This is a genomic window from Bacillus sp. Marseille-Q3570, from assembly GCF_946151055.1.
GTDB lineage: Bacteria > Bacillota > Bacilli > Bacillales > Fictibacillaceae > Pseudalkalibacillus.
Genome location: NZ_CAMGYZ010000003.1, coordinates 288,357 through 344,979 on the forward strand (window position 1 = coordinate 288,357; position 56,623 = coordinate 344,979).

At 41.9% G+C, this 56,623-nt stretch carries 61 protein-coding genes and 1 riboswitch (2 of these 62 only partly in view); of the genes, 47 read left to right on the forward strand and 14 right to left on the reverse strand.

Annotated elements, in window-relative coordinates; translation table 11 throughout:
• Together N8M93_RS07240 and N8M93_RS07245 are read left to right on the forward strand one after the other, a co-directional pair.
• Positions 1 to 1,197 carry the 3' portion of a sodium:solute symporter gene (locus tag N8M93_RS07240; RefSeq protein ID WP_261130616.1) on the forward strand. The gene continues 270 nt to the left of window position 1, outside the view, so only the last 1,197 of its 1,467 coding nucleotides appear in the window; its start codon lies off the left edge, out of view; it ends in the stop codon at positions 1,195 to 1,197.
• A gap of 466 nt (positions 1,198 to 1,663) precedes the next feature.
• Positions 1,664 to 2,788: an FAD-binding oxidoreductase gene (locus N8M93_RS07245; RefSeq protein WP_261130617.1), complete on the forward strand. Its 1,125-nt coding sequence runs from the start codon at positions 1,664 to 1,666 to the stop codon at positions 2,786 to 2,788.
• A 422-nt stretch (positions 2,789 to 3,210) separates the two neighbouring features.
• Here the strand turns inward: N8M93_RS07245 and N8M93_RS07250 are convergent, their stop codons facing one another.
• On the reverse strand, positions 3,211 to 4,146 hold the full coding sequence (locus N8M93_RS07250) for a LarC family nickel insertion protein (RefSeq protein ID WP_261130618.1): 936 nt from the start codon (positions 4,144 to 4,146) through the stop codon (positions 3,211 to 3,213).
• Between the two features lie 188 nt (positions 4,147 to 4,334).
• On the opposite strand from N8M93_RS07250, the gene N8M93_RS07255 reads away from it, so the two are divergent.
• From N8M93_RS07255 to N8M93_RS07295, 10 genes are all read left to right on the forward strand, one after another.
• Positions 4,335 to 5,060, forward strand: a complete 726-nt coding sequence (locus N8M93_RS07255; protein ID WP_261130619.1) for an SDR family NAD(P)-dependent oxidoreductase — start codon at positions 4,335 to 4,337, stop codon at positions 5,058 to 5,060.
• A 5-nt stretch (positions 5,061 to 5,065) separates the two neighbouring features.
• Positions 5,066 to 6,130, forward strand: coding sequence for an S-adenosylmethionine:tRNA ribosyltransferase-isomerase (locus N8M93_RS07260; protein ID WP_261130620.1), 1,065 nt, complete (start codon positions 5,066 to 5,068; stop codon positions 6,128 to 6,130).
• On the forward strand, positions 6,127 to 6,471 hold the full coding sequence (locus N8M93_RS07265; protein ID WP_261130621.1) for a VOC family protein: 345 nt from the start codon (positions 6,127 to 6,129) through the stop codon (positions 6,469 to 6,471). Before N8M93_RS07260 ends, N8M93_RS07265 begins: the two co-directional genes overlap by 4 nt.
• Before the next feature lie 143 nt (positions 6,472 to 6,614).
• Positions 6,615 to 7,823: a Xaa-Pro peptidase family protein gene (locus tag N8M93_RS07270; protein ID WP_261130624.1), complete on the forward strand. Its 1,209-nt coding sequence runs from the start codon at positions 6,615 to 6,617 to the stop codon at positions 7,821 to 7,823.
• Complete coding sequence (locus tag N8M93_RS07275; RefSeq protein WP_261130625.1) at positions 7,824 to 8,294, forward strand: hypothetical protein; 471 nt, start codon at positions 7,824 to 7,826, stop codon at positions 8,292 to 8,294.
• Positions 8,295 to 8,425: 131 nt separating this feature from the next.
• Positions 8,426 to 8,710, forward strand: a complete 285-nt coding sequence (locus N8M93_RS22865) for a TIGR04104 family putative zinc finger protein (RefSeq protein ID WP_396125422.1) — start codon at positions 8,426 to 8,428, stop codon at positions 8,708 to 8,710.
• A 99-nt stretch (positions 8,711 to 8,809) separates the two neighbouring features.
• A complete protein-coding gene (locus tag N8M93_RS07280) occupies positions 8,810 to 9,340 on the forward strand; it encodes a sigma-70 family RNA polymerase sigma factor (protein WP_261130626.1) in 531 nt (176 codons plus the stop codon).
• Entirely contained in the window at positions 9,330 to 10,655 is a 1,326-nt protein-coding gene (locus N8M93_RS07285) for a DUF4179 domain-containing protein (protein ID WP_261130627.1), read from the forward strand. The genes N8M93_RS07280 and N8M93_RS07285 overlap by 11 nt, the downstream gene beginning before the upstream one ends.
• Before the next feature lie 246 nt (positions 10,656 to 10,901).
• Positions 10,902 to 11,264, forward strand: a complete 363-nt coding sequence (locus N8M93_RS07290) for an NUDIX hydrolase (RefSeq protein WP_261130628.1) — start codon at positions 10,902 to 10,904, stop codon at positions 11,262 to 11,264.
• A gap of 122 nt (positions 11,265 to 11,386) precedes the next feature.
• Positions 11,387 to 11,806 carry an organic hydroperoxide resistance protein gene (locus N8M93_RS07295; protein WP_261130629.1) on the forward strand — a complete coding sequence of 140 codons (420 nt, stop codon included), beginning with the start codon at positions 11,387 to 11,389 and terminating at the stop codon, positions 11,804 to 11,806.
• 245 nt (positions 11,807 to 12,051) lie between these two features.
• Here the strand turns inward: N8M93_RS07295 and moaA are convergent, their stop codons facing one another.
• Both moaA and fdhD read right to left on the reverse strand, forming a co-directional pair.
• Positions 12,052 to 13,059 (reverse strand): GTP 3',8-cyclase MoaA, encoded by a 1,008-nt coding sequence (moaA, locus tag N8M93_RS07300; RefSeq protein ID WP_261130630.1) that lies wholly within the window; start codon positions 13,057 to 13,059, stop codon positions 12,052 to 12,054.
• A gap of 32 nt (positions 13,060 to 13,091) precedes the next feature.
• Positions 13,092 to 13,883 (reverse strand): formate dehydrogenase accessory sulfurtransferase FdhD, encoded by a 792-nt coding sequence (fdhD, locus tag N8M93_RS07305; protein WP_261130777.1) that lies wholly within the window; start codon positions 13,881 to 13,883, stop codon positions 13,092 to 13,094.
• Between the two features lie 418 nt (positions 13,884 to 14,301).
• Between fdhD and N8M93_RS07310 the strand changes: the two genes are divergently transcribed.
• A complete protein-coding gene (locus N8M93_RS07310; protein ID WP_261130631.1) occupies positions 14,302 to 15,558 on the forward strand; it encodes an OFA family MFS transporter in 1,257 nt (418 codons plus the stop codon).
• Between the two features lie 745 nt (positions 15,559 to 16,303).
• On the forward strand, positions 16,304 to 17,104 hold the full coding sequence (locus N8M93_RS07315; protein WP_261130632.1) for an SDR family NAD(P)-dependent oxidoreductase: 801 nt from the start codon (positions 16,304 to 16,306) through the stop codon (positions 17,102 to 17,104).
• Between the two features lie 150 nt (positions 17,105 to 17,254).
• Here N8M93_RS07315 and N8M93_RS07320 read toward each other — a convergent pair whose 3' ends face one another.
• Positions 17,255 to 17,530 (reverse strand): HU family DNA-binding protein, encoded by a 276-nt coding sequence (locus N8M93_RS07320; protein ID WP_221566520.1) that lies wholly within the window; start codon positions 17,528 to 17,530, stop codon positions 17,255 to 17,257.
• A 225-nt stretch (positions 17,531 to 17,755) separates the two neighbouring features.
• Positions 17,756 to 17,941, reverse strand: coding sequence for a cold-shock protein (locus N8M93_RS07325; RefSeq protein ID WP_261130634.1), 186 nt, complete (start codon positions 17,939 to 17,941; stop codon positions 17,756 to 17,758).
• A gap of 141 nt (positions 17,942 to 18,082) precedes the next feature.
• On the opposite strand from N8M93_RS07325, the gene N8M93_RS07330 reads away from it, so the two are divergent.
• The 4 genes from N8M93_RS07330 (at position 18,083) to N8M93_RS07345 (ending at position 21,427) form a co-directional block, all read left to right on the forward strand.
• Positions 18,083 to 18,445 (forward strand): hypothetical protein, encoded by a 363-nt coding sequence (locus tag N8M93_RS07330; protein ID WP_261130636.1) that lies wholly within the window; start codon positions 18,083 to 18,085, stop codon positions 18,443 to 18,445.
• 545 nt (positions 18,446 to 18,990) lie between these two features.
• On the forward strand, positions 18,991 to 19,731 hold the full coding sequence (liaF, locus tag N8M93_RS07335; RefSeq protein ID WP_261130637.1) for a cell wall-active antibiotics response protein LiaF: 741 nt from the start codon (positions 18,991 to 18,993) through the stop codon (positions 19,729 to 19,731).
• Between the two features lie 12 nt (positions 19,732 to 19,743).
• Positions 19,744 to 20,823, forward strand: coding sequence for a sensor histidine kinase (locus N8M93_RS07340; RefSeq protein WP_261130638.1), 1,080 nt, complete (start codon positions 19,744 to 19,746; stop codon positions 20,821 to 20,823).
• A 7-nt stretch (positions 20,824 to 20,830) separates the two neighbouring features.
• On the forward strand, positions 20,831 to 21,427 hold the full coding sequence (locus tag N8M93_RS07345) for a response regulator transcription factor (RefSeq protein ID WP_261130779.1): 597 nt from the start codon (positions 20,831 to 20,833) through the stop codon (positions 21,425 to 21,427).
• Between the two features lie 136 nt (positions 21,428 to 21,563).
• Here N8M93_RS07345 and N8M93_RS07350 read toward each other — a convergent pair whose 3' ends face one another.
• A complete protein-coding gene (locus N8M93_RS07350; RefSeq protein WP_261130639.1) occupies positions 21,564 to 21,743 on the reverse strand; it encodes an H-type small acid-soluble spore protein in 180 nt (59 codons plus the stop codon).
• A 237-nt stretch (positions 21,744 to 21,980) separates the two neighbouring features.
• Between N8M93_RS07350 and N8M93_RS07355 the strand changes: the two genes are divergently transcribed.
• The 4 genes from N8M93_RS07355 (at position 21,981) to N8M93_RS07370 (ending at position 26,844) form a co-directional block, all read left to right on the forward strand.
• Positions 21,981 to 23,003 (forward strand): MoeB/ThiF family adenylyltransferase, encoded by a 1,023-nt coding sequence (locus tag N8M93_RS07355; RefSeq protein WP_261130640.1) that lies wholly within the window; start codon positions 21,981 to 21,983, stop codon positions 23,001 to 23,003.
• Between the two features lie 330 nt (positions 23,004 to 23,333).
• Positions 23,334 to 24,584 carry a S8 family serine peptidase gene (locus tag N8M93_RS07360; protein ID WP_261130641.1) on the forward strand — a complete coding sequence of 417 codons (1,251 nt, stop codon included), beginning with the start codon at positions 23,334 to 23,336 and terminating at the stop codon, positions 24,582 to 24,584.
• A 209-nt stretch (positions 24,585 to 24,793) separates the two neighbouring features.
• Entirely contained in the window at positions 24,794 to 25,486 is a 693-nt protein-coding gene (locus N8M93_RS07365; RefSeq protein WP_261130642.1) for an ABC transporter ATP-binding protein, read from the forward strand.
• The gene (locus N8M93_RS07370) at positions 25,483 to 26,844 is read left to right on the forward strand and encodes an ABC transporter permease (protein ID WP_261130643.1); all 1,362 of its coding nucleotides are present in this window, start codon (positions 25,483 to 25,485) and stop codon (positions 26,842 to 26,844) included. Before N8M93_RS07365 ends, N8M93_RS07370 begins: the two co-directional genes overlap by 4 nt.
• A gap of 299 nt (positions 26,845 to 27,143) precedes the next feature.
• On the opposite strand, the gene N8M93_RS07375 is transcribed toward N8M93_RS07370, so the two are convergent.
• Both N8M93_RS07375 and N8M93_RS07380 read right to left on the reverse strand, forming a co-directional pair.
• Positions 27,144 to 27,530, reverse strand: a complete 387-nt coding sequence (locus tag N8M93_RS07375; RefSeq protein ID WP_261130644.1) for a hotdog fold thioesterase — start codon at positions 27,528 to 27,530, stop codon at positions 27,144 to 27,146.
• Positions 27,531 to 27,672: 142 nt separating this feature from the next.
• Complete coding sequence (locus N8M93_RS07380; RefSeq protein WP_261130780.1) at positions 27,673 to 28,584, reverse strand: 1,4-dihydroxy-2-naphthoate polyprenyltransferase; 912 nt, start codon at positions 28,582 to 28,584, stop codon at positions 27,673 to 27,675.
• Between the two features lie 438 nt (positions 28,585 to 29,022).
• Between N8M93_RS07380 and N8M93_RS07385 the strand changes: the two genes are divergently transcribed.
• The 6 genes from N8M93_RS07385 to menC all read left to right on the forward strand — a co-directional run bounded on the left by N8M93_RS07385 (position 29,023) and on the right by menC (position 36,544).
• Positions 29,023 to 30,426 (forward strand): isochorismate synthase MenF, encoded by a 1,404-nt coding sequence (locus N8M93_RS07385; protein WP_261130645.1) that lies wholly within the window; start codon positions 29,023 to 29,025, stop codon positions 30,424 to 30,426.
• Positions 30,423 to 32,174, forward strand: coding sequence for a 2-succinyl-5-enolpyruvyl-6-hydroxy-3-cyclohexene-1-carboxylic-acid synthase (gene menD / locus N8M93_RS07390; RefSeq protein ID WP_261130646.1), 1,752 nt, complete (start codon positions 30,423 to 30,425; stop codon positions 32,172 to 32,174). The genes N8M93_RS07385 and menD overlap by 4 nt, the downstream gene beginning before the upstream one ends.
• Positions 32,164 to 32,985 (forward strand): 2-succinyl-6-hydroxy-2,4-cyclohexadiene-1-carboxylate synthase, encoded by an 822-nt coding sequence (gene menH / locus N8M93_RS07395; protein WP_261130647.1) that lies wholly within the window; start codon positions 32,164 to 32,166, stop codon positions 32,983 to 32,985. The genes menD and menH overlap by 11 nt, the downstream gene beginning before the upstream one ends.
• 1 nt (position 32,986) lies before the next feature.
• Positions 32,987 to 33,808 carry a 1,4-dihydroxy-2-naphthoyl-CoA synthase gene (menB, locus tag N8M93_RS07400; RefSeq protein WP_261130648.1) on the forward strand — a complete coding sequence of 274 codons (822 nt, stop codon included), beginning with the start codon at positions 32,987 to 32,989 and terminating at the stop codon, positions 33,806 to 33,808.
• A 155-nt stretch (positions 33,809 to 33,963) separates the two neighbouring features.
• Positions 33,964 to 35,448, forward strand: coding sequence for an o-succinylbenzoate--CoA ligase (locus N8M93_RS07405; RefSeq protein ID WP_261130649.1), 1,485 nt, complete (start codon positions 33,964 to 33,966; stop codon positions 35,446 to 35,448).
• Positions 35,438 to 36,544: an o-succinylbenzoate synthase gene (gene menC, locus N8M93_RS07410; RefSeq protein WP_261130650.1), complete on the forward strand. Its 1,107-nt coding sequence runs from the start codon at positions 35,438 to 35,440 to the stop codon at positions 36,542 to 36,544. The genes N8M93_RS07405 and menC overlap by 11 nt, the downstream gene beginning before the upstream one ends.
• A 451-nt stretch (positions 36,545 to 36,995) precedes the next feature.
• On the opposite strand, the gene N8M93_RS07415 is transcribed toward menC, so the two are convergent.
• The gene (locus N8M93_RS07415; RefSeq protein WP_261130651.1) at positions 36,996 to 37,583 is read right to left on the reverse strand and encodes a superoxide dismutase family protein; all 588 of its coding nucleotides are present in this window, start codon (positions 37,581 to 37,583) and stop codon (positions 36,996 to 36,998) included.
• Between the two features lie 192 nt (positions 37,584 to 37,775).
• Between N8M93_RS07415 and N8M93_RS07420 the strand changes: the two genes are divergently transcribed.
• The 3 genes from N8M93_RS07420 (at position 37,776) to N8M93_RS07430 (ending at position 41,921) form a co-directional block, all read left to right on the forward strand.
• Positions 37,776 to 40,724: an EAL domain-containing protein gene (locus N8M93_RS07420; RefSeq protein ID WP_261130652.1), complete on the forward strand. Its 2,949-nt coding sequence runs from the start codon at positions 37,776 to 37,778 to the stop codon at positions 40,722 to 40,724.
• A gap of 189 nt (positions 40,725 to 40,913) precedes the next feature.
• Positions 40,914 to 41,072: a hypothetical protein gene (locus N8M93_RS07425; RefSeq protein WP_261130653.1), complete on the forward strand. Its 159-nt coding sequence runs from the start codon at positions 40,914 to 40,916 to the stop codon at positions 41,070 to 41,072.
• A 99-nt stretch (positions 41,073 to 41,171) separates the two neighbouring features.
• The gene (locus N8M93_RS07430) at positions 41,172 to 41,921 is read left to right on the forward strand and encodes a GDSL-type esterase/lipase family protein (protein WP_261130654.1); all 750 of its coding nucleotides are present in this window, start codon (positions 41,172 to 41,174) and stop codon (positions 41,919 to 41,921) included.
• Positions 41,922 to 42,573: 652 nt separating this feature from the next.
• Here N8M93_RS07430 and N8M93_RS07435 read toward each other — a convergent pair.
• Entirely contained in the window at positions 42,574 to 42,771 is a 198-nt protein-coding gene (locus N8M93_RS07435; protein WP_221566499.1) for a hypothetical protein, read from the reverse strand.
• Between the two features lie 181 nt (positions 42,772 to 42,952).
• On the opposite strand from N8M93_RS07435, the gene N8M93_RS07440 reads away from it, so the two are divergent.
• From N8M93_RS07440 to N8M93_RS07450, 3 genes are all read left to right on the forward strand, one after another.
• A complete protein-coding gene (locus N8M93_RS07440) occupies positions 42,953 to 43,627 on the forward strand; it encodes a hypothetical protein (protein WP_261130655.1) in 675 nt (224 codons plus the stop codon).
• Between the two features lie 184 nt (positions 43,628 to 43,811).
• Positions 43,812 to 44,321: an RNA polymerase sigma factor gene (locus N8M93_RS07445; protein WP_261130657.1), complete on the forward strand. Its 510-nt coding sequence runs from the start codon at positions 43,812 to 43,814 to the stop codon at positions 44,319 to 44,321.
• A 10-nt stretch (positions 44,322 to 44,331) separates the two neighbouring features.
• On the forward strand, positions 44,332 to 45,468 hold the full coding sequence (locus N8M93_RS07450; protein WP_261130659.1) for a DUF4179 domain-containing protein: 1,137 nt from the start codon (positions 44,332 to 44,334) through the stop codon (positions 45,466 to 45,468).
• Between the two features lie 51 nt (positions 45,469 to 45,519).
• Here the strand turns inward: N8M93_RS07450 and N8M93_RS07455 are convergent, their stop codons facing one another.
• Positions 45,520 to 46,125 (reverse strand): DNA-3-methyladenine glycosylase, encoded by a 606-nt coding sequence (locus tag N8M93_RS07455; RefSeq protein ID WP_261130660.1) that lies wholly within the window; start codon positions 46,123 to 46,125, stop codon positions 45,520 to 45,522.
• A gap of 115 nt (positions 46,126 to 46,240) precedes the next feature.
• Here N8M93_RS07455 and N8M93_RS07460 point away from each other — a divergent pair, with 115 nt between their 5' ends.
• From N8M93_RS07460 to abbA, 8 genes are all read left to right on the forward strand, one after another.
• Positions 46,241 to 46,807 carry a biotin transporter BioY gene (locus N8M93_RS07460; RefSeq protein WP_261130662.1) on the forward strand — a complete coding sequence of 189 codons (567 nt, stop codon included), beginning with the start codon at positions 46,241 to 46,243 and terminating at the stop codon, positions 46,805 to 46,807.
• 184 nt (positions 46,808 to 46,991) lie between these two features.
• Positions 46,992 to 48,458: an AMP-binding protein gene (locus N8M93_RS07465; protein WP_261130663.1), complete on the forward strand. Its 1,467-nt coding sequence runs from the start codon at positions 46,992 to 46,994 to the stop codon at positions 48,456 to 48,458.
• A complete protein-coding gene (locus N8M93_RS07470; protein WP_261130664.1) occupies positions 48,451 to 49,620 on the forward strand; it encodes a thiolase family protein in 1,170 nt (389 codons plus the stop codon). The genes N8M93_RS07465 and N8M93_RS07470 overlap by 8 nt, the downstream gene beginning before the upstream one ends.
• Positions 49,608 to 50,030 carry a MaoC family dehydratase N-terminal domain-containing protein gene (locus N8M93_RS07475; RefSeq protein ID WP_261130665.1) on the forward strand — a complete coding sequence of 141 codons (423 nt, stop codon included), beginning with the start codon at positions 49,608 to 49,610 and terminating at the stop codon, positions 50,028 to 50,030. Before N8M93_RS07470 ends, N8M93_RS07475 begins: the two co-directional genes overlap by 13 nt.
• A complete protein-coding gene (locus N8M93_RS07480; protein WP_261130666.1) occupies positions 50,027 to 50,389 on the forward strand; it encodes a MaoC/PaaZ C-terminal domain-containing protein in 363 nt (120 codons plus the stop codon). Before N8M93_RS07475 ends, N8M93_RS07480 begins: the two co-directional genes overlap by 4 nt.
• A 10-nt stretch (positions 50,390 to 50,399) precedes the next feature.
• The gene (locus N8M93_RS07485) at positions 50,400 to 51,248 is read left to right on the forward strand and encodes an SDR family NAD(P)-dependent oxidoreductase (RefSeq protein ID WP_261130667.1); all 849 of its coding nucleotides are present in this window, start codon (positions 50,400 to 50,402) and stop codon (positions 51,246 to 51,248) included.
• A gap of 68 nt (positions 51,249 to 51,316) precedes the next feature.
• Positions 51,317 to 51,403: riboswitch (cyclic di-GMP riboswitch) on the forward strand.
• 57 nt (positions 51,404 to 51,460) lie between these two features.
• Positions 51,461 to 51,646, forward strand: a complete 186-nt coding sequence (locus tag N8M93_RS07490; protein WP_261130668.1) for a hypothetical protein — start codon at positions 51,461 to 51,463, stop codon at positions 51,644 to 51,646.
• Between the two features lie 266 nt (positions 51,647 to 51,912).
• A complete protein-coding gene (gene abbA, locus N8M93_RS07495) occupies positions 51,913 to 52,110 on the forward strand; it encodes an antirepressor AbbA (protein WP_261130669.1) in 198 nt (65 codons plus the stop codon).
• 61 nt (positions 52,111 to 52,171) lie between these two features.
• Here abbA and N8M93_RS07500 read toward each other — a convergent pair whose 3' ends face one another.
• Positions 52,172 to 52,384, reverse strand: coding sequence for a hypothetical protein (locus N8M93_RS07500; RefSeq protein ID WP_225064320.1), 213 nt, complete (start codon positions 52,382 to 52,384; stop codon positions 52,172 to 52,174).
• A 261-nt stretch (positions 52,385 to 52,645) separates the two neighbouring features.
• Between N8M93_RS07500 and N8M93_RS07505 the strand changes: the two genes are divergently transcribed.
• The 5 genes from N8M93_RS07505 (at position 52,646) to ytkD (ending at position 55,689) form a co-directional block, all read left to right on the forward strand.
• Positions 52,646 to 52,906, forward strand: coding sequence for a holin (locus N8M93_RS07505; protein ID WP_221566489.1), 261 nt, complete (start codon positions 52,646 to 52,648; stop codon positions 52,904 to 52,906).
• A gap of 97 nt (positions 52,907 to 53,003) precedes the next feature.
• Positions 53,004 to 53,489 (forward strand): hypothetical protein, encoded by a 486-nt coding sequence (locus tag N8M93_RS07510; protein ID WP_261130670.1) that lies wholly within the window; start codon positions 53,004 to 53,006, stop codon positions 53,487 to 53,489.
• Positions 53,490 to 53,981: 492 nt separating this feature from the next.
• Entirely contained in the window at positions 53,982 to 54,611 is a 630-nt protein-coding gene (locus N8M93_RS07515; protein ID WP_261130671.1) for a hypothetical protein, read from the forward strand.
• A gap of 411 nt (positions 54,612 to 55,022) precedes the next feature.
• Positions 55,023 to 55,166, forward strand: coding sequence for a hypothetical protein (locus N8M93_RS07520; protein WP_261130672.1), 144 nt, complete (start codon positions 55,023 to 55,025; stop codon positions 55,164 to 55,166).
• A gap of 37 nt (positions 55,167 to 55,203) precedes the next feature.
• Positions 55,204 to 55,689, forward strand: coding sequence for an RNA deprotection pyrophosphohydrolase (gene ytkD, locus N8M93_RS07525; RefSeq protein WP_261130673.1), 486 nt, complete (start codon positions 55,204 to 55,206; stop codon positions 55,687 to 55,689).
• Here ytkD and N8M93_RS07530 read toward each other — a convergent pair.
• A complete protein-coding gene (locus tag N8M93_RS07530) occupies positions 55,680 to 56,489 on the reverse strand; it encodes an ABC transporter permease (RefSeq protein ID WP_261130674.1) in 810 nt (269 codons plus the stop codon). The two genes, ytkD and N8M93_RS07530, sit on opposite strands and share 10 nt — an antisense overlap.
• Positions 56,467 to 56,623, reverse strand: the 3' end of a protein-coding gene (locus tag N8M93_RS07535) for an ABC transporter ATP-binding protein (protein ID WP_261130675.1). The gene runs 617 nt beyond the window's last position; the window shows 157 of its 774 coding nt (coding positions 618-774); its start codon lies off the right edge, out of view — the gene reads right to left on this strand; it ends in the stop codon at positions 56,467 to 56,469. Before N8M93_RS07535 ends, N8M93_RS07530 begins: the two co-directional genes overlap by 23 nt.

The following is a 56,623-nucleotide window of genomic DNA, read 5'->3' on the forward strand; positions in this document are numbered from 1 at the left end:
TGGTATATCATCGGCCCGAAAATCGGGAAGATCGGAAGGAAATATAGTATTTATACCGTTTCTGGTTTTTTGAAAAAAAGGTACGGGGGCAGAGTGCTTCCGGTTTTGATCGGATTGATTGCGCTTCTAGCTTCAATCCAGTATCTAGCCACCCAGATGAAAGGGATGGCTTATATTTTCAACATCATGACGGAAGGCCGGATCCCGTTTTGGCTTGGATCCTTATTGTCATATGGAATTGTGGTAGTCTATGTGGCAACCGGTGGGTTAAGGGCTGCCGCCTGGTCAGATGTTTTCCAGGGATTGTTGATGATCATCATTTCATGGGTGGTTGGACTTGCTATCGTCAGACAACTGCACAGCAGTGTTTCAGGAATGTTTTCGAATATCAATGAATCGAATCCTGGTTTTCTTGAAATCGGAAATGCGGGTTCCACTATGTCACCTATGGCTTATACGACGACAATCCTCGTCTCTTTGCTCGGCTTTTTGATGTGGCCCCATCTTTTTTCGAAATCCTATGCTTCAAACGCGCGTACAATCAAGAAAACGGTTTTGATCTATCCGATATTTGCATTGTTTCTGATTCCGCTTCTGTTGGTTGGCTTCGCTGCTGTCAATATGGTCAATCCATCAGAATTGGGTTCACCTGATGAAATCCTCCCTTATTTAATTACGACAGTACTTAGTCTACCGGGATGGGTTTATGGGCTTGTCGGTGCCGGTGCTTTGGCTGCTGCCATGTCAACTGCTGATGCGATCACGCATAGTGCTTCGCTTGAGTTTACAGACGGCGTCATCAAGAATGTGAAAAAGGATATATCTGATAAAAGTACATTGCTGATCATGCGAACCGGAGTATTCGTCATCGGTGCACTTGCATACTTCATCACCGTATTCGGCGGACAAGGCCTGATCGCATTGCTTCTGGGAGCTTATGGCTCTATCGTACAGTTTGCTCCAGGTGTATACGGGGCGTTGTATTCGAAACGTGCTACAGCACCAGCCATCATTACTGGTTTGATCGTAGGTACCGTCGTCAACTATTATTATCAGCTTGTAGCGCCAACAACTCCATTGGATATCCATGCTGGAATACTAGGGTTGATTTGTAACGTCATCATCGTCATCACCGTCAGTGCACTGACACAGGTGAAAGACGTCAAGATTGCTGAAGACTATCGGAGAATTGGATAAGTTATTCAAAACCATTTTTGATGTTTTAGAGATAATCCTGGAGTTGTAGAAATAATTAACAGTGAAAACGCAATAAATCTTAAAAATAAACAAAATTGAAGAGGCTGGGACAAAACTATAACTGCCAACAGAAAAGACGAACAATAAAATAGAATGATAGACGAAAAGCGTAGGCAACATCCGTAGACTCCTGCGGGAACAGCACGAGTCGAAGACCCCGCAAGAAAGCGATTTGTGCTTTCTGAGAAGGCTGAGGCCGTGCCCGTGGAAAGCGAAGGATGTTGACGAAGCGGAACCTTCATTTATTACCACTGAAGAAAACCCGGACAAATTGTTCGGGTTTTCTATTGAACAAAGTTCATTTGTCCCAGCCTCTTTGTCCTTTTTTTTGCCCAGAATGAATTCCTCGTTCGAAAATGCTAAAATACATCGTAGAAAGCAGTTTTCCATAGAAAAGGTGTTCTATATGAAAAAATATGTTGTAGTGGGGGCAGGGATCTTAGGTGCTTCGACGGCTTACCATCTGGCGAAGGCTGGAGCAGAAGTGATTGTGGTTGATCGCAAAGATCAAGGACAAGCGACGGAAGCGGCCGCAGGGATCGTCTGTCCATGGCTTTCACAGCGTCGGAATAAAGCGTGGTACCGTCTGGTCAAAGGAGGTGCAAGGTATTACCCTGCACTGATCAAGGACCTTGAAGCTGAGGGTGAGACCGATACGGGATATAGCCGTGTTGGGGCAATCAGTCTACATACGGATGAGAAAAAATTAGATAAGATGGTCGAACGGGCATTGAAACGCAAGGAGGATGCTCCTGAAATCGGGGAAGTCACCCGGTTGACTCCTTCTCATACGAAGGGACTTTTTCCACTGTTATCTGAGGAATATGCATCGGTCCATGTCAGTGGTGCAGCACGTGTAAATGGAGGCGCCTTAAGGAAGGCACTGATCCAGGCGGCTGAAAAAAACGGGGCGACCACATTAGACGGAGATGCGGAACTTATTCATGAAGGGAACAGGGTAACTGGCGTAAAAGTGATTAGCGGAATGATTGATGCTGATCAAGTGATCCTCACGACTGGTGCATGGTCGAAGGAACTTCTACAACCATTGGGGTGGGAATTCGAACTCTACTCGCAAAGAGCTCAGATCATGCATCTTGAAATCCCGGATACCCATACGAGTGGATGGCCCGTTGTTATGCCTCCCAATAACCAATACCTTCTCAGTTTTGACGATGGAAGAATCGTGGTAGGAGCAACACATGAAGATGAGGTCGGCTTTGATCATCGTGTAACCGCTGGGGGAATCCGAGAGATCTTGGATAAAGCGCTCGATGTAGCACCGGGGTTGAACGATAGTACTATCCTTGAAATGAGAGTCGGCTTCCGTCCGTTCACCCCAGGATTTCTGCCAATCATCGGTCCAGTGCCAAAAGTAGAAGGCTTGTTGCTTGCCAATGGCCTCGGCGCATCTGGTCTTACAAGCGGTCCTTATTTAGGTTCGGAACTTGCTAAACTGGCTCTTGGAGAAAAGCTTGAGCTTAATCTTGATGACTACGATGTAGCTGGTGCTTTGTCCGAGCTGCAATAAGTGATAATAAGAAAGGCTGGTTTCGCAAACTTTGTTGCTCTTGCACTTAAAGAAAGTATAAAATACTTTCTTCAGTATAAGGGCAACTAAGGTTCACCTACAAAAGGCTTGGTCTCGCCAAGTTTTCTTTAAAAGTCGTTGATTTCCGCTCCAGGATGCTCGCTTTCCGCGGGGCGTGCGGTGAGCCTACTCGTCGCTTTGCGACCTTTTTCAAGGAGCATTTGTGCTCCTGCGTCTACAAGAAAGTCCTGTCGAAGCGAGCTTCCTCGTCGCATGCCTTGCGAGGAGATTATTCAGGTAGTAGGCACGCTGATCCCGCTGGAGTCTCGCACCTTGCTCTCCAAACAACTTGAACAAGGTGAGTTTTTATAAATGACTCAAAAGCAACAATCTTTCAGAATACAGCATAAGAAAAGATGGCCCTAGATCATATCTAAAGCCATCTTTTTTGCTTGTTCATACACTCTTTTGAATGGGATTCCATTTTTATCAGCCAGAAGTCTGCAGTCCTCAAATTCCGGTGAAACCTGGATGACTTTGTTCTTATGAATCCCTAGTTTTATAGAGACAGCACCCCACTCAGTTTCCACATTAATGACCTTTCTTCCTAATCGGTGACATGAGACAGGATAAGAACGGACACCCAGGCTTGATGTTTCCTCAAATAGCAATGATTCTAGTTTTTCTGTTTGATCAGAAGAAGCAAGGACAGACAGTTTGTAGGAAGGTCGATTCTTTTTCATTATGATCGGTGTGAAGTAAACATCACTAGCCCCATTATTTAGAAGGACTTCTAACGTATAGCCCATCATTTCCCCGGTACAATCATCGATATTGGTTTCCAACATGATCATCTGCTCATCAACATGTTCTTTACGATGTGCAGGGTCCTTTTCACTGACTACAAAAAGTGTGGTCAATTGATTACCGCAACTTCCTTGATAACTCTTTTCAAATAACATTGGCTCCTGTGAAACTGTGACATAGTCAGCGAGAAAGAAAGAGGCAGGATTGGATAAGGACGCCTCTTTTACAAGGGTACAGGGAAGGGATATTAATCGATGTGTATGCTCAGGATTTTGTAGATCCCTTTTGGTTATATCGAGCGTTTCGACCAATTCAATCGTTATATTACAGGTTTCCATCAACGATGTTACACACCGATAAGCGTGCAATTCTTTTTGGTCGATGTCAGGGTTATCGGTAAGTCCAGGAACCTGATCTTTCTCCTCTGGATTTCCGTTTTCCATCCATCCACCACACGCTTTTGAATACTCCTGTACATATGGAATCATCAATAATGCTTCATAAACGCTTTGCATCATCAAACCATTGCTGACAAGCATTTTTAATCTCATCTTAAACCACCTGAAGTTAGTTGTTAGTTATAGTTTAACACTTTTCTACATCTTTGGGTGTAGAGCGGTCTTAGACTTTCCATCGGTCCATTTAGGTAGGAAAAGTTCAATCTCGGTTCTGACGAAAAGAAACGATTTCTTCAATAAACTAAAACTAAGAAATCAAACACTTAAGGAGTTGCTTATAAATGAAGGAAAAACAGGTCGTCATGATTACCGGGGCATCTAAAGGGCTAGGAAGAGCAGTCGCGAGAGCATTTGCGAAAAATGGAGCGAATCTTGCAATTTGTGCTCGTGGTGAAGTGAAACTGGATGAAGCGGCAAGAGAACTCGAGGCATTAGGGGCTGAGGTCCTTGCAGTAACTGCTGACTCATCCGATCCAAGAGATATCGAGCGTTTCGTTTCGCTGACAGAATCGAATTTCGGAAAAATTGATGTGCTCATCAACAACGCGTCCAGACTTGGACCAAGTCCGATGCCGTATTTAGCAGATTATCCTGGGGACGATTTTCTGGATGTCTTGCGTGTCAATGCAGAAGGTCCTTTCAGACTTACGAAACGCGTTTTGCCAGGTATGCTGCAACGAGATTCTGGTTCGATCATCAACGTTACCTCTGAAGCGGGGAATGTTGGTTATGCAGGCTGGGGAGCGTATGGAGTTTCCAAGTTTGCATTGGAAGGATTGACCGAAATTTGGGCGGATGAATTGGAAGAGACCGGTGTCCGAATCAATATGGTCGACCCGGGTGAGATGAATACGGAAATGCACGACCTTGCTGTTCCGGATTGTGATTATGAGCTTGCAGAACCAGAAGATTTGACAGATGTCTTTCTTTATCTCGCATCTGATGCATCACAGCACGAAAATGGAAAACGGCTAGAAGCGCAAAGCTTTGTGGTAGGGAAGAGGTGAATGGTATGGTGTTAGCTGCAAAGAAACCGTTGAAATTCCATCTCCCTGGTGAATTGAATGCCTCGATGCCTCCAGAAGTAAGAGGGTTGAGACGGGATCATGTCAAAATGATGGTTCTCGATCAAGTCAATGGAGAAACAAGGTATGATCATTTTCATCATTTAGAAAACTATCTGGATAAAGGTGATTTACTTGTATTAAATATAAGCCGTACGCTTCCAGCTTCTTTCAAGGTGAAAATAAGAAGAGACTGCAGGATTGTCCAAGAAAATGTTGAAATCCGGCTTGCGCAAAGGAAGAGCAACTCGGTTTGGAAGGTTCTGATTGTGGATGCAAAGGTTCAAAAAAACGATGTCCTTGTTTTTTCCCCGAACCTGACTGCTTTCGTGCGATCGATCAATCGTAAAGAGCCGCTTGTGACGGTCTGTTTTTCATCAAGGGGAAATGAGCTCTACAATCAGTTGTATACGTTAGGAGAGCCGATTCGTTATGAATATATCCATCACGATTGGAGTCTCGAACATTATCAAACGGTTTACGGGACTGTTCCAGGGTCTGTTGAAATGGTTTCGGCAGGAAGGGCGTTCAGCTGGGAAATGCTGCTTCGTCTAAAGAAAAAAGGTGTAAAGGTGTCGACCGTTACCCTTCATACCGGGTTAAGCTATTTTACAAACGATCAGTGGCAAGTAGCTCCAGCTGATAGTCTTGAAGAATATGAGGTTCCAGGTGAAACTGTCCATGAAATCAATGAGACTAAACAATCAGGAGGAAAGGTGATTGCAGTGGGGACTACGGTCGTCCGTGCCCTTGAATCTGCTGTCGATCAGCAAGGTAACCCAGTTTCGAAAAAAGGATGGACGAACCTGCACATCCACGAAGACTATTCCTTGAACGTCGTGGACGGCCTCATCACCGGATTCCATGAACCAGAAGCAAGTCATCTTGATATGTTGTCAGCGTTCATCTCACCTCGTCTTTTGAAAAAGGCCTATCAGGAAGCGATTAGAGAAAAATACCTATGGCATGAATTCGGGGACATGAACTTTATCAGTGGGGGAGTTGCACAATGACATTCCACCATGTCGCGATTGAAACGAATCGCATGGAGCGAGCTGTCCGATTTTACGAAAAACTCGGGTTCAAGTATGAATCTGAAATCGAGCTGTTAGGTGAAAAAATCATCTTCTTGCAATTGAATGGATTTCGTCTGGAGCTGGTATTGGTCGATGAAAGCTTGAAGTTGACGTCGAACAAACACATTGCATTTGAAGTAGAAAATCTTGATGCTATGCTTGAGAAAAATCCGGAATTCACGTTGTACGAAGGACCATATTCATTTGAAAATGGGTGGAAATCGGCTTTCATATTGGGACCGAGCGGAGAAATCATCGAATTGCTTCAAACGAACTGAGATGGATGTGAAATTGCATCCATCTTTTGTTGATTTTATAAAATTAGTGAGCGGATTTGGAAGTATATTATCCAGAAGAATTTACCTGTAAGCAGGATATCATCATCTTTTCTCTAATTAACCAAATAGAGAGGGGGAGGGTTATGACAGTTGCGCGTGCACAGATCGTCCATGAAAAGTTGGAAGCTGCAGTCAACTTACTTGATTTACATAATGTAGACACATGGCTCATTTTAACGAGGGAAGGCTATGATCCAAGCCTGCCATTTGTGACGGATATACTACCGAAGGATAAAACTGCAATCTTCATCAATAAAAATGGATCACACCAGGCTATCGTTTCTAACGAAGATTATCAGGTTTTCCAACAGACGGAAGTCTTTTCAGACGTCATTACATATGACGGGCATATGGATGAGGTGTTCCTGAAAGTGTTCCATACACTTGATCCTCAAAAATTGGCGTTGAACATTTCGCTTTTTGATCATTTGTATGATGGACTCTCATTAGGCCTTTATCATTGGCTGGAGCAGTTGATCGGACCGGTGAAAATGCAGCAGATTGAAGTGTCGAGTGAACCACTCCTGCAACAATTGCGATGTGTCAAATCGGAAGCGGAAATTGAAGCAGTGAAAAAAGCGGTCGACCACACTACGGATATTTTTCAGGAAGCCTTCATGATAATGCGAGTGGGGATGACGGAAAAAGAAATAGGACAGCTGTTTGTTGATGGAATGAAATCAAGAGGTGTCACAAACGGGTTAGGGAAGCCTTATGATTTGCCGCTTGTGTGCATTGTACGGTGTGGACTTGCACATCGGAAACCAGGTGATCATACGGTCAAACCGGGGGACATTGTGATCGTCGATTTCAGTTTACGGTGTGAAGGCTATGTATCAGATATTGCGAGAACGTGCTATTTCTTGAAAGAAGGCGAAATTGAACCGCCGGAAGATGTGCAGAAAGCTTTTGCAGCTGCCCTTGAGGCGATTTCCAGATCAATCGATGCATTAAGACCAGGTACGAAAGGTTATGAGGTCGATGCAGTCGGCCGGGCGTGTATTGAGGAACATGGGTACCCGACCATCCGTCACTCAGTAGGACATCAGGTCGGTCGTGCGACACATGATGGGGGGACCATCCTTGGACCAAGAAGGACACCACCTCGTCCCCAGGTAGAAGGCGAGATCCAACTAGGGGAGATATATGCCATTGAACCGACCGTCATCCAGGATCATGGACTTCCCTGCATGCTGGTCGAAGAGAATGTCCTGGTAACTGATCATGGACCAGAAGTTTTGAGCAAGCGTCAGCTTCAAATCATCACGATCCCATATGAAGGGGTGAATTGAATGAGTCTTCAAAAAGAGAACTTGCAGAAATCAGTAGAGGTGTTAAATGAACAACAAATCGCTCTATGGCTCATTTTTACAAGTGAGGGGAGTGACCAATGTCTTCCGTTCGTAACAGGTGTTGAAACCGTGGGACCTGGAGCTTTTCTCATAACAAGGGATGATCGGAAGCTTGCAGTCTGCAGTACGATCGATGCCCAGGACATCGAAGAATGCGGTTTATTTGATGAGGTCAGGACGTACCAACAGGGTGATCTTGACGAAACTTTGAAAACAGTGGTCGAAGAAATTGCTCCTTCTAAAATAGCAATCAATTATTCTGAAAAATTTCCATTAGCCGATGGGCTTACAACTGGAAGGTTCAGATGGTTGAAGGAAATGCTTGAAGATGTCTATATCGGAGAGTACGTTTCTTCAGAAGTGATCTTAAGAAGAATATCAATTGAAAAACCTCCTGCTTTTAATGTGTGAATCATGTACGTTCTTGGAATGGAGAGAAAAGCTGAGGATTCAATTAGAGTCTTCAGCTTTTTTCAATGGACAGAACTCTCAATAGCATAAAAGTTTGTATGCTGAACTTGTAGTAGGGGAGGTGTTGTATTTTGCCAAAATGTGAGAACTGTAACACTACATTTAAGTGGAGTAAAATCTTGAGAGCAAATTTGTTTTATAGCCCTATTCCATGTAGCGAGTGTAATTCAGAACATAAGATTGCATTCCTTTCAAGGTTTATGATGACATCTTTGACTGTTTTACCAATTTTGATTTTTGGTTATTATTTGTCCCCTATTAACGGTTTACTCACTATGATAATAGGTTTATGCATCGCTATTCTTGGCTTTTTGATTGCACCCTATTTAGTAGAGTATAAGCAAATCAGGAATTAGGTTTTTTCATAAGAAATAATATTCTTTTATATCACTTAAAACTTTTTTGATATCTGATGTGTCTTATATTTAGAAGAAGAAAGAAGTAGGGGGGAAATCATGGGGGAGGAGCTTGTAAAAAGAGCGAAGCGCGGCGACGAAGACGCTTTTACAGAAATCATACATACTCATAAAAAACTGCTCTATCATGTCGCTTATAGATATTTCCATAATGAACATGATGCGCTTGAAGCCATTCAGGAAACGACCTTCAAAGCATACCGTTCCATAGGGAAACTTAAAGATCCTTCCTCAGCAAAAGCGTGGTTGCTGAGGATTCTGACAAACTATTGCCTGAATGAGGTCCGGAAAAAGAAGCGGCTGATCCATGACGAGTGGTTGATAGAATACGAAGAAGCACTTTCTGACGAATTTGATCTCAATGATCGCATTGTCTTAAAAGAAAAGATCATGAGTTTGAAGAAAAATCTTCAGAAGGTGATTTTTCTAAAATATTATCAAGGATTCACCACAAAAGAGATTGCACAAATTTTAGATCGACCAGAAAGTACGATAAAGACGTGGGTCTATAAAGCACTAAAACAATTACGAGTACAGTTGGAGAGAGAAGGTGCTGCTGATGGACGATAAACAAATACGTACACCTGAGTCGATTGACCATTACATTCACAAGGGAATCCAGAAAGGCAAACGGTTTAAACGGATCCAGAGAAGGTCGATTGTCAGCCTCGCAACTTCAATGGCACTGATTTTGTTGTTAATTACCAGCGTACGCATCTCACCAGCGTTTGCCGATACAATCAAGACATTACCCGGAATGCAAGTGATTGTCGAAATGATCCAGGGAGACAAAGGCTTGGAAGATGCAATTTCAAATGATTTCATTCATGAGGTGAATGAAAAAGAAACACATGAAGGAATTACTTTATCTGTGGATCGAATCATCGTTGATCAGGCAAGGATGATTCTTTTCTATTCTGTTGAAACCACTAGGGATCATGAATATTTGCGCTTGCACCGCATCAATATGCTGGACGGGAATGGAGAAGAAATACAAGCAGGCATAGAATACGGAGACCCGCATGAAAGCGAAAATCTACAGGAAAATAAGAAAATGAATGGTAAAATTGTTGCGACATATGCAGAAGATGTACAAGTTCCAGAAGTAGTCCAGTTGAAGTTAACATTACAAGATGCAGATTCTCCTTCCGCTATCCATACTGAAGCCAGGACTCTGGATTCGGAGTGGGATATCGAGATTCCAATCAAAAAAGAGTGGTATGCGGATACACGAGAAACCATTCAGATTATGGAAACAGTTGAGATGGAAAAACAGAAAATCCACTTCGAAAAAGCTGTAATCGATCCTACGCTGATTGCACTTCACATTAAATATGATGAAACGAATGAGATGCAGCTCTTCAGGTTTGATGATTTGAAGCTGATGGATGATACGGGCCAAGTGTGGGAGCCGATTCAGAACGGCATAATCAGTTCGGGTCAAGATGGCGACTTTACGCTGTACTTTCAGAGCAACTATTTCCGGAAGCCTGAGGAGCTTTATTTGTCCGGTAGTTCAATCAGGGCAATTGATAAGGATGAACAAGAGGTTGTTGTCGATCTTCAGGACGAAAAGTTGACCCAAGCGCCAAGCGACGGGAGGATCCAATTGGATCAAATCAATCGTGAAGGTATGGATGTTGAATTTGAGTTTTTGATTAGAATGTCTGAGGTAGATAAAGAAAACCATTTTTATGATATTCTTGAATATAAAACTCAAAATCAAAATAGAGGGGCATCAGGATTTTCTAACTCCCCTGAAGATCCAAAACTCCTAAGGTATTTTTTAAGCGTAAATAATTTAACGGATTCAAATAAAGTGGTTTTTAAAATCATTGATTATCCGTACCGTATCCAGGATCCGTTCAAAATAAAGATCAAATAGCAGCAGTATTTCTTATGGGGCGGTTCGGTTCCATCCGAGCAGTCCCATATTGCACTAAAAGAAAGTATAAAGATATTTTCTTCAACAAAGTACAACTAATGCTCAGCCATCACCAAAGGCTTGGCTGAGCCAAAGTTTACTTTAATACTATGTTGGCGAGATTATCAAAACAGGAAGGGACAAGGTAAAGTGGAACGAGTAGATGTAGCTTATTCACTCATATTTGATGAATAGAAGAAAAAAGTATTGATTGTACATAACACGAAGTATGACAATTGGACGTTGCCTGATGGTGCAGTAGAAGTTGGTGAAACATTGGAAGAGGCTGCAGTTCGGGAAGCAAGGGAAGAGACAGGATTGAAAATCGAAGTGGAGAATCTTGTGGCTGTTAATGAAGCTTTCATGACAAAGAATGGGCATCACGCTGTATTCTTCACATTTAACGCAAGAATCATCGAGGGTGAGATTTCAATTCAAGATACAGAGACCATTTCCGATGTAGAATGGATGGATATCCGCACAGCTAATGAATGGATGTCCTATCCTCCAAATGGGATTGAGCGTTTCCTGGAAAATTCCATCCCTTATGTATACCAAGGTAAAGTTTGATGGCACAGTGGACACCTCAAAGAAAAGTGTTTTAAAAAGTAGAATTACAGGAACAGATAATTGTAAAAGTATTATTAGTTTCTGAGAAAGCCACTGTAGAAATAATAAAGGAGGAGATCAGGATGAGTGACGTATTGTTTACATCACATGCGACAGCAAAAGGTGGAAGAAAAGGACATGTCAAATCAGATACAGGGCAAATCGACCATGACCTTGTAATGCCCACAGATGATACGGATAAGGAAGGGACAAACCCTGAAGAGTTATTCGCAGCCGGGTATTCAGCGTGTTTTGATGGCGCTCTGAATTTGATGGCTTCTAGAGAGAAAAAAGAAATCGACTCCACTGTGACAGCCGATGTCAGTTTTATGAAGGATTCTAGTGACAACGGTTTTAAGATTGGTGTTACCCTGAATGTTGAAGTGAATGGCGTCAGTCAAGAAGATGCCGAAGATCTAGTGAAGAAAGCACACGATTTTTGTCCATATTCAAAAGCGACCCGAGGTAATATTGACGTAAAACTCAATACGAAAGCTGTTTAGAAACTGAAAAATATACACTTCGTGAAACTGGCCTTTATGGCCAGTTTTTTTATTTCAATTAAAGGAAGTATAATAATACTTTCTTCAGTATCAGCGCAACTAGGGCTCAGCCTGCACCAAAGGTTTGACTTTGCCGTTTTCTTTAGTGGAGTCCTGTCATTCAATTTGGGAGAATTCTACAGTATTCGTTTTCATTCATCGGGCGAACACTTAAAAGAGCCAAAAAAGATGACTGCTTGATGCAGTCATCCTCCTATATGGGACATTTCCACTTTGGATTTTCTTTTCGTGTGTGCCGTTCTCTCCTCGGAATAGCGGTCTTTCCGATTTGTCCATATCCCTTTGATGATTTCCTTCATTTCTTCATTCGTAGCACCATTCCGCAAAGGACCGCGCAAGTCATGTCCTTTCGATGAGAAAAGGCAGGTGAAGAGCTTTCCTTCTGCAGAAAGTCTGGCTCGGTTGCAGGATGAACAGAAAGCATCTGTGACTGAGGAGATGATACCGATTTCGTCATCGGATCCTTGGTATCGGTACCTCGTCGCTACCTCACCTTGATAATTTGGTTCGATTGGTTCAAGCGGCATTTCTTCGTTGATTCGTTCTATGATCGCTTTTTTTGAGAAGACATCATCCATTTTCCAGCCATTCGAATTCCCGACATCCATATACTCGATAAACCGTATGATGATGCCTTGTTCACGGAAATACTTGGCCATCGGTACTATATCCTGGTCATTGACTCCTTTTTGGACGACCATATTCATCTTGATGCCTAGGCCTGCCTCTTTGGCAGCATCAATACCTTTTAAAACCGTATCCACTGAAACATCGCGTCCATTGATTTTCTTGAAACGTTCGTCATCCAGTGTGTCCAAGCTAATCGTTACACGATGCAGACCTGCAGCTTTCAATTGCTTCGCATACTTCGGCAAAAGAGAACCATTGGTCGTCATCGCGATGTCTTCAATATGATCAATGGAAGAAAGCATCTCGATCAAACCTGGCAAATCTTTCCTCATTAAGGGTTCGCCGCCTGTAATACGGATCTTTTTGATTCCCGAAGTGTCTTGGAACAATTGAGCTAGTCTTGTTATTTCTTCAAAGCTCAACAGCATATTCTTTTTTAAAAATTCGTAATCAGGACCGAATATGTCAGCAGGCATACAGTAATGACACCTGAAGTTGCAACGGTCAGTAACAGAAATCCGTATATCACGGAGTGGACGTTGTAGTTGGTCCAAAACGTTCATAGCGGGCTGTCACCTCCTAATGGATTGGTAATTCAAATAATCCGTTCTGGGTGTGTATAAACATTCATCTTATTTCCTCTTATGAAACCAGCCGTTGTTATATTCAAGTCTTCAGCAGCTTGGAGGGCAAGTTCAGTTGGTGCGGATTTTGAGAGTAGGATGCCAACTCCGATTTTTGCAGCCTTCATAAGAATTTCAGAAGAAATCCGTCCACTGAAAACAAGGATTTTATCTTGTACTTTGATCTTATTCATTAAGCAATGTCCGTAAAGTTTATCAAGGGCATTGTGTCTGCCGATATCTGTACGTGAAACGATGATTCCCTCTTGTGTACATATGGCAGCATTGTGGACGCCACCTGTTTCGTGAAACGTACCGCTTGATAATTGAAGCTCATTCATCAGGTTGATACCTTGCTTAAATGTTATCTTTTCTTTTGACATTGATGACTTTGCGGTTCTCACATCATTTTGGAAGTAAAAGGATTGTCTACTTTTACCGCAACAGGATCCGATGAAACGTTTCGTATGATCGTGAATCGAAGGAGTGATTTCTGAAGTGGTTTCAATATAGGCAAATCCTTTATCTTCATCCAAAGAGATGGAAGTGACATCACGTTCAAAAATACGGATGATTCCTTCTGATGCAAGAAAACCGATCACCATTTCTTCAAGATGAGTTGGTGTACATACCATTGTAGCAAATTCATTGCCATTCACCCTAATGGTAAGCGGATATTCTGTAGCAACGATATCTTCTTTTTCTGTCACTTTACCATCCTGGTAGGCTTTGATTTTGCGCCTTGTTTTCATGATCTCCTCCATCGTATCCCTCGCTCCATAGTTCAATGGTTTCTTCCATCATTATATCTCATTTCCATGTTTTATGTGGTTGAGGTGTTTGAAAAAGGAGCTGGAAATGACTATATTGGGAAAACTCTTCTCAAATTCAATCGATTTTTGAAGTTAAAAAAGCGGAATTTTCCCAATAACGGAAAAGAGAATCCCATGTTATACTGAAGTAGACAATCCCCTTAATACTCTGACACCGCCCATACCTTTTTTGGTGCAAGCACTCGTTGCTTGCACTCTTTTTTTGGTGCGTTTTCCTTTCGAAAATCAAAATATTTGTTATGAATGCGCTTACATGATACTATTTTACAAAATCATCACAGAAATTTTTACCAACAAGAAAGGTCATCAAGAGTTGCTTCACAAATTTTAGAATGTGAGGGGAGATAATGTGTCAGATAAGGTGAAAAATCGTTGGTTAATTGCTTTATGTGGTGTAGGTATCCATTTATCGATCGGTTCGGTTTACTCCTGGAGTGTGTTTACGAAACCTTTGATGAATCAATTCGACTGGAGTTTGAGCATGGTTTCCTGGACGTTCAGTATTGCGATTCTGTTTCTAGGCCTTGCAGCGGCGTTCATGGGTCATTTTGTAGAAAAGCATGGCCCCAGGAAATCAGGTATCATCTCAGCGCTTTTTTTTGGACTTGGACTTTTGGGATCAGGACTCGCGATCAACTTTGAATCTCTTATTCTCCTTTATATTAGCTACGGCGTATTTGGTGGAATCGGACTAGGGATTGGGTATATCGCGCCTGTCTCTACATTGGTGAAATGGTTTCCAGATAGGAGAGGTCTTGCAACAGGACTTGCGATCATGGGCTTTGGTTTTGCTTCACTGATTGCCAGTCCAGTGATCAATTCATTAATCCACCTCGTAGGAATAGCAGGAACCTTTTATACACTAGGTATCGTGTATTTGGCAATCATGCTTTTATCCTCCTCGTATCTTTCGCCACCTCCTGAAGGATGGAAGCCTGAAGGTTTTGAGGAAACGATGGACAAGCGGAAAAATAAAACACAGGACCTTTCACAGCTTACTGCGAATGAATCTCTTAAAACAAGACGGTTTTGGTTCTTATGGCTAATGTTATTCATCAATGTTACTTGCGGGATTGCAATAATATCTGTTGCATCTCCAATGGCTCAGGAGATTGCTGGTTTAAGTGCGGCAGCTGCAGCTACGATGGTCGGAATCATGGGTCTTTTCAACGGTTTGGGTAGGATTGGCTGGGCTTCTTTATCAGATTACATCGGCCGGCCGAATGTGTATACAACATTCTTCCTGATCCAGATTGTTCTATTTCTCCTATTACCAGTGACAACAGCAGCTTTATTATTCCAGGTTTCAATATTTGTGATATTGACGTGTTATGGCGGAGGCTTCGCTTCAATCCCAGCTTATATAGGGGATTTGTTTGGCACGAAACAGCTAGGAGCGATCCATGGATATATTCTAACTGCCTGGGCTGCAGCTGGACTAGCAGGACCGGTTATTGTTTCTTGGCTGCGTGAAGTTACAAAAAGTTATACACTGACCCTTTATATTTTTGCTGGAGCATTTATAGTAGCACTTCTCGTGTCGATCCTTATACGTTCTGATATCAAGAAACTGAAAAAAGAAAATAAAGATAGATTAGCGAGTTAGCAGTCAAGTTTCATGTCCCTAATACAAAATGACTATAAACCCGAATATTCTGACGTTGTTTTTTGTGGGTAGGAAAGTTGGGAAAATTTTTGTTGTCAGCCATCGATTTTTCTGGTGTAAATCCAATTGTTTTCCCAATAACAAACGCTTTAGTACCGTGTTATACTAAAGTAGACAATCCCCTTAAAACTCTGACACCGCCCATACCTTTTTGGTGCAAGCTCTCGTAGCTTGCACTCTTTTTTTGCCTTCTCATGAGTTCTTCGCTGCGGGGTCTCGCCTGGCTCGCTGGTCCGCAAGAGTGTCGGGAACTTCACTTGAAACCAACAAATTCGTTAGAACATAAAAGATAAATTGAACATTCCACTGCCATAAGCTTTCAGCACCCTTTTTTACACCATTCCATTAACAACAAACACCTTTCAAAAAAAGATTGTTGAAAAAATCTTAAAATAGTACTGACAGTCGAAAACTATAATAGAAATGTCAACGCGGATTGAATACATATGAACATTTTTTCGGTAAATGAATCATCATATAGTTTATATCCATCAATCTGGGGGTAAATTGTTATTGTTTATAGATACCAGCAGATTATGGATTCAACGAGGATCGGCTCATCTCATAAAAGAGCGGCTCTAAAATTTTCACACCACCTGAGCTGTGTCTTTTGAATGTGTCGATCCAATCCATGATTAAAACTTTGAGTTTTTAAGTTTCTTAAAAATGTAAAGGAGCGGCGGCGATGAATGTTTTTTCAATTGATGCACTAGAAAATCGACATGTTATTGTGACTGGTGCAAGTGGAGGGATTGGGAGCGAAACAGCCAAAGCTGTGGTGAAGATGGGTGGAAAAGTAACAATCACCGCAAGAGATGCAAAGAAGTTGGACCTGTTGAAACAAGAGCTTACAGAATATACACCACAGGACAATATCAATTTACATATAGCCGACTTGACGAGTGAAAATGAACAAACTCATCTTGTAGATAAGGCGGTTGAAAAGCTAGGTCCAGTGTATGCATTGGTGAATTGTGCAGGAATAACTGGTGGCGGAATTGTTGATGATACGTCAAAGGAAGAGTTGGAATTCATCATGGATCTGAATTATACATCAGCAGTCATGTTGACCAAACTCGTCTATCAAAGTATGAAACAGCAGAAACGTGGGGCCATCATCAATGTTTCGTCTTTATCAGGTTTAAGAGGAACCTATGGGAATACGGCCTATGCTGGGTCAAAATTCGCGCTGATCGGATTCACGCATTCTTTCGCGTTTGAAGCGATCGAATACGGAGTAAGAGTCAATGCTGTCTGTCCAGGTTATGTGAACACGCCTATGGGCATAAAAGCAATTGAAAAGAGGGCAGTGCGTAACGGAATCACTTTTGAGGAACAATTGAAAAGTATCGAAAATGAATATCCGTCAGGAAAATTGACCCAACCTGAGGAAGTTGCCAATACGATTGCATACTTGCTTACCGATGCAGCACCTAACATTATCGGGGAATCGGTTAAAATTTCTGGTGGAAGTGTCATGCGTTAGAAAAAGCAAAAGGGACTAACCTGGTCGGATAGTCCCTTATTTGTTCCACTTGAAGAAAGTATAAAAATACTTTGTTCAGTATAAGCGCAACTAAAGATCAGCCTGCGCTAACGGCCTGGCAAAGCCCGAGTTTTTCTTTATCCTGACAAGCTATGCTCTTACAGCTTCTTTCAACTGTTTACCAGGCTTGAATGCTGGAGTACGTGTTGCAGGAATTTGAATGACTTGACCTGTCTGTGGGTTACGTCCTTTTCTTGCTTGGCGTTCACGGACTTCAAAACTACCAAACCCGATCAGCTGGACGTTTTCTCCGTTTGTAAGTCTTTGAGTAATCGCATCAATAACTGCATTGACAGCTGTAGTAGAATGTTTTTTGGATAATCCTGTTTGTTCAGCAACCTGTTGAATCAAATCACGTTTGTTCATTTTTTATTCCTCCTTGGATATTGTTCAGTAGAACATTATGTATCTACCATTCTTACCGGTTTTGATTTTTATATACATCCATACTCTAAAAAATCAAAAAATATCCAGGACGGTAAAAATGCGGGTTGTTTGTGGTAATTGAATGGCTGTCGTGAAAATCAATATTAGATACAAAAAATAAAGGAAGGCTGACCCGCTAAAAGGCCTTCCTTCCTGTAAATGAGTTTATGATAGTTCCGGTAATATTCGCACTTCCGGTTTCATTGGTGAACTACAGAGTGGACAAGCTGGTTCAGAATCAAACGTCAACCCATCTCTCATCCATCCAGAACAATTATCGTTTGTACAGCTCCAAACTTTCGTTTCCACTTCAGGGATTGGTTCTTGTTGATTCTTTGAGAAAAATGCCATTGCTTCCACCCTCTTTATCTTAGTATCTCTATTATAACCAATTTTACAAAATAATATAGTTCAGAAGTTCAAGGTTAGGGTGAAAAAGGTAATGAAATGTGTAAGAACATACATATTAATTAACATCAGGGGGCGAAAATAATGGAATTATCGAATAAAGTTACAGTGTCGTTCACTCAGCTCATGAGTGATATCCAACAGTTTCTTGAACACAACCGGAAGTACTTTGAATTTTATCGTGTCAGGGCTTGGATTTGGAGTGCTTTTGTTCCATTCATTCTTTTTGTTCCGACTTACTTATTGCTTGCAGCATTTGATCAGTTCAATTTCTCCTCCATCGTACAGTTTTTCTTAAGTCTTTTTCTATTCATCACCTGGATTGTGACGCCAGGAATGTTTTTATATATCAATAAAGACCGTCATATCATCTCAAAAATATGGTTATGGACATGGCTTGGTTTGAATCTAGCTTTCATCATTATTTGGATCATTGTTTTCACATGATTGATTGGAATATCAGAAGGGTGGCGCTTTTACAGGCCATCCTTTTTTGTATTTAAAGAAAGTATAAATACTTTCTTCAATATAAGGGCAACTAAGGCTCAACCTGCGACTAAGCTTAGCTTTGCCTGGTTTTCTTTATTTTGTAAAAGAGTTTGCTCCAGACAGATCGATTGCCTGTCTCAAAAATGCGCTGATTGGGGCAGGAGGAGACGCCAGAAACGAGAAGCTGTCCCGAAAAGGCGCTAATTCGGACAGGAAAATGAAACCCTGTCCGAAACGGGGTCAACTTCAGACAGGAGAAGAGGAAAAAGCAAAACCCTGTCTGAACCTGGACCATCTCCGAACAGGAGCAGACTCCGACTGCAGGAAAGACTCCATTTTTCTGAAATCTCAGTCTTGAGACGGAGACGAATACGTTCCCTGGATTGTTCTAGCTTTCTTGCAATCGAGGTATTCTTATATTAACAGTAAAAAAGAAGGGGAATGGCAACATTTGTCTAACTTTAAAAGATGACCCTTCATAAAAGATAAAGGTGTGTGGTCAGATGAAATTGAGGTCTGGAGGACAATTTGTAGTAGCTGTAATTTTTGTGCTTATCGGATCCATGTTGCTTCTTGTCAACCTGGGTATGATTTCCATGGAAATAGATGAAGCGTTTGTTTTCTTGTATCCTTTTGTAATATTGTTGCTTGGTTTGAAGTGGTTATTGGAGGCGATGTTTACAAAAGGACGTCGGGGAAGTTGGTTCATGGGCTTGTTTTTGTCGGTCATTGGTGGTTTGTTGGTCGGTGATCGTTTAGGAGTCATGGAGTTCCGGTTTGAACAAATCCTTAACTTATGGCCGTTATTATTGGTGTACATCGGAATCCGGATGCTTTGGGGAAGAGGGCCGAAAATAACAATTGATCGTAAAAAGAAACATTCGAAAAGTAACTTTGTCACAGATGTTTCGATGAAGGATGATAATTGGCATGTAGAAGATATGGATGAATGGAACGGTGTGGCTGACTTTGATTTCGATTACACACGGGCATTCATTCCAGATAAAGAAACGACTATCCAATTAGGAGGATGGGTAGGAGATATTAAAATCCTGATTCCAGAGGATGTCGAGTTTTGTGTTACATCCAACACTAAGGTCGGAGATATCAAAATCGGCAATTATAAAAAGGACGGTCTGTTGAAAGAGGCGAAGTATAAAACTGAAGGTTATGATGAAGCAACTAGGAAACTGACATTTGATTTCAAGTTTCAAGTTTTGGATTTGAAAATAAACCGGGTCTAGGGAGAGGATGTAATGAGTGAGAATCATAATGGAGTCAGAAGACTCTTTTACAGAACACATTTATTGAATGCAGTTTACACGACTGTGCTGATCTTCTTCCTATTTCAGATCCTCTACTATTTGAACCCCGCGGCTGATCGAATTGTGATCAGTCTCGTGGTTTCTATTGCTGTTTTTGTCGTATCATTCATCTTAGGGATCTACTTCAGCATTCGGAAAGGGCAAAGTTTGATCAATCGACTGAATGAAATTTCAGTAGGAATCACCAAATTATCACGCGGAAATTATGACTATCGAATCAGTGATGGTGAAGAAGATGAAGTCGGTGTCATCTCTGCAGAAATAAACCAGCTATCTGAAAAGATCCAAAAGCAAGTCCAATCTTTACAAAAACTTGCGAATGAAAAAGCTGAATACGCTGAAAAAGTACATACGGCAGCAACCATCGAGGAAAGGCAACGGTTGGCTAGGGATCTGCATGATGCCGTCAGTCAACAGTTATTTGCTCTGAATATGATGTCATCAGCTGCATTGAAGTTGTTTGAAACCCATCCTGAACGAGCTAAATCTCAGATCGAACAAGTGGTAGTGATGGCGAACAAAGCACAGGGTGAGATGAGAGCGTTGCTTTTACATTTACGGCCAATTGATCTCTCAGGTGAGAAATTGCATAGCGGTATCCGGGATCTGCTAAAGGAGCTTCAACAAAAATCCGGGATTGAAATCCAGTCGGAAATAAATGAAATCCCTGAATTGTCGCGTGGAATTGAAGACCATTTGTTCAGATTGATGCAAGAAGGACTTGCGAATGCCTTGAGACACTCTCAGGCAACAAAAATCACCATCAAACTTGATAGCAACCAGAAACATATCCGTATACATCTAAGGGATAACGGGGTCGGCTTCGACTTGAAGCAAAAGAAAAAGACATCTTATGGTTTGAAAACGATGCAAGAACGTTGTGATGAGATTGGCGGAATCTTTTCCATCACATCTGCGAAAGGTCAAGGAACTGCAATCGATGTTAAAGTTCCAATTGAAAAAGGGGATGAGAGCGTTGGAAAATCAGATCAAGCTTTTTCTGGTAGATGATCACGAAATGGTAAGAAGGGGATTAAGCTCGTATTTGATGACTGATCCATCCTTTGAAATCATTGGTGAAGCATCAAGTGGTAGTGAAGCCGTACAAAAACTGAAAGGACTGGACCCGGATGTCGTGCTGATGGACTTGATCATGGAAAATGGAAATGGAATCGAGGCAACGAAAGAAGTAGTCAAGATCCTTCCAGATTGTAAAATCATCATTCTCACAAGCTTTTATGATGATGAGCAAGTATTTCCAGCTATAGAAGCAGGGGCGTTCAGTTATGTACTTAAAACAGCTTCCGCTGATGAAATATCAGATACGATCAAAAAAGCCTATGCAGGTGAATCCGTGATCGAGTCCAAAGTGGCGCAAAAAATGATGAACAGGTTCAGGGCGAAAAAAGCATTGCCACATCACGAACTGACGAAGAGAGAACTTGAAGTGCTGGCTTTGATCGGTGAAGGGAAAACAAATCAAGAAATCGGCGATGTATTATTCATCGGAATCAAAACTGTCAAGACTCATGTGAGTAACATTTTAAGTAAATTGGACGTCTCAGATCGTACACAAGCGGCAATTTATGCAAATCGAAATAATCTCTCCAGTTAAATGGGGGAAACCGATCCTTAACTTGGATCGGTTATTTGTACTTGAAGAAAGTATAAAGTACTTTCTTCAGTATAAGACCAACTAAGGCTCAGCCTACGCTAAAGGCTTGGCTTTGCCAAGTTTTCTTCAAATTCTCTTATAATTCCTCTAAGTTAGCTACGTTCACTGTCATTTCGTTGTCCGGATTCTCTCGAGTGTAGACGCGGGCTGTATTGCCAGTTTCATCGACTTGTTGGATCCACACCGGGTTTCCGCGATAATGTACTGTGATTTCATTTGGTGATTCTAATATTTGTTTTGCTCTTCCTGCGTTCATAGTCTTTTCATCTCCTTTTACATTTAAAGAAAGTATAAATACTTTCTTCAATATAAGTACAACTAAGACTCAGCCTGCGGTATGGCTTGGCTTAGCCAAGTTTTCTTAATGTAACTTTTCCTAGTTTTGATCAATTGTATTGTTTTATTCATATTTATAAGCCGCAACCTCGTTCTAGCATTTATTTAGTATGATAAGATGAAAAAAAATAGATCAGGTAAAAGGTAGATGAATAGGATGGATGATCGTTACTCAAGACATACCCGGTTTTCGAAAATCGGCCGATCGGGACAAGAAAAAATTAGAAAGAAACATGTTCTCTTGATCGGTGCTGGAGCACTTGGAGCTAGCTGTGCCGAAATGCTGGTCCGGGCTGGCATAGGAACACTGACGATTGTAGATCGGGATTATGTTGAATGGAGCAATCTTCAAAGGCAACAGTTATATACAGAAGCTGATGCTGAAAATCAATTGCCGAAAGCTGTGGCTGCGAAAAAACGCCTCTCTGAAATGAATCGGGATGTTGTAATCCATGAACGGATAGAAGAGACGAACACTGCGACAATAGAAGAACAAATAGAGGATGCAGATTTGATCATCGATGCCACCGATAATTTCGAAACACGGATGCTTATCAATGATGCGGCTCAAAAGTGGCGGATTCCATGGATTTATGGAGCGTGTACAGGAAGCTATGGGTTGACGTATACGATTGTTCCGGGTGAAACACCATGCTTGGCTTGCCTTTTAGGTAAAATTCCATCAGGTGGTGATACGTGTGATACGGCTGGTATCATATCACCTGCTGTACAAATGGTGACAGCCCATCAGGTCGCAGAAGCCTTCAAAATAGTTGTCGAGGATTTTGGAGCACTTCGAAAAAACGTTGTCTATTTTGATTTATGGCATAACCAGCATACATCGTTAAAGGTCGAGCGTCTGAAAAACCCCCATTGCTTGAGCTGTGGTCCAGAAGCTGACTACCCCTATCTCGATGAGCGATTGAGTTCGAAAACAGCGGTTTTATGTGGAAGGGACACCGTGCAAATCCGACCGTTACCTGGAGTTTCGATTGATCGCAATAGGCTGGAAAGCAAATTGTCTCAACTGACGTCAAAAATCAGAAGCAATCAGTACTTATTACAAGTAGAAATCGAAGACACCAGGCTGGTCATTTTCAAAGATAGCCGGGTCTTGATTCATGGAACAAAAGATATTAACAAAGCAAAAGCGTTATACAATCGATATATAACTGGATAGGTCACCATGAAAAACGTCTTAACAAGGCGTTTTTTTAATGGAAAAGTATACTACCAAAGTATTACAGGTTGGGAAAATTGCGCGAGGATCTATTGGAATTTGTCACACTTATATCTGTTGTTTTCCCAATACAACAACCCCCGTAATTATGATAATCTTAATTTATTGATTGAAAATTCAAAAAACGACAGGAGGTGTCATTTTTGGTAATAGTTGTTGCTAATAATTTTAATTTAAAGTTTTTACAACAACTATAGTTTTTGCAATCAATACATACATCCAGAGGTTCCACAGAGAAGTTTTCATTAGAAATTAAGGGAGAGATGGATAATGAAACGTATATTGTCAATTATGGCGACGGCTGTTTTGATGGTATCGATCTTTACGTCAGGGGTATTTGCAGCCGGACAAGAAGAAAACCAATCAAATGAAAAGTTGAGAGTTTTGATTTCATCCACAAATGAGAACGCCTTGAGATCTGCTGGAGAAAACTACGGTAAACGATGGGATTTCGCTGAAAAAGGTTTCACGACGAATGTGACTGAAAAACAATACGAGGCTTTGAAAAAGAACAAGAACCTTGAGGTCTCACTTGTCAACAAAGTCTATTTAGATAAAGTAAGCCAAAGTGCAACCCGGACTGCTACACCTTCCGATCAGACGCCATGGGGAATGGAAGCGATGTATAATGACTCCAACCTAACTGCGACAAGTGGCGGAAGTGGTGTCCGTGTAGCCGTATTGGATACAGGTACTTATACTGATCACGTCGATCTGGTTGAAAACGTAGAACAGTGTAAAGACTTCAGTTCTAATCGTTCTCCGATTTTAGATGGACAATGTGATGATAAAAACGGTCATGGTACGCATGTTGCCGGAACCGTATTAGCAAATGGAGGGGCTGATGGCCAAGGTGTTTACGGTGTGGCTCCAGAATCCAAGCTTTGGGCATATAAAGTGTTAGGAAATAGCGGATTCGGTTATTCAGATGACATTGCAAATGCAATCAAGCATGCTGCTGACCAAGGAAATAGTCTTGGTGTGAATGTCGTCATTTCCATGTCACTAGGATCCAGCTCAAAGGATGCTCTTATATCGGATGCGGTAACTTATGCGATGAATAATGGCGCATTGGTTATTGCTGCTGCAGGAAATGATGGGCCGAATCCTGATACGATCGGTTACCCTGGTGGGCTTGCTGACGCTGTTGCAGTTGCGGCTCTTGAAGATGTACAAGAAAATGGGACGTACCGTGTAGCTGATTTTTCATCTCGTGGAAATCTTGATACAGATGGAGATTATGTCATCCAAGAAAGAGATGTAGAAGTTTCTGCCCCAGGTAGAGCAATCGAATCAACATGGAAGGATGGCGCTTATAATACGATCAGCGGAACTTCCATGGCAACACCTCACGTTTCTGGTTTAGCGGCGAAAATCTGGGCAGAGAACCCATCATTATCGAATTCAGATCTTAGAACTGAACTTCAAAACCGGGCAAAAGCAAATGACATCCTTGGTGGACAATATGCTGGCAGCGGTGATGACATCGCTTCTGGATTCGGTTTCCCGACAGTTCAATAACTGACTGCATTCACAAGGAACTGGCCTTTAAAAGGTCAGTTTCTTTTTTGGGCTCTTTTATAAAAGATTGTTCAGTATAAGCGCACTAAGGCTACCTTACGCTAAAGGTTGGGTTTGCCCAAGTTTTCTTTCAAGTTTTCTTTATTGAACTATTTTACATAAATTACGTCTTTATCTATGAAGTGTTATAGAAAATTGGGGGGAAATGAATGATTGAAGTCAAGGGACTCAGCCATCAGTTCAAGATTGGAAAGAAAGGCAAAGAAACGGTGATCCCTGTACTGGAAGGTATCAATCTGAAAGTTAACGCCGGTGAGATCGTGACCATTGTCGGTCGAAGCGGTTCAGGTAAATCGACTTTGCTTAATTTAATAAGTGGCTATATTCAACCAACTGAAGGTGAAATTTTTATCGATAATCAAAAGGTCACTGATTTTAACGAAAGTAAATGGGCAGATTTCCGTTTGAATAATCTTGGTTTCATTTTTCAGAGCTATCAATTGATTCCAAGCATGACAGCTTTCGAAAATGTGGAGTTGGCACTAACATTAAAAGGAATCAAGGAGAAAGAACGAAAAGCACAAACCGAAAAGATGTTCAAAAAGGTAGGATTGGAAAAGTTCATGGACCATTATCCAAGTGAACTTTCCGGTGGTCAGCAGCAACGGGTAAGTATCGCGAGAGCACTGATTTTAAATCCGCCGATCATTCTCGCTGATGAGCCGACAGGAAGCTTGGACAGCGAAACTGAAGACGATCTGTTGGATTTTATCAAGAGGCTTAACCATGAATTGGGCATCACTTTCTTAATCATCACTCATGATGATAAGGTCGCTCAAATTGGGGATCGCGTCATAGAAATCGTCGATGGCGCTCTAGATGAGGAGGCTTATGCATCATGAGGTTCAAAGATCAATTTCAATTCGTACGTAAAAATATGAAGAAGAACAAAACACGTATATTCATGACAGTTCTTGCTACTGCCATGGGTTGTGCGTTCTTGATCGTCCTGGCCTCAGTCGGTTTTGGTCTGCAAAAATCAATTGTTGAGGAAATTACACAAGATCGGTTGATGACTGAAATCCAGGTCCATGGAAAAGAAACGAATGGAGAAGAAGGAATTAATGGAATTACGATGGAGGACATCAACTATTTCGAATCCGTGGATCATGTAAAAACAGTAACAAGAAGACAGCAGGTTGAACAACAAGGTGATTTCCGACTAGGAGAATATCGTACAGATGGTACACCTGTTGTAGTGGATTATCCATCAGAAACAAAGGCGGGATTTGAACTTTCAGAGGGTAGATTGCCTGAATCAGACGAGGAAGTGGTGATTGGATATGATTTTGCGAACAGTTTAGCAAAGTGGAATGGGGAAGAGCCTCCTCCGCTTAATGAAGATGGAACCGTAAAAGAAGGCAGCGCATATGATGGTGAACTTATAGGTGAAACTTTGGACATGAAGGTCATGAAATATGAAGATGGAGAAGAAAAAAGCAAAATCATCCAACTTAAGGTCGTTGGCGTAGGAAAAAAGCCGACAAGAGAATGGATGCGGGATCAGAACGTGTTCATATCGGAAAAAGTTTTAGCAGATATCGAAGCGTTCACAGGTACGCCAAATGGAATGCTTGTTACTCCTGACATACCTGAAGAACATAGACCTTCATTAGAAAACAGGGAAGAAAGAGTCTATAACCAGGTGGCTATCTTTGCTGACGATACTGAAAATGTCAAAGCGATTTCAGAAGAACTGAAAAAGAAGAACTATTTCACTTATTCAGTGGTCAATGAAATGGAACAAATCAATTTGGTCTTCTTGATTGTAAAGAGCGGATTGATATTCATCGGAACAATTGCGATACTCATTGCCTCGATCGGTATTTACAATACGATGACGATGGCTGTCACAGAAAGGGCGCCTGATATTGGCATCATGAAGGCGATTGGTGCTAATCCTTCGACGATCAAGCGGATCTTTTTGATTGAAAGCAGTTATATCGGACTTCTTGGAGCCTTTTTCGGAACGATTGTCGCCTATATGATCACATTTGCGGTCAATTGGGCATTGCCGATAATATTGAGTAATGCGTTTGGTGAACCGATTCCAGGTGATTTCAAATTTTCATATATCCCATGGACGCTTCCATTGATCTGTGTGTGCATCTGTCTGATCGTGACGATTATCTCTGGACACAGACCAGCTAAACGTGCAACAAAAGTCGACGTGTTGAAAGCGATGAGGAGAGAAGTGTGAGTGAAGAAGTTATTTAGAGGGAATTCTTATTAAAAAGAACTAAAAGTCTGGATTCAGTCATTTAGAGGACACCAGAGCCCTTATCTACACGAACTCGTCATGGTTAACAAAAATAGAGGACACCAGAGCTCTTATCTGCATAAAAACAGTTGAATCGAATGGCTTTTTGATGAATTAGCGGAACAGATGTCCTCTAATTTTCAAAAACCACCATTTTCAGCGCAAATAGCGGAACAGCTGTCCTCTAAATTTGGTTTGTTGATAAAAGGGGCAGTCCAATGGACAAGCCCCTTTCTTCGCTATTTCCTTTTCTCTACTACTCCGATAGTACACCGGGATATGCAGATCAATTCTTCATTTTCATCTGTCACTTTGATTTCCCAGACCATCGTGGTTCTGCCTTTATGGACGGGGAGCGCTGTACCGGTGACAACACCATCCTGCTTGCTTTTGATAGGATTGGCATTAATTTCAATGCCGAAAACATGATGCGTTTCCAGATCGACATTCAGTGCTCCACCGATGCTGGCGGCGGTTTCTGCAAGCGCAACAGATGCACCGCCATGTAAAAATCCCATTGGTTGCTTCGTCCGTTCATCGACGGGCATCGTAATTTTCACACAATCCTTCGTTGCCTCGATTACTTCCATTCCTAATGCCTTTACAAGTGTTTTAGATAAGTCCATACAGCACCCCTTTAAGGACGGCTACCAATAAGAAAAGTGTCAGACACCTCTAACATTACATTTTGCGTCATCATTACGATTTTTCCAAAAATGTCGTTATATGCGGAGGTGATCAGACACTTATAGGTCAGCCAGGTTGAATTTAAAATTGGAGGAGATAGCTCACGATCAGACCGACAGTCAATGCAAAGCCGAAAACTGTGTTCGTTTGTGCTGTTGCAATCATTCCGGGCATCATTTTTGATGGTTCGCGATGCCCATGGAACAGCTTGACGGCATTGATTGCCTTCGGAATACTGACAAGGACGATCAACAGCCAGAAAGAAGCTTGTCCGATAAAAATCATCGTCAGGATCCAGGCGAATGAAAAAGCGAACATCCCACCAAGGAATTGGACTGCTCTTTTATGCCCAAGTAAAATTGCCAATGTCTTTCTTCCTTTTTCCTTATCTCCTTCTAAATCACGGATATTATTCGCCATCAGGATTGCACCAATCAAAATGGAGATAGGGACGGAAATCAGCATGCTATTCGTAGTGATAAATCCAGTCTGAATATAAAATGAGATCAGGATGATGACAAATCCCATGAAAAACCCTGCAACCACTTCACCAAGCGGTGTATAAGCGATCGGGTATGGACCTCCTGTATAGAAATAACCTGCAGCCATTGATACCGATCCGATGACGGCGATCCACCACGAGGTTGTTGCACTGATATAAACTCCAAGCAAAATGGCAAGAAGGAAGAATGCAAGTCCAACATTCAGGACTGTCTTTGGTGAAATGCCATCACGGACGATACCACCACCGATTCCCACAGACTCTGATGTATCGAGACCACGTTTAAAATCATAAAATTCGTTGAATAGATTAGTAGCGGCCTGAATCAACATCGATGCAACAAGCATTGCAATTAGCAGCAACCAGTTTAATGTTGTGTAGAAATTAGCAAGAGCCGCCCCGATAAATACAGGAATGAATGACGCAGTCAGTGTATGTGGCCGGAGCTGTCGATACCAGATCTTCCACTTGGATTCGATGATTTCAGGCATTTCTTTTTGGTTGGATGGGTCTGTAAAGTATTGTTCCATAATGATCGTTCACCTTTATCTTTAAGAACGCTGAATAGCGGTTCTAACCGTATTTTTAATCATTTTAAGTGTATGCAATGACAGTATGGGTGTCAACAACAATAGCTGGAAACAGTTGTGAATTGCGTACAATGGAAAAACAAGCCTTTTTCCTATATAATAGTATCGGAATGTCAACAGGCTAAATAAAATCATTTTTTATAAGACGTTATTCTGAATAAGTTGTCTTTGGCGAAGTTCACTCCTTCACACGGATGATCTGCAAGCTTATTTTACTGTAGGAGCTTGCCAGGCTTAACTTTCCGGGGAAGTGTCGTGAATTCGCTTTAACAATTTTTCTTATCAACATTAAGCCTTTTAGATAGATATAGACGTCGGAGGATGTTGGAGGGGAATGTCATGGCAGTTGTTAAACAACATGAATTGCTCGAGAGGTTGGAGCGTGCTAAACAAAAAGCACAAATGACTCGAGATAAAATTTTAGTCAGTCATAGAATTCAGGTTGATACGATTGACCCGCTCGTCGTTTTTAAAAATGGCAGTTCATTATATAGAGGTGAACGATCCTTCTGGTCCGATTCATTTGGTAAGTTGACGCTTGTCGGAATCGGTGAGGCACTTCGTTTGGATGTGGATGGAGAGGATCGTTTTTCAGAAATCAAAAAACAGTGGAAAGGGATTGTCGATCATCAGCTCGATGATTATCACACCACATATATTTATGGTACTGGCCCGATGCTTTTGGGGGGCTTTTCATTCGATACGCTTAAAGATAAGACTCCGTTATGGACCAATTACTCAGATGCGAGCTTCGTGCTTCCGGTCCATATGTTCTCGCTAATTGATGATAATGCGTATTTGACCACGAATCTGTTCGTAAGTGCTGACTCGGATATTCAAACACTTTTTGAAAAGGGTGTTCGTGAAAATGCTGAGCTGTTGAAGAAATGTGCGTTGGTTCAAACAGAAAACCGAAACCTGAGTTTGACTGAAATCGATCCTGAACAATGGAAGGACACGGTCGTCAAGACAACTTCCATGATCAATAAGGGACATGTCGATAAAGTCGTATTAGCAAGAGAAGTCATCGCACAGTCAGACTCTGAAATCTCAGCTTTCGAGACGCTTGTCAATTTAAGGGATCAACAGCCGAACAGCTTTATTTTCGCTTTTGAACGTGGGCATAAATGTTTCGTTGGAGCTTCTCCTGAACGTCTTGTCAGAAAACAGGAAGATATGCTGTTATCGACTTGTCTTGCCGGTTCGATCAAGCGGGGTTCTCATCATGAAGAAGATGAGCGTTTAGGGAAAGAACTTCTTTCAGATGATAAAAACCGTGAAGAACATGATTATGTGGTACAGATGATCCGTGGCGCATTGGAAGAGGTTGCGGGTTCAGTGGATGTCCCTGATCAACCTACTCTTTATAAAGGACGTGACATCCAGCATTTATATACACCGGTAGAAGTCAAAAAAGCAACAGATATCCCTTTTCTTGATGTTGTAGATCGTTTACATCCGACTCCAGCATTAGGTGGGCTTCCTCAACTCCGTTCGGTAGAAATCATCAGGGAGCATGAACGGCTCGATCGTGGTTGGTATTCTGCACCGATCGGGTGGATCGACCATTTTGATCAGGGCGAGTTCGCGGTTGCGATCCGCTCTGGTTTGATTTCGGATAATTACGCATCATTGTTTGCGGGATGCGGGATCGTAGGTGATTCCGATCCAGAGAGTGAGTATGAAGAAACACTCATCAAACTCAAGCCGATGCTAACAGCACTAGGAGGATCCACTGCATGACAATAGATCCGTTGACAGCTTATGTTGGAGCTTTTGTAGATGAATTAAGCAGAGTAGAAGTTCGGGATGTTGTCATCAGTCCTGGATCACGTTCTACACCGCTGGCGCTCATGTTTGCACAGCATCCGGATATAAAAGTTTGGCTGAGCGTGGATGAGCGCTCAGCAGCTTTTTTTGCACTCGGTATCGCAAAAGTGGAAAAGAAACCTGTGGCGCTTGTCTGTACGTCAGGGACCGCTGCGGCAAACTATTTTCCTGCGATTGTGGAAGCACATGAGTCGCGTGTTCCGTTATTGGTATTGACTGCTGATCGTCCACATGAATTAAGGGATGTCGGTGCGCCTCAAGCGATCGATCAGATCGGCATGTTCGGTAAATATGTAAAATGGTTCCATGAAATGGCGCTGCCGGATAACGATCCGAAGCTGATCCAGTATGTCCGTACGAAGGCTGCACGATCAGCAGCGATCACGATGAATGAAAAAAGAGGACCGGTCCATTTGAATTTTCCATTCCGTGAGCCGCTCATTCCGAGGTATCAGTATGAACATGCATTTGATGCAGGGAAAATGGACACTTCCTTTTTATCCTTCACTACAGGGAAACGTGATTTATCGGATGACGATTATGATATCTTGATTGATCAATTGAAGAACTTTGAAAATGGGTTGATCGTTTGTGGCCCGGGACAGTATGAAAACGCTATTTCCTCGTTACAAGAACTGGCTGATATTCTCAAGTTCCCGGTTTTAGCAGACCCATTGTCGCCTTTACGGACTGGATTTCATTCCAAAGACATAATCATTGAGAACTATGACGCGATCTTGAAAAGTGAAATCGTCCGGGAATGGACTCCGGATGTGATCATCCGATTCGGGGCGATGCCAGTTTCGAAATCTTACCTGCAGTATGTCCAGAAACACAAGGGCTGTACATACTGGACAATTGATGAAGGGGAAGGTTGGCGTGACCCGACACACTCGGGAGGCAGGATGATTTATGCAGACCCTGCACGGTTTTCCTGTCAAATCACTTCAAGAATCAAAATTCGCAGAGATGAATCAAACTGGATGGATAAATGGAGGACTGTGAATGAGCTTGCCCTGCAGGAGAGGGAAGCATTTGTGGGAACAGATCAACTGTTTGAAGGCAAGGTTTTTTCAGAACTCAATCGGCTATTGCCTGACGAGACAGCTCTTTTTGTCGGAAACAGCATGCCGATCAGGGATTTGGATAGCTTTTTTGGTAAAACGGATAAAGAAATCGAACCCCTCGCTAATCGTGGCGCGAACGGGATTGACGGTGTGATCTCGACTGCATATGGTGTGGCCGCTACCGGTCGACGTACAGTCCTTGTGATCGGAGACCTTTCTTTTTACCATGATATGAACGGTCTCCTTGCATCCAAACTCCATAGACTCAATATGACCATCATATTGGTCAACAATAGTGGCGGGGGGATTTTCTCTTTCTTGCCCCAGGCAGAACATACTGATCATTTTGAAGACCTGTTCGGAACGCCTACAGGGATTTCGTTCCGTGAAGCAACAAGAACTTATGGCGGGAACTACCAGCTTGTCGAAAGCTGGGGTGCTTTTGATGAAGCGTGTTCGATGAGTTTTGAGTCAGGTGGATTGGATGTTATTGAACTTCAAACAGATCGTGCACAAAATGTACAGCTGCACAGGGAATATTGGAAAAATGTAAGCGAAGCAATCAAAAAATGGGCGGATGTCAATGAAAATTGATGTGAACGGTATCCAATACTATGTGGAAACAGCCGGAGAAGGGGAGCCATTGCTCCTTCTCCACGGTTTTACCGGTTCTGCTGAAGATTGGCGTCCTTTTAAAAAGGACTGGGAAGACGCTTTCAAGCTGATTATGGTGGATTTGATCGGGCATGGCAAAACGGATCATCCTGAAGAGGTCGAACGATATTCGATGGAGGAGACAGCAGGAGCCTTGAATCAGGTCTTGGCAGACTTGAAGATTGAAAGCGCCTACGTTTTAGGGTATTCTCTAGGTGGAAGAGTTGCACTTTCATTCGCGATGATGTACCCGGATCGGGTCAAGCATCTTGTGTTGGAAAGCAGTTCCCCTGGGTTGCAGACGACAGAAGAAAGAATTGCCCGCAAGCATAATGATGATCGTCTTGCCAATCGAATTGAAGTGGATGGCATCCGCGCTTTTGTTGATTTTTGGGAAGCGATTCCGCTGTTCAATACCCAGAAGGATCTTTTGTCAGAAAGTAAGCGGAAGGATCTGCGTGAAAAACGCCTCCACAATTCAGAGGTTGGATTGGCGAACAGTTTGCGTGGAATGGGAACAGGCGTGCAGCCCTCATGGTGGGACAGGCTCTCTGATCTTACGATCCCGACCACACTGATCGTCGGGACACTTGATCAGAAGTTTTACAGGATGGCAGAAGACATGATAGAAAAGCTTCCAAATGGTAAAATGGTAGTTGTAGAAAAGGCTGGTCATACCATCCACCTTGAGCAGCCTGCACAATTTGCTAAAATTGTAGAAGATGAACTACATAATAGAAAGGATGTTTAGCATGGCAACAGTAGAATGGGTAGCAGAAAGAAACTACGATGACATTATCTATGAAACTTACAATGGAATCGCAAAAATTACGATCAATCGACCAGAAGTACACAATTCATTCCGTCCGAAAACGGTCCATGAATTGATCGATGCATTTGCATATGCACGTGATGATTCTGATATCGGTGTAATCGTCCTTGCAGGTGCAGGGGATAAAGCGTTCTGTGCCGGAGGAGATCAAAAAGTACGTGGTCATGGCGGGTACGTGGGTGATGATCAGATTCCTCGTTTGAATGTCCTTGATTTACAACGCTTGATCCGTGTTATTCCGAAGCCGGTCGTTGCGATGGTTTCAGGATATGCGATCGGTGGCGGACATGTCCTACATGTCGTTTGTGACCTGACAATTGCGGCAGATAACGCAATCTTTGGACAAACAGGACCGAAAGTCGGAAGCTTCGATGCTGGTTACGGTGCAGGTTATCTAGCGCGTATCGTCGGGCATAAGAAAGCGCGTGAAATCTGGTATTTATGCCGTCAATACAATGCTGAAGAAGCGAAAGAGATGGGACTTGTCAATACTGTCGTGCCTCTTGAAAAGTTAGAAGAAGAAACTGTGCAATGGTGTGAAGAAATGCTTGAAAAGTCACCGACAGCACTCCGTTTCTTGAAGGCTTCTTTCAACGCAGATACAGATGGGCTTGCTGGTTTGCAGCAACTAGGTGGAGATGCAACATTGCTTTACTATACCACTGATGAAGCGAAAGAAGGACGCGATTCATTTAAGGAAAAGCGGAAACCGGACTTTAAACAATTCCCTCGTTTCCCTTGATACTTTCTTCAGTATAAGCGCAACTAAGGCTCAGCCTTCGCCAAAGGCTTGGGTTTGCCAAGTTTACTTTAAAATAAGTTTGGGGCTGACTTTTTTGGTCAGCTCCTTTTTCAACCTTACATAACAATGCTTGATTTAATGATGGAGTGGTACCTATGGGAAATATGGAAATGAAAAACTGGCTAGATCAGCGTGCGTATTTGACCCCTGAACGGACAGCCCTCATTTTTGAAAAGAAGAAGTGGAGCTATCAGGACTTACAGAGAGCAGCGGAAAGGATGGCTCAGAAACTATTGAAATTGGGTGTGCACAGAGGTCAACACGTGGGCTTTTTGATGGATAATCATCCAGAGACCGTCATTCTCATCCATGCATTTCATTCGCTTCAGGTAGTTGCCGTACCGCTTAATAAACGGTTGTCCGCCTCTGAGTTGGATTACCAGCTTGAAGATGCGGAAGTAAGTTGGTTGATCGTTGATGAGGTGCATCACGATAAGGCACAGGAACTCCGTTTCAATCAAATCGTTACAATGGTGGAAATTGAAGCAACGGACGAAGTTGATGAGGATCTGGAGGATACCATACGATTGGATGATCTGCATTCGATCATTTTCACCTCTGGAACCACAGGGCATCCGAAAGGCGTCATGTTGACGTATGGGAATCATTGGTGGAGTGCGACGGGTTCTGCGCTCAACCTCGGAATCCGTGATGATGATTGCTGGTTATGTACGGTTCCGCTTTTTCATGTAAGTGGGCTTTCAATCGTGATGCGAAGTGTGATCTATGGAATCCCAATGGTCCTCCATCGTACGTTTGATCCTGTCATGTTCAATGAATCGATCCAAAACGATGGAGTCACCGTTGCCTCCGTTGTAAGTGTCATGCTTAGCAAGGTACTTGATTCTGTGAACTTCATGACTTATCCGAGTCAGTTCCGATGTATGCTTTTAGGAGGAGGACCTGCCCCCCTTCCACTACTAAAAAGATGTGAAGCGAATGCGATCCCAGTTTTTCAAACCTATGGGCTATCCGAATCGGCTTCCCAAATTGTGACATTGGCACCAGAAGACAGCTTCCGGAAGCTCGGATCTGCAGGAAAACCATTATTTCCAGCACAGGTGAAGGTGGTTCCTTCCGCTGATGATGAGCGTGGAAGCGAAGGTGAGATTTTCGTGAAAGGTCCGAATGTGACACAAGGGTATTACAAGAAACCAGCGATCAACACCGAAAAGATCCAGGATGGTTGGCTCGCAACAGGGGATGTCGGATACCTTGATGATGAAGGATTCCTTTATGTGTTGGATCGGCGGAAGGATATGTTTGTCTCAGGCGGTGAAAATGTCTACCCTGCTGAAATTGAAGCTTGTTTGCATGGGCATGGAGCTGTTTCTGAAGTGGGAGTGATCGGAATTGATGACTCGGTATGGGGGAAGGTGCCGGCAGCTTTTGTGGTGTTGGCTGAAGGTGCGGAAGTCTCCGGCGAAGTGCTGATCGATTACTGTAAGGATAACCTTGCAGGATATAAAGTTCCGAAAGTGGTACGGTACATCAAACAATTACCAAGGAACGCCTCCAATAAAATTTTACGGAGAGATTTGTACAGTTTGCTTAGAGAAGGCGATGAATATGAGGATTGAAAAGATGACCATCCATAAAATCGAAATGCCTTTGAAAAGCCCGTTTGTAACAGCATTCAATACGGTCAATAACAGATCCTTATTGATTGTAGAGTTGGAATCCGCGAACGGTGTTGTCGGCTGGGGGGAATGCTCAGCGTTTGATGCCCCCTGGTACACGGAGGAAACCACTGACACGTGTCTTTATATGATGAAGGAGTTTCTCATTCCGGAAATGTCAGGCGTGAACGAATTTGATCATCCTGAGGAGTTATCTGGAATTTTCAACCGTTACCGTGGTCACCATATGGCAAAATCATGTCTTGAAACCGCTTTGTGGGATGTTTATGCGAAGTCGGAAGGGAGACCTTTAGCTGAGGTCTTAGGCGGAACGAGACGAGAACTTGAAGTCGGGATCGCAATTGGGATGCAAACTCATTTAGATGACCTTCTTTTTAAAATCGAGGAAGCGTTGCAGAGCGGTTATAAGCGGATCAAATTGAAGATGAAGCCAGGTGAAGATTTGGATGTGCTGGCGGCTGTCCGTTCACGTTTTCCAAAAGCACCATTGATGGCGGATGCAAATTCAAGTTACAGGTTGGAGGATCTGGAACATCTCAAAGAAATGGATCAGTTCAATCTGTTGATGATCGAGCAGCCTTTAGGAGCAAGGGATTTCGTAGAGCATGCTGAATTGCAGAAGGTTCTGGAAACGCCGATCTGTTTAGACGAAAGCATCACTTCATTTGAAGCTGCACAGACGGCAGTAGCCATTGGAAGTTGTGAAATCATTGCGATTAAGCACAGCCGGGTAGGCGGATTGATGCAAGCGAAACGAATTCATGATTATTGTCAGAAACATAATGTCAATGTCTGGGCTGGCGGTATGATCGAATCCGGTATCGGGAAGGCGCATAACATTGCCCTTGCATCGCTTGCTGGGTTTGAGATTCCCGGAGATATCACTGCATCCACACGATACTGGGAACAGGACATCATCATGCCCGAGATCAAAATGGAAAATGGAAAAGTCGTTGTACCGGATACGCCTGGAATCGGGTACGAAGTGAATCGGGAGTTATTGGAACGTTACACAGTGGATAAAATGAGCTTTTAAATGAAAATCAAGGTATATATGACGATGGACTGACGACAAAAAGTCAGTCCTTTTTCTTCTCAATATCAAAGAGAGTTAATGTATTAACGAAAATGAGAGATGTATAAGACGCTAACGGACATGAGAGCCCTGATATGGAACAAAAAGGTGGATTACGAAAAATTAACGGACACCACAGTCGTTATTTATGCAGTTTGAGTAAAAATTACTTGAATTTCATCAAATAAGGGCTCTGGTGTCCGTTACATTGGTAAAACTGTCTAATTCAAGGCAAATAGGGTCTCTGGTGTCCGTTAGCCTTATAAATACTGAACCAATAAAATAGTGTACCAGGCACCGATTAAGAATCCAGTCATACCAGGGGGTTCAAAAAGGTGCCAGGCACCGAACGAAATCCCTTGATACAATTGGTTCATTTTTGGTGCCTGGTACACAGGTCTAAAAAGTTTCTTTACTTGATTACGCCACAGGCGATGCGGTCACCGGCGTTGCCTGCAGGGTCGGTTTTGTAGTCGTCTGCCTTTTCGTGAATGACGAGAGCACTGCCGTCTTCATCCAGTAGGCTGTTCGGTTTTCCTTTTTGAAGTGTTACATGCTTGGAAACGACACTCACAGAAATCATGCCGTCTTTGCCTACATTGATGTTGGGCAAGTCCCCGGCATGGAATCCTTTTGGATTTTCAAACCCATGCTTTTTGTCAGTAGGATTGAAATGTTTCCCTGCACTTTCGAAATCAGGTGGTACACACTTTCCGGTTTCGTGGATATGAAACCCATGTGGTCCTGGAGGCAGGTTAGAAGCTTTCAATTTGATCATTACACCTTCATTGGTTTCGGCTAATTGTGCTTGGCCGATTTTTTCTTTTTTCGCGTTATAGATATCTACCATCTTGAATAAGCGCGACTCTTCCCCCGCAATCTTCGAACTGTTCACCTCAGTTGACTCTTTGGATTGAACATTATTCTCTTGCATTCCACAAGCGGTCAGGCTTGCTAGTGCTAATAGTGATGCGAAGCTTGATAACATGAATTTTTTCATTTTGTACACTCCTTGTTCCAAATGATGTCAACTCTATTTTTCACAAATCAAGGATAATTATGTAAAAGCAACTATATCCACCCAATTCCCGCTCGAAATTTTTATGGTTTTGCCGATAATAACATAGGAGAATGATTTCAAAATCGAGCCTTAAATAAGGCAAGAAATGAAGGGTGTAGGGGATCTGACGCTATGTTTAATCGAATTCAAGCAGAACATTTACGTGCAATTTTCAATGGTTTTTTAGATATGGTCTTTTTAATGGCTGTCGAGAATGGGCCGAGATTCAGATACGTGACAGCAAATGATTCAGCACTTAAATATTCAGGTGTGGATGAAGGTTCGTTTGGAAAATTGATGGAGGAGGTATTGCCGGAAGATGTCTTCGAAGACCTTCAAGAGCCATATGAAATTGCTTATTTGACGAAAGAGCCTTATTACTATGAAGTTGAAACAGAAATCAATGGATCGATGATGGTCGGGGAAACGATCTTAACACCGATTTTGAATGAAAATGGCCAGTGTACACACATCCTGGCAGCTGTACGGGATATCACGCATAAGAAAAAAATAAAAGCAGAATTGCAATCAAGTAAAGAGAGATATCAGTATTTATATGAAAATACGCCTTCGATGTATTTTACATTAGAGCAAGATGGGACAATCGTATCGTTCAACCAGACGGGGGCATCAAAGCTAGGGTACTGTAACAATGATATCGTCGGGAAACCTTTTTCCTCCCTCGTTGATCCTCGTGATAAGAAGAATTTCCATTCATACATAAAAAAATTGCTAGATGGAAAACAATCGTCTTCAGGGATTGAAGTCCGTCTCGTCCACAAGGAAGGAAGCTCATTTTGGGTGAATCAACGAATGAATGTCGTGTCACCTAAACCTGGGCAAAACGAAATCGTCTGTGTAAGTTATGAAATCCAGGAACAAAAGGAAACAGAGTCTCAGCTGATTGGCCAGAAACGCATTTTCGAATTAATTGCGACAGATATCCTTCTTGAAGAGATTTTAGAAGTGACCGCAAAATCGTTGGAAAGCCATATTGATGATGTTCTTTGTACAATTCATCTATATGCAGGCGATAAAGGAGTTCTCCAGCTTGTTTCAGCCCCATCGATCGATGAGCGCTATTCCATGCAGCTTTCTGAAATCATGATCGGAGAAAATCTCAGCGGTTGTGGGAGAGCAGCTAGCACGAAAGATCCTGTCATTGTTGAAAATATTGAAGACGATCCTTTAAGTTTACATCTCAACCATTTTATAACTGAGCATGAAATTCGGTCTTATTGGGTAATGCCCATCCTTTCAAGTAATAACCAATTGCTCGGGATCATGACCATTTACAGCCTGAACAATAGGACACCTGATAAACGTGATGAACGGCTTATAAAGATGTACTCGGACCTTGCTGTTCTTGCAATTGAACAAAGAAATACGAAGCTCGCCTTGAAAGAAAGCGAAGCCAGGTTCCGTCTGATGACAGAAAACATGTCCGACTTGATCGTCATGCTCGATTGGAGAGGGAATGTAATCTATATCTCCCCTTCCTATAAAAATATCTTTGGAAGGGAACCGCTTTTGGGCAATTCATTTCTGGCCCATATTCATGAAGAGGACAGGGATATTGTAAATCACAGTTTCGAAACACTGTTCCAGACCAAGAAGAGGCAGGACGTCGAGTGCCGTTATAAGCATGAAGATGGAAGTTTTATTGTCATTGAAGCAAGAGCCATGCCTGTTCTTACTGAAGCTGATAAAGTTAAACAGGTCGTTGTTGTCGCACGTGATATCACTGAACGGAAAAAGACTGAAGAAACCATTAAACACATGGCATATCATGACGCCCTCACAAACCTCCCTAATCGGAGAAAGTTTCAGGAGGACCTTGGGATGGTCATTGAGAAAAGCCGCGAGTCCAAAAACAGGATCGCTGGTGTTTTGTTTTTAGATATGGACCGATTCAAGGTCATTAACGATTCCTTAGGGCATGCGTTTGGAGATCGCGTCCTCTCCCTGGTAGCAGAGAAACTTAAACATCAGATCGGCCAAGATGGAGGGGTTTACCGGATGAGTGGTGATGAATTTACAATCCTTATTCAAGACGTCGACCATATATCCGATCTATCACAATTAGCGAAAAGGATTTCAGAGCTATTCGCTGATCCGGTTATCATTGATGGGCATGAATTCAGGATATCATTAAGCATGGGAATTTCCATCTATCCAGACGACGGAGATGATGTTGAGACTTTGCTCGTTCATTCGGATATGGCAATGTATCAGGCTAAAGAACAAGGCAGGAACGCATATGCATTTTATAGTCCATCCATGAACGAGAACAATTATGAGCGGCTTGTTCTGGAGAATGATCTTCATAAGGCGATTGAGAACGATGAGTTTATTTTACATTATCAACCGAGGATCGATGTGAAAACGAGCGAAATCATTGGGGTCGAAGCGTTGGTTCGTTGGAATCATCCACAATGGGGATTGATTTCTCCAGGTGAATTCATTCCTTTAGCAGAAGAGACGGGCCTGATCGTCCAGATTGACAATTGGGTATTAAAAACCGCTTGTAAGCAAAATAAAGTTTGGCAGGAAAAAGGCTTTAAGCCGATTCGTATGGCTATCAATTTTTCAGCTAGACAATTTCTTCAACGCAATCTGGCTGCGTCCATCCGAGAGGTGCTCAATGAACTTGAGTTGGATGGAAGTTGGCTTGAGATTGAAATCACCGAAAGTACACTGATGAAATACGAGGAAAGTATCGTCCAGAGCCTTGATGCTCTTGAACAGATGGGTGTCAGGATTGCCATCGATGACTTTGGGACAGGTTATTCTTCACTCAGTTATTTGAAAAAGTTCCATGTGCATGCGTTGAAAATCGACCAGTCCTTCATAAGGGGAATTGAAAAGAGCTCAGATGAGGCGGCTATTGCCAGAGCTGTCATCACCCTTGGACACAGTATGAAAATGCGAGTTGTGGCTGAAGGGGTCGAGACAGAAGAACAGTTCGCTTTCTTGAAAGATCAGGCATGTAATGAAGTGCAAGGATTTCATTTTTACAGGCCGATGAATAACAACGTTCTAGAAGAGCTGCTCTTAGAAAAACAAGCCACTGTTTTATAAAGTTGAATAGGCTGGAGTCCTATGGGACTGCAAGCTAAGCGATCTCCCGTAAGCCGTTATAGTTCAAAATCAAAAACAACAATCAATAAGAAAACAGCTTGTATAAAATAACCTTGAATGTCATCCAGTTCTATCATGTCATCCTTATCAATAAAATTAGTAAAAAGGATAAGGGAGGCGCAGAACAGGATGACTTATTTTTTGCTTTCTTTCATGGCGTTTTCACTTGGCACAGTAGGAGTTTGTGGGCTTCTTCAACGATTTGTAAAGATTGACACAACCGATTATGACATCTATCATTTATGGGAAGAGTATGGACATAGAAAAGAAGATTATCACATATTCTAATAGCTCTGTTAAACGCAAAATCCTTAGTTCCAACACAATACACACACAATACTCAGTAAGATGACAGGGTAATTTTTACATGAAAATGAGGAAAGTCACGTGCAATGGAAGATTTTTAAGAATTTACTCTGGTTGACCCTGGTGATTGGATGTATCATCGCTATAAATTTAATTGATGACCTGTTTTCTCCTACAATTGCGCAGGATACAAATGCAATACAGATTGTTGCGATCGGTGATTCTTTGACATACGGAAGCGGTGATCCCAAAAAAGTCGGGTATATCGGCCGTGTGCAGCAACAAATGACAAACAGCTTCGGAAGCGATGTCGCTTTACATCGGTACGGGGTCCGGGGGTATCGTACGGATCAGATCATGATCCACGTACAAAATATCGAAACGAAGCAGAAGATCAATCAAGCGAACTATATCTTTTTATTTATCGGAACGAATGATTTCATCCATGCAGCGAGGCGGGATCTCAATTCCATCAATCTAGAGGAAATGGAAAAGATGCGTCCTGTTTTTGAAGAAAATTTAGCCAAACTCATTACGCAGATCAGGACTGATAATCAATATGCACCATTGATTCTGCTCGGGATGTACGATCCGTATACGGACTTGGTAAACCACGACCAGCTCCATGGAATTTTGAAGGATTGGAATCAAGTGACCAGGGGGATGGTCGATCAATATCCGAATATCCATTACATTTCAACCATCGATTTGTTCCTTGATAAAGAAAAGAAGCGTTATTTCGCAGATATCATCCATCCGAATCCAAGAGGGTACGAACTTATCGCAAAACGAGTAATGGATGAAATGAATCGTAAAGGTCTTATCCAATAGATGGACAGCCTGTCACCACCCAATCAAAGGTGGGATAGGCTGTTTTTTTAGTTAAGAGCTGAGTTCGGTCGAAAAATTGAAAAATCGGAGGCGCTTACGAGACAGGAGGAGGTGCTAGAAGCGAGTATCTGTCTCGAAACCCTCGCTTACGGGACAGGAGGAGGTGTTAGAAGCGAGAATCTGTCTCGAAACCCTCGCTTACGAGACAGGAGGAGGTGCTAGAAGCGAGAATCTGTCTCGAAACACTCGCTTACGAGACAGGAGGAGGTGCTAGAAGCAAGAACCTGTCTCGAAACCCCCGCTTACGAGACAGGAGGAGGTGTTAGAAGCGAGAATCTGTCTCGAAACACGCTTACGAGACAGGAGGAGTTGCTAGAAGCGAAAACCTGTCCCGAATCCGCCGCTTACGGGACAGGAGGAGGTGTTAGAAGCGAGAATCTGTCTCGAAACCCTCGCTTACGAGACAGGAGGAGTTGCTAGAAGCGAAAACCTGTCTAGAATCCCCCGCTTACGGGATAGGAGAAGGTGCCACAATCGGGAATCTCTCAGGAGAAGGTTCCAGAAACACGCCCGAAAAGGAGTGTCGCATAGATATTACATAGCCAAATAAAAAAGATGACCTGGATAAGGGGTCATCTCATTTTCAAAGCGCTTATTTCATTGGCATATCTGAATTCAGTTTTCCGTTCATATCGATCATGAAGCCGATTTCGCGTCCGAGTAACTGAGAAAGCTCTTTTGATTTCTTTTCACTTTCAGATTTGATCTGCTCTATTGTGAGTTCTCCTTTAAGTTTTGAAGAACCTACGATAATCATTAATTCCCCTTTTTCAAAAAAGACAATCCTCATATGTCCAACCTCCGTAAAATAGAACTTTTTTCTAACTATAGTTTTCGCCTTTCTTATGCGGATATAGGGGGTAATCCGATAGCACTTTAATGAGAAAATTTTCGTGTTTTTGTAAAAGTTTGTCATGCTCTCCCGAAAAAATGATATGATGTAGCTAATAGGAAAACAGGAGGCTATACTAGTGGAAAACGTTACTGACCTCATACTGCTTGTTGCGACAATGTTCATTACAAAATTGAAGACACTCGTTATGGCAATCTGGGCGTTCTTGGATTTCTTTTTGGAATATTTTTGGGTGCAATTTGCGCTCGTCACTGTCCTGTTGTACGCCATCTTACGTATATCTGAAAATGTCTATTACTGGTATATGTACCACAATTACATGCATCGAAAGGTTGAGAATAGTCTTACCAGTTTCGTAGATTTCGAATTGTTCTTTAAAGAATTGACAAATAAAAAACGATCGAATGGAATCGTTCCGGATTTGAAATATGTCAAGAATCGACTTCATCAGTACAATGAAAAAGAGCTGAAATTGCTTGCATCATTCATACATACTATCCATAGAGGCTATCGTGATTTACGCCCTGGCGTCTGGGTCGTTGCTTTCCTTTTTGGTATCGCGGCAGCATATATTTTGAATGTGATCGACTTTGCAACATTGACATGGAATTTCGAGGTAGTCTTGAAAACGACTACGATCATCGCTTTCTGGTACTTGATCGCTTTATTCCGCTATACGAACCGTAAGAAAAAAGTGGCCCAACTGATCGGATTGATTTCAACAAGTACCAAGGAAAAAATGCTGCAGTCAGAAGAGGACCTGCAATTGAAAGAATTGAACCCGTCACACTGACGAAATAAAACAGATAATGATTAATACCAGGTTTAAATATAAAATCATAGGATTAAAATCAGCGGACTGACACTTTTCATTTGGGTCAGTCCCTATTTAATTGGTTTCAAAAAAACGTAAAAATTTTGTTTTTCACCAATAAAAGGTAATTCTGATCCGTCTACTAGTTGAAAGGGGGCAAAAAATGAATCGGCCGAGTTTGGATCAATCAGATCATACGATTGGAAATATACAGGAGTTCAAACAATTATTCAACGAACATAAGAAGCATGTTTTTGCAATCGCACTATCTATTCTAAGAGATTTTGAACTAGCTGAAGATGTTCTTCAGGAAGTGTTCATCAAACTTTTTCAGCACATGAAGCGCAATGATATATCAAACGTTAAAGGGTGGCTTATTAGAGTTTCTAGAAACACAGCTTTAGATTTGTATAGAAAGAAAAAACGTGAAATTACAGGCTTCGGTTCTGACTATTTTGACCGTGTACCTTATCGTTCAGAAGATCCTCTAGATAAATTGGTTTTATCTAAATACCTGGAGCTACTTGGTACTGAGGAAAGAGAGGTTGTCATATTGAAAGATATAACAGGGTTGAAACATAAAGAAATCGCCCAAATCACTGATCTTCCGTTGGGTACGGTACTTTGGAAATACAATATAGCTCTTAAAAAACTGAAAAAAGGCATAGAGTAAGGAGGGGGTCATGATGAAAAAAGAAAGGATAATAAAGCACCTGGATGATTCTCTTGAAAAACAAGTTCCAGATATCTGGAACAAGCTAGAGGATAAGCTACATAAAACACAAGAACTGGAATCCTGGGAATTGTCTGGTACACAAAGTAATATCAGCTCTTTAAACAAAAAAAGAACGCTATATAAAAGGTTTTCAATAGCCGTAGCAATTTGCTTGATTGTATTTTCAACGATTATTTTCACTCCTGCTTTAGCTGCGATCCAAGAGGTTTATGATAAAATCTTTTCGAGTGACCATATCGATGATAGCGGCGTTAGGACTGCATTAAACGAGGGACATGGCCAGGTCCTCGATCAAACATATTATGATGAAAAGAATGATATAACCGTTAATTTCGAAAGTGTAATGATGGATGATAAGGAAACAAAGCTCTTATTGACTTATCAAAGTGAAGAGACAAATTTAGAGAATTATTATCTGGATTTATTTGAAGGCAAGAGTTCTATCCAGTTGGTCCGTGGTAATGAACGGACCAAATTAGATAATGTCGGTTGGGGAAGCAGATATTACGATCGTAAAGAAAACAAAGTTGCGGAAGCATTATCATTTGAATCATTAAAAGAATATGAAGGCCAGGATCTTCGATTAGAGATTGAAAATTTGACAATATATGAAGGGCAAAAAACAGGTAAAGTAGAAGCCGTATGGCCGCTTGAATTCAAGCTGGATAATTCCGGGGTTTCCGATAGAGAAATAATAGAATTGAATAAAGACTTCACCTTTGAAAATATAACCTATACGATTAGGCAAGTAGAATTTTCTGCCTTAGAAACAAGAGTGGTCGTCACAGGTTCTGACACAAAGATCCTGACGGATGAAAATGGAGTAACATACAAAGTGATGAGCAAATTGGAGCATCAATTCCTCAATGCCAGAAAAATAGATAAGGAATTTGGTTATATTGTCGATGATGAAAAATCTGGAGTCTTCTTGAAATCAGCGGGCGAAAAAGTAGTCCCGATTTTTAGCAAGGGTGAAATACAGGGAGAAGATGATGAATATATTATGGTTTTTGCTCCTGTAAAGGATCGTCAAAACTGTATGCTCGAAATCGGGGATGATATCGATATCCCGTTAACTGAATAGGGTAGCTAAACGTTTAGAAGAGGAGTCGGTAATCTAATTGCCGGCTCCTTTTTAAACGGATACATATGGATTTCCTTTGATTGAAAATCTCCATGGAAGATCGATATGTTCTTCTGCGTAATCGATATTGATCCTGGGCCCTGCTGCGATATCCACTTCCTTTATGTCCTCATAAGGCCGGATCCGTATTTCTGATCGATTGATCGGGAGACCGTAATGCGCCATATTCAATCCAAGTGCTCTGCAAAGTTTCCCCGGCCCGTTGGTGAGATTCCTATAGTGTGATTTCAAGTAATTTTGTTTCTCTCCGAATCTTTTATGAAGCATGTGATCAATACCGTTAGTAGGCTCAATCCCCCGTACTAAAATCGCTTCTGGTTTACCGATCGGACCTGTCACGATATTAAAACAGTGATGCATACCGTAAATCAGAAACATATAGACATGTCCTGGTTCTCCGTACATTACTTCGGTCCGGGTAGTTCTCCTTCCACCGAATGAGTGTGCAGCCTTATCTTCTGGTCCTTTATAAGCTTCGACTTCGACGATTTTACCAGCTAATTCTCCATATGCGGTATCATGTACGAGTTCCATCCCTAACAGTCCTCTAGCTAGCTCCAACGTCTCTTTATTAAAAATCGGATCTACCGTCTTCAAAATGATCACCGGTCTTTCGTTAACTAATATAATTTTTAAGTTGACACATTTTCTCGCTTCTTACATAATAGTGTTGGACATTATACGTTAAACAACACGAATGGAAGTGAAGAGAATGAAGAAAACATATGCACTTGTTTTTGCAGCGATGTTTGCAGCTGTCATTGCAGCTCTTGGGTTGGTGCCACCGATTCCAGTACCAGGTTCACCTGTCCCTATTACAGCACAAACATTAGGGGTCATGCTAGCCGGAGGTCTTCTAGGAGCTCGTCTTGGGGGATTGAGTCTTCTTGTTTTCATCGCCTTGATCATTGCTGGAGCGCCTGTCCTTTCCGGGATGAGAGGTGGGGTCGATGAACTTGTCGGACCTAGTGCAGGCTACATTTTAAGCTGGCCGATTTCAGCTTTTGTAATCGGTTATCTTGTTGAAAAATCATGGAACAAATTGAAAATGTGGAAGGTGCTATTAACCAATATATTAGGCGGTATCATCCTTGTATATGCAGCTGGAATCCCAGTTACGGCATTCGTCCTGGATCTCCCGCTTAAGGCAGCAGCATTATCCGCGCTTGCTTATATCCCTGGTGATCTTGTAAAAGCTGTGATCGCGGCCTTTGTCGTTGTGAAAATGAAGAAGAGCAACCCGGTCCTTTCCAACAAAAAGAAAAATCTTGCCGCATAAATTGAATATGATACCCTGAAGAAAGAGGTTTGTCGATTGACGAAACCTCTTTCTTTCCGTTATTGAAAACTTATGGCTGATTTCGCATAGATTGTTATTTTGGAAATACACTCGCTTTCCGCGGGACAACATTCTGACAGCTAACCTATTAGAAAAAAGCAAATAGATGAGGCAGGTAGAGACAATGATCATACTAGACTGGATTACGAAACAAGCAAAAATACATCCAAATGAGATTGCCCTGAAATCAGAATATGGAACGATCACTTATGACGAATTGATAGATAAAATCGATATAGCGGCTTCCCTGTTGTATAAAAGGAAACCGCTTACGGATGGTACTATAGCAATCTATTTTCCAGAAAACCATATGGAGTTCGTCATCTATTTTCTCGCCGCCTCGTCATTAGGCTGGAAAGCCGTTCCGATTGATCCGAAATTACCGATTGAAAAAGCGAAAATGATTCTTGAGGACAGTGAAGCGGATGTGTTAGTTTCAGATTCTCAACACCAGTGGTGGGATGGAGAAATGTTCCTTGCAGGGCAAGAACTTTCCTACACTTTTAAAATGGAAAACATACCGAAAGCTACACCAGATTCCATTTTTTACTTAGGGTATACCTCGGGAACCTCTGGTAAGCCGAAGGGGTTCATACGTACACAAGAATCATGGACGGAAAGCTTCAGAAATACGGCCTTTGAGTACAAGCTTCGTGTAGGAGATCAAGTGATCATCACTGGTTCACTTGCTCATTCTCTATTTTTATATGGGACGCTACATGCCTTATCCACCGGTTCAACTGTTGAGCTGTTGGATCATTTTTCTGCTGAAGCGACAGCTGGTCGGATAAGGAATGATAAGAGAACGATTGTCTATGTTGTACCAACCATGCTCGAAGCACTCTTGAATGAATCCTATCCACAGTGGGAAGCGGTCGATCTTATCATATCCTCTGGATCAAAATGGAATGTTGAGCGGCGAAGATGGATTGAAAACACGTTTTCCAATGCGGAGTGCATCGAATTTTACGGGGCTTCGGAACTGAGTTTCGTTTCTATCCTTCATCAGGATGCCGTCTCTACAAAAGTAGACTCTGTCGGACGTCCTTTTACAGGTGTTGAAGTGTCCATTAGAGACGATCAGCTCCAAGAAGTACCTTATGGAGAAGTTGGAACCCTATATGTCAGAAGTAAGATGGTCTTCAAAGGATATCAAAATCTTCCTGCGGAAACTGCAAACATATTTATAGATGGCGAATGGGCAACGGCCGGAGATTTAGCCCGTATGGATGAAGAGGGCTATATCTATCTTGTCGGAAGGGCAAACCAAATGATCATCAGCGGTGGACTCAATATTTATCCAGAGGAAGTAGAACGGGTGATCCAACTTGTATCTGCTGTTGAGGAGTGTGCGGTGATCGGCGTACCAGATATTTATTGGGGAGAAAAGGTTGTCGCCTTCATCAAATGGCGGCAGGGGCAAGAGGGTAGGGATGCTCTTTTAAAAGAAATCTGTCTCCAAGATCTTCCTAAGTACAAATGTCCGAAAGAATTCATCACTGTAGATGAATTTCCATACACCGTCAGTCGAAAAATAGCGAGGAAAGAATTGATCCATCTTTATCCGGAAGGCTGTGGGAATCGTGAATGATGTGTTTATTTTAGAAGCGAAACGAACCCCGATCGGTAAACTTGGCGGGCAGTTGAAAGACTTTCCACCTGAACAAATGGCTGCTGAGCTCATTAAAGGATTAGTAAAAGAACTGGAAATCGATCCTCGCGAAATCGACGATGTTATTTTAGGTAATGTGGTAGGACCAGGCGGGAATATAGCAAGGTTAGCGGCATTGACTGCTGGTTTACCCGTCCAAATACCGGGAGTAACGGTGGATCGTCAATGCGGTTCTGGATTAGAGGCGATCAACCAGGCTGCAAGATTGATCCAGTCAGGTGGTGCAGAGCTTGTCCTTGCAGGAGGAGTTGAAAGTACAAGCCGAGCACCATGGAAAATCGAAAAGCCTACCAGCCTTTATGCGCCATCAGGTCCTTCTTTTTATCATCGTGCCAGATTCTCACCAGAAGAGGTGGGTGATCCAGAAATGGGCGAGGCAGCTGAAAACGTAGCGGATGAGTATGGAATTTCAAGGGAAGATCAGGACCTTTACGCATTGAAAAGCCATCAAAAAGCTGTTGCTTCTCAAAAAGAGGGTCGCTTTGACAAAGAAACCATTCCCTTGAAAAACGGAGAGATACGTACGGATGAATGCCCAAGAGAAAATACGTCATTGGACAAATTGAATCGATTATCACCTGTTTTCAAAGAGAATGGAACCGTGACCGCAGGGAATGCGTGTCCGATTAATGACGGTGCCTCGATTGTTGTGCTGGCTTCAGAAACAAAATGCCGTCAACTTGGGTTAAAGCCCTCCATCCGCTTTGTCGATGCTTGTGTAGCTGGAGTAGATCCTAATCTGCTCGGTATTGGTCCGATTCCCGCGGTCAGGAAACTATTGCAGCGACAATACTTGACTGTGGCTGAGCTGGATGTAGTTGAATTCAATGAAGCGTTTGCTTCCCAAGTGTTAGCCTCTTTAAGGGCGTTGAATATTCCGGAAGAGATCGTCAACATAGGCGGGGGTGCGATTGCACTTGGTCATCCGTATGGTGCATCTGGAGCTGTTCTGATGACAAGGATGTTTCATGAAATGCAAACTAAAGGACGTTCATGCAAAGGGTTATTGACACTCGGGATCGGTGGCGGACTTGGTCTTGCGACATTGATAGAGAAAGTAGATGCGGGGTGGGAAAGTTGAAAGTCGGGCAGAAGACGGATCTCTTCAAAATGAAAGTTACAGATTCGGAAGCGATGAAATTTGCTGAGGTCATCCAAGATATGCCGTTAGCAAAGAAAGGTGGCCAGTCCGTTGTACCAGCCACATATCCGATTGTTTACTGGCAGAAGGTCGAACTCCCCTGGTTGAAAGATATTGGTCCTCTTGTCCATGGGGAACAATCCTTCTGCTATAAGGAACCAGTTTTGACGGATCACACGTATTATGCTGAAATCAGACTGGTAGATATAAGAGAGAAAACAGGAAAGTCCGGAAAAATTGTCTGGCTGATACATGAGATGTATGGCTATCAAGATGCACTGAAGAAACGGCTGGTATTTACGGGGATCACAACTGTGATGTTCAGACCGGAACTGGAGGGAGAATCTTGAGTCCAACACCGATGAGTCCACATCAACTGATTTTTACAAAACAGGATATTCGTGATTACGCTGAAGTCAGCGGAGATTTCAACCCGATCCATTTGTCTGAGAAGGATGCTGAACGTATGGGGTTTAAAGCGTGTGTGGTGCACGGCATGCTTGTCATGGGGCGCATTGGAGCGGTATGCCGGGCGGAATTCGGAATAGATGTGATTATAAAAGATTATGAGATACGCTTTCAGGCACCTGTTTATGTAGGAAGGCCATATGAACTTGAAATCAAAATGGATGGAAATGACTTATCTTTACACCTTAATTCTGAAGCAGGTACATCTGTCATAAAAGGGAAAATAAATCCATCACGATAGGAGGATCATCATGAACGGTAAAGTGGTCATCATAACGGGATCGACAAAGGGAATAGGTAAAAGTATTGCACAGAGGCTCGCTACTGAAGGCGCATCTATCGTCATCAATGGAAGAGACAAAGTTAAAGTGGAACAAACAGTAGAGGAATTGAAGGAGATACATAATCGGATTATCGGCGTCACAGCTTCCGTCTCATCGGAGGAGGCTTGCAAACGCGTCATCGATGAAACGATTGCTGTGTTTGGACGAGTGGATGTCCTCGTTAATAATGCTGGTATCACCCGCGACCGCATTTCCTATAAAATGACGATTCAAGAGTGGGATGATGTTATTGAGACACATTTGAGGGGAACATTCGCATGTACGAAACACGCGGTATTGGCTATGCGTGAGTCCAAGGTAAAAGGGACGATCATCAATGTAACCTCTAAATCTGGTATGGAAGGGTTAGCTGGCCAATTGAATTACAGTGCAGCAAAAGCAGGGATAAATGGGATGACCAGGACGCTTGCTAAAGAACTTGGTCGTTTCGGCATCAACGTTTATGCGATTGCACCAGTTGCAGAAACTGACATGACCCTCCCAGTGATTGAAATGCTGAAAAAAGAAGCCGATAAACAAGGTGAAGCGTTGCCCGATGAATGGCGCATGGGGTCAACGGATGATGTCGCAATACTCGTTTCAACTATTCTGGATGAACAACCAGAAACAGGTTCGATTTTTTCTATCAATGGAGACAAGATTGGCCGTTGGAAGGCACCAGAACATGAAAAGATTCTTCCTTCCTCTCAAAATTCGACAGATGTTACTATTTTTCGTTCTTTTTCCAAAAAAAGAGCGAAAAAATCCACTAAATAATGACATTTTACGATTCGTATTGTATAATAGACGTAAGATTCTGAAAAATAATCCGTGTCTTATAAATCGTTAGATAAAGGCAAACTCATTGAAAAGTGGGGACGCAAAACTATAGGGACTAATTTGGAAGCACAATATGTCAGCCAGTTGCCGAAACGATTCCTCATTTATCACCGATTTATGAGATAGGTTCAATCAAGGTGTTGAAGGGTATGACCTTTTATCAAATCTTATTGCCTATGTCATCATTCATTCTCATTTATACATTCGTCTTATTCATCATTACATCTCTCATCAAAAGTGTATCCGATCGTTGGATGAATGTCTTGTTCAACATGGGTATTATTTTCGGTACAATCCTCTGGGTTTATCTTATCAGCCGTAATGACATCTTTTAACTGTAAATCCAAAACATGTTTATAAGTTTTTTGGCGAATGTTGTCGAATCTTTGTTTTTTTGAAATAACATTTATCTTATGGGGATTGACAGCATTAAATTTTTTTTACAAATTTATTACCGCTTGAAATAGTGATTAACCCTGATATATCAATAAATACACCGGTTTCCAGAATTTAGATCCTCTACGAATTTCCCGAAACCCCTTTCCGCGTGTTTTTTATATGTTTATAATATTAGTAACAACTTTAAAAGGGGGATGGTTATATGGCGACATTAACCATGTTAAGGTTATCAGAAGAGGAGAAAGCTTTGTTATTGGATGTAATGATGGAGCAGAGATATGCATCGGAATTGGTCAGCTGTGAGATTACAGATATAGAAACAGGGCAGAAGCAATGTGAAGATGCCCGAGTTAAACGGTTGAACAACTTACTAGTGAGATTACATAAAGCTGGTGTATAGTTGAGTATAAAAAGGGACTGTCCTCGGACAGTCCCTTTTCTTCTAGAGGCTTAGCTTTCAACTAATTGTCCAATAATCCTTTACGTCTTGCTTCCATACGCCATTCTGCTTCTTTAATATACCGTTTTGAAGCAGTATTACGAGTACGTAAATACGACCAATAATTTGTGTAGTTAGGAGGTCGGAATTCAGTAGGAACCCTGCGAGCATAACCCCACCAATTCATTTCTTGGTTCTCTAAGAGGATTAAGTAGTGATCGTATTCTCTTTTCATGTTTGTCTTACACTCCTATAAATTCATCTTTTAAATTCATTCTGTCTTTTTTGGACCATTCATATTCATAAAATTGAAAAATACAATGAGCTCAAGATACATCTATATGGTGTGTAACTCATAAAGTGTACAAATTGGATGTTTTCATCATTCTCTTTATTCTGCTCCTATAAGCCTATTTATAGTTAGAAAAGAGGCGTTTTAACTGAGCTTATGGAATTTATTACTATGCTAAATAAGGATTGGAGGAGTTTGACCATGATGGAACAAGTGTTGATTTTTGCATCTGTCTTAGCTCCGATTGTCACCGGTCTGACTGAAGTAGCAAAGCATTCTTTCAAGATTTCCAAGCGGTTCATATCCCTGGTCAGCTTGATCATCGGTCTTCTTATAGGATTAGCTGCTTTTCCCCTTACCGATCTTGATTGGACATTGAGGGTGTGGGCTGGAGGTATGGCGGGTCTTGCTGCTACCGGATTGTATGAAGTAGGGAAATATCGCGTCAGGCACCGGCGAAGATAGCTCATTAAAATGGGCACTCTATTTATCGAATAGTTGAGTTCCTCGAGCTTCAGCATCATATAATATCCTAGGGGAGTACAAGCTGGAGGTATTTGAAATGGAATGGACATATTTTATCGTGTCCATGGTGGTCAGTGTTTTGACGACATTAGCTGCCGTATATTTGAGACAAAAAATTAAGGTTAAGCTTGAAAAAGAGCAAAACCAACAAACTGCGAGAGAACTCGCAAAAACGATCCTCTTGCAAGAATTACAAGATAATCTGAAATTATATTTACGGAAAGAGACTCGGAACGGCGCCAGTCTTCAGGACTTTTTAGAGCATGGCAATGTGGAGATCCAGGGGAACGAAAAGATATGGCAAGACGTTTATTTCTTCAAACTGGATGAATGGGATAAAGTGAAATATGAAATTGCAAAGCTGGACCCTGTGTTAGCAGATGAATTATTTAAAGTTTATCAGCAGATTGAAATCCTTGATGCCCATGCTCAGCTTGAATCGCCGATCTTTAGAGTAGACCGCCTTGGCTTTTATAATTTTACTGAAAAATATGAAACGATCATCAACGAACTCAAGACTTAAGGGAATCATTACCTGTTTCAAGGAGGTAATGATTTTCTTACATATAAAGCCCTTTTATTTAGATTGGATAGCAACAATCTATTAAACGCAGTCTAAAAATTCAATTTTATCTAGAACGTGAATAGTCATCCGTCTCACAGTTTTCACCAACAAAATAGTAATTTAAAGGGGTTCATTAGCACCAACTCCTGAGGTGGCGTTGTCATGTTTTTTAGTTTCTTTACGACTTCATTCGTCAAAACCAATCATTATTCCCAGAAAACGAAATTCATTCAACAAATCTCCCGTTAAATCAAGAAAATTGGCGAATGTTTTTTCTAGTCACATTGGCATAATTTAGAAAATTGAAGAGGGGATTTGACTTACTCTATGGAATTGCATAAGACGGTTTCAAAATGTTTGAGCATGTATTGGAAAAGGTATACTAAATATGAAACTAGTTCAGAATAATAAAGATGCGCATTGACTTTACACAAAAAGGGGAGTTAGCAAATGAAGAAAAGTTTAGTACCAATGATTGTAGGTATGTTTGTCGCTTTTGGTCTCTTTTGGGCTGGTCAACCGACAGGCTCTACAACTTATCAACAAGCAGACAGTTCGGAACTTCCTAAAAAAACATTTGCGAAAAGTCATGTGGAAATTCAAAACCAACCAATAGCTACCGCTACTAATTTGGAGTTTTCAGATAAAAAAGAGAAGGTCAAAACAACGAGTGCTGTCAGTAAAACAGATGTCGAAGCACCGAACAAAGGGGACTTCGTAAAAAAAGCAGATACATTCATGCAAAAAGTGGTTCAACCTACGGATGAAAATTATAAAGTAGAAGATTTTAATTCAAAACAAGAATTGATTGAATACTTAACCCAGTATGTTACAGAAGATATTGCAACGTATTATGTGGATGGTCTATATGAAGAGAGACAGGATGGACTTTATATCATACCGACAGAACTTCCACCATGGATTGTGAAAGGTGAACCTTCTAACCTGACTAAAGTGGATGATGAACATTTCCGTCTGGAGCAGAAAAACAGCAGTGATTTATATGGTGACTATATGATTGAATTGAGTTTCAAAAAAGAGAATGACAACTGGATCATTGAATCTGTTGATGTCCAGTAGGAATGATGACTGACTCATGAAAATGCTGATCCAGGAGGAGAGTGGATAAACTCCTTCGGATCAGTTTTTTATTGATTTTTAGGCTCAACAGAAATAGACTCGCTTTCCGCGGGCAATCGAAAAGCAGAAGCGATCCGTTTAGTCACGAAGGTCACTATTATGCTCAAAGTCCTTTTATAAACTTTGGGGTCTCGCTTGGTTCGCCGTTCCCGCTGGAGTCTCGTATATTTCAACCCCTCAGAGACATCCACCAATCACATCAAACTTTTAGAATACAGACAAAAACAAAGATCAAGCGCTTATGTGAGAGATCTGAAGGTGTGATGTTGAAAAAATTAAAGATCAAGCACTCAGGAGGAGACTCGGGCGTACAGATGAAATTTCGGGATGTCGGAAAGGGAGAGTAAATTTATGGAAATTCATCTTTTAGAGAATGGGCATCTGATCGTAGAAGACAATGAGATGTTTTTTTGGGCAAGATACGGTAGAATAAGCATACGACTTCCAAGAGGGAATAGATATACAGATACGAGCAGATCAACAACACTAGCCTAAACATAATAGATGGCTATGATAAATTGGAGTTTTGAATATGAGTAATTATACATTTCAAGATTATTATAAAAATACTGTAGAGCTATCCTTCACAAACCATCCTTATTCACTCACACCAAAGCACGTTTGGGTTATTTGCAGGTTCAAAGGTCAATGGTTGTTGACGGAACACCCCCGGAGAGGAATTGAATTTCCAGGCGGTAAAGTGGAGAAAGGGGAATCTGCTGAAAAGGCTGCGGTGCGTGAAGTGTTTGAAGAGACAGGCGCAACAGTCGATGCATTGAAATACCTTGGACAATATCGTGTCAAAGGTAAAGGCGGAACGATCATCAAGAATATTTACTTTGCTACGATCGATAAAATAAAATTAAAGGCCCATTATTTTGAAACTAATGGACCTATCCTTATGAAACAGCTTCCGGACACGTTAAAAGAAAATGACAAATACAGTTTCATGATGAAAGACGAAGTGCTTGAGCTTAGTATGGAATACATATTCAAAAATAAAATCCTTCAGCTATGACGTTTGCGAAGAAAGTTTTCAAGCATTCCGACTCCTGTATACATGATCGTCGCCATCACGGCAATGATGAGCAAGCTTAGTAAAACGAGTGTAAAGTTGAATACCTGGAACCCATATATGATCAGGTAACCTAATCCTTGTTTGGAAACAAGGAATTCACCAACAATGACCCCTACCCATGACAAACCAACATTCACTTTCAATGTCGAAATGATTGTCGGGATCGCAGATGGAAAAATGACTTCATTGAACACTTGCTTCTTATTGCCGCCAAACGTTTGGATAACCTTTATATAATTATCATCCGTTTCATGAAACGCAGTGTAGACCACGAGTGTCGTTATGATGAAGGATATCAGCACACCCATGGCGATGATCGACAGATAACCAGGTCCAAGAGCGACAATGAGAATTGGGCCTAGCGCAACTTTCGGCATAGCATTCAGCACGACCAGATATGGGTCGGAAACTTTAGATACAAAGGGTAACCACCATAGGATTGCAGCAACAGCGGTTCCGAGAACCGTTGCGATGATGAAACTGGCTATCGTTTCACCAAACGTGACCATGATGTGTGTCATCAAGGTTCCATCCATGATTTTCGTATAAAATAAATTTGAAATTTTAACAGGGGAACTGAACAAAAGAGGATCGATCCATGTGTTTTTCGATGCCGTTTCCCATATTCCCAGGAATGCAATGAAAACAAGGACTTGTGTGATGAACACATGTCTTTTTGTTCTGTGTTCCCTGTGTTTATATTGTGTATATTCTACTTCAATTTTCGATTTCAAGCTCATTCAACTCCTCCCAGATCATCTGGAAGATGTCTTTGTAATCCTCATGATTTCGAACATCAAAAGGTTCCATCTTTGCTAAGTGCTTCGGTACGATATATTCAGACTTGATCCTGCCGGGGTTTGCTGAAAAAACA

What these genes read in the sequence shown, in the direction of transcription:
- N8M93_RS07245 (WP_261130617.1), top strand. Translation starts at nt 1,664, where the DNA reads ATGAAAAAATATGTTGTAGTGGGGGCAGGGATCTTAGGTGCTTCGACG.
- N8M93_RS07250 (WP_261130618.1), bottom strand. Translation starts at nt 4,146, where the DNA reads ATGAGATTAAAAATGCTTGTCAGCAATGGTTTGATGATGCAAAGCGTT.
- N8M93_RS07255 (WP_261130619.1), top strand. Translation starts at nt 4,335, where the DNA reads ATGAAGGAAAAACAGGTCGTCATGATTACCGGGGCATCTAAAGGGCTA.
- N8M93_RS07260 (WP_261130620.1), top strand. Translation starts at nt 5,066, where the DNA reads ATGGTGTTAGCTGCAAAGAAACCGTTGAAATTCCATCTCCCTGGTGAA.
- N8M93_RS07265 (WP_261130621.1), top strand. Translation starts at nt 6,127, where the DNA reads ATGACATTCCACCATGTCGCGATTGAAACGAATCGCATGGAGCGAGCT.
- N8M93_RS07270 (WP_261130624.1), top strand. Translation starts at nt 6,615, where the DNA reads ATGACAGTTGCGCGTGCACAGATCGTCCATGAAAAGTTGGAAGCTGCA.
- N8M93_RS07275 (WP_261130625.1), top strand. Translation starts at nt 7,824, where the DNA reads ATGAGTCTTCAAAAAGAGAACTTGCAGAAATCAGTAGAGGTGTTAAAT.
- N8M93_RS07280 (WP_261130626.1), top strand. Translation starts at nt 8,810, where the DNA reads ATGGGGGAGGAGCTTGTAAAAAGAGCGAAGCGCGGCGACGAAGACGCT.
- N8M93_RS07285 (WP_261130627.1), top strand. Translation starts at nt 9,330, where the DNA reads ATGGACGATAAACAAATACGTACACCTGAGTCGATTGACCATTACATT.
- N8M93_RS07295 (WP_261130629.1), top strand. Translation starts at nt 11,387, where the DNA reads ATGAGTGACGTATTGTTTACATCACATGCGACAGCAAAAGGTGGAAGA.
- moaA (WP_261130630.1), bottom strand. Translation starts at nt 13,059, where the DNA reads ATGAACGTTTTGGACCAACTACAACGTCCACTCCGTGATATACGGATT.
- fdhD (WP_261130777.1), bottom strand. Translation starts at nt 13,883, where the DNA reads ATGGAGGAGATCATGAAAACAAGGCGCAAAATCAAAGCCTACCAGGAT.
- N8M93_RS07315 (WP_261130632.1), top strand. Translation starts at nt 16,304, where the DNA reads ATGAATGTTTTTTCAATTGATGCACTAGAAAATCGACATGTTATTGTG.
- N8M93_RS07320 (WP_221566520.1), bottom strand. Translation starts at nt 17,530, where the DNA reads ATGAACAAACGTGATTTGATTCAACAGGTTGCTGAACAAACAGGATTA.
- N8M93_RS07325 (WP_261130634.1), bottom strand. Translation starts at nt 17,941, where the DNA reads ATGGCATTTTTCTCAAAGAATCAACAAGAACCAATCCCTGAAGTGGAA.
- N8M93_RS07330 (WP_261130636.1), top strand. Translation starts at nt 18,083, where the DNA reads ATGGAATTATCGAATAAAGTTACAGTGTCGTTCACTCAGCTCATGAGT.
- liaF (WP_261130637.1), top strand. Translation starts at nt 18,991, where the DNA reads ATGAAATTGAGGTCTGGAGGACAATTTGTAGTAGCTGTAATTTTTGTG.
- N8M93_RS07340 (WP_261130638.1), top strand. Translation starts at nt 19,744, where the DNA reads ATGAGTGAGAATCATAATGGAGTCAGAAGACTCTTTTACAGAACACAT.
- N8M93_RS07345 (WP_261130779.1), top strand. Translation starts at nt 20,831, where the DNA reads ATGGTAAGAAGGGGATTAAGCTCGTATTTGATGACTGATCCATCCTTT.
- N8M93_RS07350 (WP_261130639.1), bottom strand. Translation starts at nt 21,743, where the DNA reads ATGAACGCAGGAAGAGCAAAACAAATATTAGAATCACCAAATGAAATC.
- N8M93_RS07355 (WP_261130640.1), top strand. Translation starts at nt 21,981, where the DNA reads ATGGATGATCGTTACTCAAGACATACCCGGTTTTCGAAAATCGGCCGA.
- N8M93_RS07360 (WP_261130641.1), top strand. Translation starts at nt 23,334, where the DNA reads ATGAAACGTATATTGTCAATTATGGCGACGGCTGTTTTGATGGTATCG.
- N8M93_RS07365 (WP_261130642.1), top strand. Translation starts at nt 24,794, where the DNA reads ATGATTGAAGTCAAGGGACTCAGCCATCAGTTCAAGATTGGAAAGAAA.
- N8M93_RS07370 (WP_261130643.1), top strand. Translation starts at nt 25,483, where the DNA reads ATGAGGTTCAAAGATCAATTTCAATTCGTACGTAAAAATATGAAGAAG.
- N8M93_RS07375 (WP_261130644.1), bottom strand. Translation starts at nt 27,530, where the DNA reads ATGGACTTATCTAAAACACTTGTAAAGGCATTAGGAATGGAAGTAATC.
- N8M93_RS07380 (WP_261130780.1), bottom strand. Translation starts at nt 28,584, where the DNA reads ATGCCTGAAATCATCGAATCCAAGTGGAAGATCTGGTATCGACAGCTC.
- N8M93_RS07385 (WP_261130645.1), top strand. Translation starts at nt 29,023, where the DNA reads ATGGCAGTTGTTAAACAACATGAATTGCTCGAGAGGTTGGAGCGTGCT.
- menD (WP_261130646.1), top strand. Translation starts at nt 30,423, where the DNA reads ATGACAATAGATCCGTTGACAGCTTATGTTGGAGCTTTTGTAGATGAA.
- menH (WP_261130647.1), top strand. Translation starts at nt 32,164, where the DNA reads ATGAAAATTGATGTGAACGGTATCCAATACTATGTGGAAACAGCCGGA.
- menB (WP_261130648.1), top strand. Translation starts at nt 32,987, where the DNA reads ATGGCAACAGTAGAATGGGTAGCAGAAAGAAACTACGATGACATTATC.
- N8M93_RS07405 (WP_261130649.1), top strand. Translation starts at nt 33,964, where the DNA reads ATGGGAAATATGGAAATGAAAAACTGGCTAGATCAGCGTGCGTATTTG.
- menC (WP_261130650.1), top strand. Translation starts at nt 35,438, where the DNA reads ATGAGGATTGAAAAGATGACCATCCATAAAATCGAAATGCCTTTGAAA.
- N8M93_RS07415 (WP_261130651.1), bottom strand. Translation starts at nt 37,583, where the DNA reads ATGAAAAAATTCATGTTATCAAGCTTCGCATCACTATTAGCACTAGCA.
- N8M93_RS07420 (WP_261130652.1), top strand. Translation starts at nt 37,776, where the DNA reads ATGTTTAATCGAATTCAAGCAGAACATTTACGTGCAATTTTCAATGGT.
- N8M93_RS07425 (WP_261130653.1), top strand. Translation starts at nt 40,914, where the DNA reads ATGACTTATTTTTTGCTTTCTTTCATGGCGTTTTCACTTGGCACAGTA.
- N8M93_RS07435 (WP_221566499.1), bottom strand. Translation starts at nt 42,771, where the DNA reads ATGAGGATTGTCTTTTTTGAAAAAGGGGAATTAATGATTATCGTAGGT.
- N8M93_RS07445 (WP_261130657.1), top strand. Translation starts at nt 43,812, where the DNA reads ATGAATCGGCCGAGTTTGGATCAATCAGATCATACGATTGGAAATATA.
- N8M93_RS07450 (WP_261130659.1), top strand. Translation starts at nt 44,332, where the DNA reads ATGATGAAAAAAGAAAGGATAATAAAGCACCTGGATGATTCTCTTGAA.
- N8M93_RS07460 (WP_261130662.1), top strand. Translation starts at nt 46,241, where the DNA reads ATGAAGAAAACATATGCACTTGTTTTTGCAGCGATGTTTGCAGCTGTC.
- N8M93_RS07465 (WP_261130663.1), top strand. Translation starts at nt 46,992, where the DNA reads ATGATCATACTAGACTGGATTACGAAACAAGCAAAAATACATCCAAAT.
- N8M93_RS07485 (WP_261130667.1), top strand. Translation starts at nt 50,400, where the DNA reads ATGAACGGTAAAGTGGTCATCATAACGGGATCGACAAAGGGAATAGGT.
- N8M93_RS07490 (WP_261130668.1), top strand. Translation starts at nt 51,461, where the DNA reads ATGACCTTTTATCAAATCTTATTGCCTATGTCATCATTCATTCTCATT.
- abbA (WP_261130669.1), top strand. Translation starts at nt 51,913, where the DNA reads ATGGCGACATTAACCATGTTAAGGTTATCAGAAGAGGAGAAAGCTTTG.
- N8M93_RS07500 (WP_225064320.1), bottom strand. Translation starts at nt 52,384, where the DNA reads ATGAAAAGAGAATACGATCACTACTTAATCCTCTTAGAGAACCAAGAA.
- N8M93_RS07505 (WP_221566489.1), top strand. Translation starts at nt 52,646, where the DNA reads ATGGAACAAGTGTTGATTTTTGCATCTGTCTTAGCTCCGATTGTCACC.
- N8M93_RS07510 (WP_261130670.1), top strand. Translation starts at nt 53,004, where the DNA reads ATGGAATGGACATATTTTATCGTGTCCATGGTGGTCAGTGTTTTGACG.
- N8M93_RS07515 (WP_261130671.1), top strand. Translation starts at nt 53,982, where the DNA reads ATGAAGAAAAGTTTAGTACCAATGATTGTAGGTATGTTTGTCGCTTTT.
- N8M93_RS07520 (WP_261130672.1), top strand. Translation starts at nt 55,023, where the DNA reads ATGGAAATTCATCTTTTAGAGAATGGGCATCTGATCGTAGAAGACAAT.
- ytkD (WP_261130673.1), top strand. Translation starts at nt 55,204, where the DNA reads ATGAGTAATTATACATTTCAAGATTATTATAAAAATACTGTAGAGCTA.
- N8M93_RS07530 (WP_261130674.1), bottom strand. Translation starts at nt 56,489, where the DNA reads ATGAGCTTGAAATCGAAAATTGAAGTAGAATATACACAATATAAACAC.